This window comes from Moraxella oblonga NBRC 102422 (assembly GCF_001598275.1).
GTDB lineage: Bacteria > Pseudomonadota > Gammaproteobacteria > Pseudomonadales > Moraxellaceae > Moraxella > Moraxella oblonga.
The window spans coordinates 1-53654 of sequence record NZ_BCYQ01000016.1 but is presented as its reverse complement, the minus strand read 5'-3'; the positions used below and the strand labels follow the sequence as shown (position 1 = coordinate 53654).

The following is a 53654-nucleotide window of genomic DNA, read 5'->3' as shown; positions in this document are numbered from 1 at the left end:
TAAGGAAAACTGTAATGAAAATGGGCTTCATCAACAACACCGTTTGAGCCATTCAAGCGGTTTTTTTCTTTTTAAAATCAGTAAAATAACCTTTTCAGGCAGCCTGAAAAATCATTTATGCCAATTTAGCAAAAGTGTTTTGCGATTGATATTATTTTTAAAGCAAATTCATTACATTAAAATACGCCCATTATTTTCACAAAAGGTCAAAACAATGAGCAAACAAATTCAATTTCATCAAACAGGTTCGCCTGATGTCTTGCAAATCGTTGATGTAGCAATTCCTGCACCAAAAGCACACGAAGTACAAATCCAAATCCACGCCATTGGCTTAAACCGTGCCGAAATGATGTACCGAGAAGGGGCTTATGTGATTGACCCTGTATTCCCTGCGACTTTGGGTTATGAAGGGGCAGGCGTGGTCGTGGCGATTGGCGAGGGTGTGAACGAAGTTGCCATTGGCGATAAGGTCAGCATTATTCCATCTTTTATGTTTACCGAATACGGCACTTATGGCGAAATCGTCAATATGCCCAAACACGCCGTCGTTAAGCACCCTGATAATTTATCAATGGAACAAGCGTCCGCCAGTTGGATGGCGTTTGTTACCGCTTATGGCGGACTGATTGAGTTTGGCAAAGTACAAAAAGACGATGTGGTGGTGCTGGGCGGGGCAACCAGTTCGGTCGGTCTGGCAAGCATTCAAATCGCCAAAATGCAAGGGGCAACGGTGATTGCCTTGTCTCGCACCCACGCCAAAGGCGATGTGCTTTTGGAAAAAGGGGCGGATTTTGTGATTGCCACAAGCGAAGACGATGTAACCGCTAAACTTTTTGAAATCACCAATGGCAAAGGTGTCAATGTGGTGTTTGACCCTGTGGGCGGAAAAGAGGCGGCAAAAATCATCAATGCAATGGCACAAGACGGTCGTTACATCATTTATGGGGCATTAAGCCACGATGATATTGCCGTGCCAGTCTTTCCGATTTTGGGTAAGCATTTAACCGTGCGGGGCTATGAACTCTTTGAAATCACCACCGTCCCTGAAAAATTGGCACAAGCCAAAACCTTTGTCTATGACGGTTTGGCAAGCGGTCAGTTACGCCCTGAAATTGACAAAATCTTTGCCTTTGATGAAATGGTTAAAGCTCACGAATATATGGCAAGCAATCAGCAGATTGGTAAGATTGTGGTTAAGGTTTGATGATTTGAAAGCACCGCTTTTGTGATAAGGGCGGTGTTTTTCTTTTTAAAATGGGCAAAATAAACTTTCAGGCTGCCTGAAAACCTCCTACACAATCCGCCCAAACATCATCTCATCATCTTTTAATCGTTGCATATCTCGCAAAGGCGGCTGCCCAAACAGCCGAGCATATTCACGATTAAACTGGCTCACACTTTCATAGCCCACTTCAAAAGCCGCACCGCTTGCATCCAATTTTTGTTTAAACATCAAACGGCGAGCCTGTTGCAGGCGTAACTGTTTTTGATATTGCAAAGGGCTGACCCCTGTGATTTTTTTAAAATGCTGACGAAACGATGACGCACTCATCAAAAGCCCGCCAGCCAACTTATCCATTTCTATTTTGCTTGCATAATGTTTGTTGAAATAGGCAATCGCTTTGGCAATTTTTTGCTCCACCGTGCCATTGCCCAAAAGCCGTCTTAACATCGGCAAATGGGGGCTAGATAGAATGTAAAGGGCGATTTCTTGTTCAATGAGCGGGGCAAGATGACGACTCATTTTGGGGTTATCCAAGAGTTTCACCAAACGCAAAATGGCGTTTAACAAATCTTCATCCGCATCAAAAACAGACAAACTATCAGACAGGCTGGACGAAGTGGTTTGCCACGCCGTCTGTTCGTCCAGTTTTCTAAGAAGCATCACATCAAGTTCAATTCGCAAACTCAAATAAGGCTTATCCAAACTGGCGTTTAACACATTAGACACCACAGGCAAATCCAGCGTGGTCAAAGCCGATTGCCCCTTACTAATCGTCATCAGCGTATCGCCAAAATTGAGATGTTGGCTGCCTTGCACCACCAAAAACAAGCTCAAAGGATAAATGCACGGCATCGGCTCGGTGTGATGATTTCGCCGACACAAATGCAAACAAGGCAAGGCGGTATCAAAAAATCCGCCTGTGGGAGCGGTGTGTTTGGCGACCAAATGGGCAAGTTCGTTAAAAATCTCATCACGCATTTTTTGTCTCTTTTTATGGGATTTTGTGTTGGGTAGTTTAGCAGACTTTGTTGTTTTAGGCAAAAATCATCTTGTTTTTGGCAAGAAGTTTTCAGGCTGCCTGACTATAATACCCTTCATCAAATTTAAGTTTTTAATTAGGAAACGATTATGAGCAACGCCATTATTTATAGTAATTCTGCCAATTTTGGCAAAGATGTTTTGCAATCCGATGAGCCTGTTTTGGTGGATTTTTACGCCGATTGGTGTCCGCCTTGTCAAATGATTGCCCCAAGCCTTGAACTGCTTGCCGATGAATATCAAGGCAAAGCCAAAATCGTCAAAATCAATATTGATGAAAACCCAGAGTTGTCCGCCATTTATGCGGTACGCAACATTCCAACGCTGATGACTTTTAAAAATGGGCAAATGACTCATCGCAGTGCAGGGGCGATGCCAAAATCGGGTTTAGTCAATTTAATCAATCAAGTGCTTTAAGGAACAAATAATGAAACCTTTTGTAGATGCAAACCAAGTTGCCGAAGTCGCCAATGCGGTCAAAGCCGACCCCAAATTAGGGCAATTTACCATAACGCTATCTAGCCAATCAAACGGCGGCGTGAGTGTCAAAACCCGCACCGAACAAAGCATTCAAGGCGGTGTGGTGGATAATAGCCGTGTCGGTAAATTTGAAACCGTAGGCGATGAACCACCTGCTGTTTTAGGCAAAGATACGGGCTTGTCGCCAATGGAATTTGCCTTGCAGTCGCTGGCTGGTTGCTACACCGCCACTTTAACCCTTTTGGCGGCTGGCAAGGGCATTGATTTGACGGCAGTTGATTTGACTTTAAGTGCCGATTTTGACTTAAACGGCTTTTTAAAATTCAATCCTGCCGTACGCAATGGACCCAGCGAAATCCGTGTGGACATTCGTGTAGAAAGTGCAAATGCAAGCGATGAGGAAATAAAAGCCTTAATCGGTGAAATCCCAAATCATTCGCCGATTTATGACTTATTTACCAACGGTACAAAAGTCGTTAATCGTATTGTGTTATTGTTGTTTTAGGCAAAAATCAGCCCGTTTATTTTAGGAAAATGATGATGAAAACTTTGTCCAATTTGTCGGATATTGATGATTTTATCGCCCAAAATCGCCTTGCTGTTTTGTACATTTCTGCTCCCAAGTGTGGCGTTTGTACGGTGATGAAGCCAAAAATCAATGAAATTATCAATGATTTTGATAATGTGGCAAGTGGTGTAGTTGGCATTGATGAAGTACCAACATTGGCAAGTTCTTATCATATTTTAACCGCTCCTGCCTTGCTTGTTTTTGCAGATGGTAAAGAGGCTTGGCGTGGGGCAAGGTTTATTGATGTGGCGGATTTTGAAAACACATTGGCTCAATATACCCTGCATTTGGATTAACTTAAATTTAGCGTTTTAGGCAAAAATTAGCGTGTTTTAGGCAAGCAATTTTTCGCCCAAAATAAGATAATATCTTTACTTTATTTTTTTAAGGAAACTTTGATGAACACTTTTTCTAATCGTAAATTATTGGTTGTTGGTGGCACAAGCGGTGTCGGTTTTGAGATTGCCAAATATGTGTTATCGCAAGGCGGACAAGCCCTCATTTTGGGCAATAATCCCACCAAAGCCGAAAATGCCCGTGCCGAGCTTGCCAAAGATTTTGGCGATAAAATCACGGCACTTACTGCCAATTTGTTGGATATGGCAAGCGTAAACAGCCTGATTGCCAAGTTAAATGCCGAACATCAAGACATTGATTTGGTGGTTAATTCGGCTGGGGTATACTTTCCCAATACTTTTGTAGAAACCGATGAAAAAGCCTATGACGGTTATTTGAATTTAAATAAGGCGGTGTTTTTTATCAATCAGGCGATTGTGAAAAACTTGATTGCCCAAAACAAAAAAGGCTCTATTGTCAATATTACGGCGGCGTTGTCGTCTCTGCCGCTCAAATCCACGCCGATGACCGCCTATGCAATGGCAAAATTGGGGCTTGAAGCGATGACCAAAAATATGGCGGCAGAGCTGGCTGAATATGGCATTCGGGTCAATGCCTTGCCGATTGGCTTGGTGGAAACCAAAATTTTTGAACGCTTTGCCACAAGTGAACAAGTTAAAGATTCGTTGGAAAATTTCAAAAAATTGCACGCTTTGGGACGCAACGGCACACCACAAGAAGTCGCCAAAATCGCCGCCTTTTTACTCTCAAGCAATGCCGACTGGGTAACGGGTGCAATCTGGACGGCAGACGGTGGAGCAATGACTCGCCGTGATGATGTGTGATTTGAATTTTTGATAAAACACCGCTTTTGTGATGAAAGCGGTGTTTTGCTGAGGTTACTTTTATTGATATTAAGGCTTTAATTTTATTAAATATTCTACCAAATCAATAACTGTTGTACTTGGGTTGTCCGTATTATTTTTTATCGATTCCTGATTGGCTCTTTTGGTATTTTGAATGGCAAAATTCAATTTATCTTGCAATAATACAAATATATCATCTTGCCCCTTTTCATAGGTTGGAATATATTTTTTAAGCTCTTTAATGACATTATCGGCAATACTATTTTTACCAGATGCCAAAAATGGCTGTGTTGTATAAACAAAATGTAATAATAACCAATACTCAAAACAAGGAACAGAACAAACTACAAAGAATGGCTTTTTGTTTTTCCCTGTTGATAATTGTTTGATTTTATTGATAGCATCCTGATATTTTGGGTGTGCATCTTTATCAAACACACAATAAACCCTATCAAAACAATTCCCATCTTGCTTGGATTTTTCATACTCTTCAATGGCTTTATCAACAATACTCATTGGGTCAGAACCACAATCGCCTGTTATTTTAATATTTGCAGTATCTAATTTATAAGCAGAACGCAAACCTTCAAAATAAAAAGGTTCTGTTTTCTCCCCCTCACAAACAATCAAAACTCTATCGTGGGTCTTTCTTTCAGTTTTCTTGCGTTTTTCTTTGGCGGCTCGTAATTTGCGTTTTTTAAATAAATCATCACTACCCATTATTTACCGCCCCAAAACAAACTGGTCAATAAATGGTACAGCCCCATATCCACCCGATAAATAAACATTTTCTAAATTTTCTTTACCTTTTTTTGGACTAAAATCAGATAGGGGATACAAAACAGAAGATTGTTGTTTGTTGCGTTCGCAAAACCAAATTTGGTCTCTGCGAAAGATATTTTGATTTAGAATAGAAGTTTCATGTGTTGTAAAAATAAGTTGAGCGTGTCTTGGGTTAGATTTAGGATTGTGAAATAAATCCACCAAAAATTGCACTAACTTGGGATGTAGATTTTGATTTAATTCATCAATAAACAAAATTCTACCGTTCATTAAAATATCTAAAATAGGTCCAGCAAAAGCAAAGAATTTTTGTGTACCATCTGACTCTTCATCAAAATCAAAATAAACAGGGTTGTTCATATCGTCATAATGCAGTAACTCAATGCTATCAATTTGTTTGGTTCCTTTTAAGGTTTTTACTAAATGGTTCTTTAACTCGGAAGGCATATCATCAGGTAGTTTAGATTCATCAAAATCTTCAATCTTAACTTTGATATCGTGAATATTAAAATCAGCTGTTTTTAGTAAGCGAATAATTTCACTTTTTTGTTCTTTTGTGCATAGTTGAGCCGTATAACTGGGGCTTAATCCACCAACGCCAATGAATGCCAATGTTTCATCAAACCAATCAAACAAAGGTCTTAATTGCTCACTATTTAGTTGTACCGCAGTAGATAAAAATAAGGCATTATCTCTTGTGGATTCTTGCCATAAGCGTTTGTTGCCTAAGAATAAAGAACTAAATTGCCAAGTATGGCGTTTTTCACTATCAATCCAAACTCGTTCAAACCATTTTTGTGGACGATTTTTTGGATAAGCATAAAGCCATTCATCATAAATTTGGTATTTATCTGCCGAAAAACCATACTGATAGCGGACACCATCAATCACAAAAACTACTTCAAACTCAGAGGGTTTTGTAATATTGTTTTGATTAAGTTTAAAAGGTGTTACATCAAGTTCATCACCACGCTGGGATGTGGTTGTAACAATCTGCTCCATCAAGCGAAAAGCCTTAATGAAATTGGATTTTCCACTGGCATTTGCACCATAAATGGCAACTGAATGTAGCAAATGCAAGTCCTTTGCGTATTCCACTGAATAGGCGTTATTTGGCAACTCATCGCTGTGTGATTTAACCATACTTAAAGTTTGTCTTTCATCAAAAGACAGGCAATTTGCCACGCTAAACTCGATTAACATATATTTTCAATCTATTTTTTGGAAAAATTTTCCATAAAATAGCATAAAATTTAAAAAATTTCAATTATTTTTTATTGATAGAGATAGCTAATAAGTCCTATTTATGCCAATTTAGCAAAACACTTTCTCAATTTATCCCATTTTAAGCAAACTCAAAAGCCCTTAAAATACCTTATCTTAAATAAGACAGGTACGCCAAAATGAACACGCTTTCCCCCATTTTCTCCCAAGTTTTTGGGCAAAATCAATTAACACTGGGCTTAATTGCCCCCTTTATGGGCTATCAAAATCACATTCCAGACAATTTGACCACCATTGCCGACAATGCACGGCTGGCTGAAAACTTGGGTTTTTCGGCATTGTGGGTACGAGATGTGCCGTTTTATGACCCTCATTTTGGCGATGTGGGGCAAGGGCTTGACCCGATGGTTACACTTGGTTTTTTGTCCGCCCACACCCAAAAAATCGCCCTTGGCACGGCAGGGCTGATTGCCCCTTTGCGTAGTCCCATTCACATTGCCAAGTCTGCGGTCAGCGTGGATAAGCTCAGTAATGGACGGTTTTTATTGGGCTTATCCTCTGGCGATAGACCTGTGGAATACCCTGCATTTGGGGCGGATTTTGCCTCTCGTAGCGAGCGTTTTCGTGAAAGCATTGATTTGATTAACACCTTAACCGAGCAGGATTTTCCCCATTTCAAAGGCAAACATTATGGCGATTTAACAGGCAATTTGGATTTGCTCCCCAAACCCAAACACCACTTACCCATTGTGGCGATTGGGCGAGCAAGGCAAGAGATGGACTGGCTTGCCAATGTGCCTGATGCGTAGATTTGGCACGGTGTGAATCCTGCCGACACCGCAAACATCATCAAAACCCTTGCCGATTTACGCCAAAAAGACACACCCACAGCATTTGGCTATGCTCAATTTGTGGAAGTTTTGGACGACAAAAATGCCAAAGCACAGTTATTTAACAACATTTATCTGCGTGGTGGTGCAAAAGGCTTGGCAGACTTTTGGGCAAAAGAACAAGAAAAAGGCGTGAAACATTTGGCACTCAATTTAAAACCCACTCAGCGTCCTGCTGATGAAGTGCTTACAGAATTGGCAGAGTATGCTTTGACACAATTTTGATGAAAAAAGCCTTTCAGGCAGCCTGAAAACCCCTATCCCCTCTGTATCATCTCTTTTTGTTTTGCCAGCACCTTATTTAGCATCAGCAAAAAAGCGCTTTTTTCCTCATTATCCAGCACCGACAATGCCCCCATATTGATGTTTTGGGCGATTTGGGTGGCGGACTCTTGTAAGGCTTTGGCGTGGTCGGTCAAAAAAATCAGCCGACTTCGGGCATCTTTGGGGTTTTCACGCCGTTCAATCAGTCCGTCTCGCTCCATTCGTGCCAAAGTGTTGGCGATGGTGGCTTGGGCGACATCGGCAATCTCCACCAGTTCATTTTGGCTCAAACCGTCCGTCTCCCACAAGGTAAGCAAAATCGGAAATTGGGCAGGGCTAATCCCCAAAGGTTTTAAGCCTTCGTGTAGCAAAATGGCAAATTGGCGGGCAATGTGGTTCATCAAATAGCCAGCAGATTGTAAGCGTTTCATAAAATCTCTTTATTTATCAAATGGGTAACAAAAAATTTTATCAAACTTAAAAATATAGCTTGCTATTTAAAAACATAGCGTGCTATACTGTTTTTAGTTTGATAGCTTACTATCTATTTTAACAAATATCCCCCGCAAGGAAAAGATGATGAACCGTGAAATGTTAAGAAAAATCCATTTAATCGCCAGTCGCACCGCTTTTTTGTGCATTTTTGGCTTTTGGACAAGTACGCTGATAAGCGAGCTGTTTTTGTCGCAAATGGCGGTGGTGGCGGTCAAAAATGCGATTAGCTATGGCGTGTTTGTGTTGATTGTGGCGATGGCTTTGACTGGGGTAACGGGCTTTAAAATGGGCGGAAAATCCAAACACCCAAACATTGTCACCAAGAAAAAACGAATGCCGTTTATCGCTGTGAATGGTTTGCTGATTTTGCTGCCTTGTGCCTTTTATTTGTGCCACAAGGCGAATTTGGGGCAATTTGATGGCGTGTTTTATGGCATACAAGCGGTGGAACTTGTGGCAGGGTTTGTCAATTTGGTGCTGATGGGCTTGTCTATGAAAGACGGTTTGAATATCAGAAAACCGAAAAAAGCGTAATAAAGGAAAACAAATGAACACACAAAATCATTCTTATGGCAAAGTCAGCCGTTATCTGCATTGGGCAATGGCGGTGTGTTATTTGGCGATGTTTGGCACGGCTGTGGCGTGGAATATTGATGAGGGTTTGAAATTTTTGATGAATCCGCACAAAGCGCTTGGCATTTTATTGTTGGCTTTGACGGTGGTTCGGATTGTTTGGGCAATCAGCCAACGCAAAAAATCGCCCCCAAATTCTCCCTTTGCCAAACTTGGGCATCTGGCTTTGTATGGCTTAATGTTTATCGTACCTGCAATCGGTATGGCTCGTCAGGCAGGATACGCCCAGAACAATCAAGCCTTGATTGAGCTTGGCAATCAATGGCACGGCACGCTGGCTTGGGTGTTTTTAATATTGATAGTGGGGCATATTGCAATGGTTGCGGTTCATCACATCAAGGGTGATAAGATTTTAAGCCGTATGCTGGGCAAATGATGTTCATTTTCTTAACCAACGGAGTTTATGATGACTTTTTTTAAAAAACTTTCTACTTTATCCGCTACCGTGTTAATGGCAAGTGCCTTAACGGCTTGCGTTGGTGGCGGTCAATTTATCAAACCACAGGAGCAAACAATGCAGACACAAAACAGTGTAGTACTGATTAACGCCTTTGAAGTGCCAAAAGGCAAAGAGGCAGAAGCTTTGGCATCTTGGCAAAAAGCGGCAGCATTTTTAAAAAACCAAGACGGCTACATCAACACCACTTTGCACCAAAACCTTGACCCAAATGGTAAATTTCATCTGGTCAATGTCGCTCGCTGGCAAAGTGCCGAGCAATTCAAACAAGCCACCGCCAAAATGCGTGCTGAATTACCTGATAATCAAGTTGCTGGCGTGATGTTCCACGCAGGGCTGTTTAAAGTGGTTGAAACTGATGTGAAGTAAGTCCATAAGCACCGCTTTTATCACAAAAGCGGTGTTTTTTTGGGAATTTTAAATGGTCTAAAAAATTTTACAAAAAATTATTGCGTACAATTTAATTTTAGGCTATAATACATCTATCAATTTAACCAAACCTTTATAAGGAATATGTTATGAAAATTTTTTATCACACTTCAGCAACAGCCACAGGCGGGCGAGATGGTCGCACTCAAGTTGATGACGGCTCTATCGGCTTTGATTTGGTCGGCTTCCAAAATAACAGCGGTAAAGTTGGCACCAACCCAGAACAGCTGTTTGCAATGGGCTATGCCGCTTGTTTTGACAGTGCGATGAACCACGTTGCCCCAACGCTAAACATCAAACCAAAAAAATCGTCCACAACCGTAGCGGTGGGCATTGGTCAAAAAGTAGATGGTGCATTTAGCCTAGATTTGGACATCACCATTACCGTTGAGGGGATTAGCGTTGATGATGCCAAAAAGCTGATTACAAAAGCTCACGAAGTTTGTCCATATTCTAATGCCACTCGTGGCAATGTTGAGGTGCGTTTGCATGTCAATGTGATTGAGACTTTTGATTTGTGATTTTTCAATGGTTAAAAATAAAAAACACCGTTTATCAAAGCGGTGTTTTTTATTTCAAAAGTGAGGACAAAGCGCTTTTTGGGTAGCCTAAAACAACTTAATTTTGACTTGCCAAAATGCCACCAAGATTATTTTCCAGCCAATCTACCAACTCATAGAGTTTTTGCCCTGCCTGCATACCATATTCGGTCAAAGTGTAATCGGTATGCGGTGGCACGGTGTTGTAAGATTTGCGAATCAGCATTCCGTCCGTTTCTAGCTGTTTTAGGGTTTCGGTGAGCATTCGCTCGCTAATGCCTTCAATTTCGCGGCGAATTTCCGAAAAGCGCTTTGTACCGTCTTTTAATACAATCATCACCAGCACGCCCCAACGGCTGGTTAAGTGATTTAAAATCAAACGGCTGGGGCAATCTTTGGACAAGACTCGTCCTTTGTTCAACTCATTGATACCCAATTCATTCATAAAAATACCCTAAAATGCTGTGGTGTTTAAACTTACTTTTTTGTAAGTACTTACAAAAATACCTGTGTTTTGTTATTATAATTAAAATCAACAAGATAAACAAGGTGGCAAGATGTTTTGGGTTTTGGTATTACTGGCTTTGGGTTTGATGGGCTGGCTGGTATTTAGCAAAAAAACCAAGCGTCATCTACCGCTGGGGCGGTGGGTCGGACAGGCAGTGTGGGTGCAAGATGGGGTTTGCTATACGGTAGAGGAAGTGGCGTTTGATGACTATCAAGGGGCGATACACGGCTATTTTCGCCTTGTGCCTGTTGTGTTGGCATTGGGACAGGTTTGTGAAGAACGCTATGATTTTTTTGATTTTTATTCGGTGGCGGTACGCTTTGAGAGTCATTCGGCACGGCTGCTTCGCCTTGTAGATAAGGTGCGTTTGGTGCAAAGCGACAGACCAATGGACTTGGAAGAATTTGAACGCCAAATCAGCACTTTTGCCTATCTGTCTTTAAAATAAATCAATATTTTTCAAATGGTTAATAATTATTTTCACACTTACTTTTTTGTAAGTACTTCTATTTAAAAACTAACTTTCTTATAATATGTTTATTGCAATCAAATTAAGTTTTTTAACCAAAATAGGAGTTTGTTTTATGAAAAAATTTGCCGTGATTGGAGCAACAGGCTTGGTTGGCTCTGCGGTGGTCAAAGAATTGGCACAGCGAGGTCATCAAGTTACCGCCTTTGCTCGTAACATTGACAAAGTACAAAAAGCCGACAATGTGCAAGCGGTGGCGATTGATGCCAATGCGCCTGATTTTGCTGATAAGTTGGTGGGCTTTGATGCGGTGGTCAATGCCTTTAATGCAGGCTGGGAAAATCCAAATCTTGCCAATGACTTAAAACAAGGACACGCCAATATTTTAATTGCTGTCAAAACCGCCAAAGTGCCTTATTTGCTGGTGGTCGGTGGTGCAGGTAGCCTAAATGTTGCCCCAAATTTGCAACTTGTTGATACCCCTGATTTTCCTGCTGATGTTTATCCTGCTGCCAATGCAGTACGAGAATTGTTAAATGAACTGCGTACTCGCACTGATGTGAATTGGGCATTTTTATCGCCTGCGGCAATGTTTGCCATCAATCCTGTTTCTTTTGAAAGAACAGGAAAGTATCGTATTGGTGGCGATGATGTGTTATTGAATGTTGATGGCACGCCTGCCGATATTAGCGTGGCGGATTTGGCGGTGGCGATTGCTGATGATGTGGAGAACAAGGGGCATTTGTTTAAACGATTTACGGTTGCCCAAAAGTAATTGATATTAAAAAACACCGTTTGAATTGAGATTTAAACGGTGTTTTATTTTGCCATAAAAATACGCACACTTTTAATCTCATCAACAGATAATTGCCAAAAAGTCGCTTGAATGCTTTTTTGAGTAAAAGGGTGGGTGCTGTATTCTGCACAATAATCCATATCAAAAATTTTTTGCCAACTGTTTTGCATAATTTGGCGAATATTGGGCGGATATAAATGTTTATCGCAATAATCAATGTTGGCTTGTTTTAACAAATCATCAAACCAATCATCATCTTTTACATTATCGGCAATATAATATTCATTTAAAACAGCGTGCCATAAATCAAAATCGCTTAATAAGACTTCACTATCCTTTTTTTCAATTTCCAATAAAGCGCTTTTTTGACCTTTTGTGCCAATGCCACCAAATCTTAAATCAGGCTTTTTTTGTTTGGCGTTTTGCCATTGATACCACGCCCAAATCGGATAAGCATCAGGTATTGGGGGTTTGCCAATTTTATGTTCCATTTGTGCCATTAGCCAATGATAGGCAACTTTAAAATTGTCTTCATTTAACCAATCAATCAGCTTACCTTTGGCATAAATCACGCCATCGCTCATCAGTGTTTCATACCAATCAAATGGCTGAACTGTCCAAAGTCTCATTATGCACCCTATCCAACACAAACCCCACAAACGCCCGCACAATGCTAGACGGATAACGATGGGCGGCATAAATCATCGTCAAATCAAATTTGGGGTTTTCTGTCTCACCCAAGATTTCCACCAAGCCATTTTCTGCCACCAATCTATCTACCGTGCTGTCGGCAAGCAGAGCCACTGCTTTGCCCTGTTTTGCCATATATTCAATGGCATAGCTGTCATTGCTGGCAAAAAGATAGGGAATTTCCACCGCTTGTCTGCCAGTGCCAAGTGTAATGACGCTTGCTTCATTTTTTGCCCAAGCGGCAATGGGGAAATTTTTCAAATTTTTGACGGTGCTGGGCGTGCCCAATCGTGCCAATAAATCAGGGTGTGCCACCCATTTACTGCCGATTTGCCCCACTTTTTTGGCGATAAACTGCTCGCCGTGTAGCTGCCCAATCCGAAACGCCACATCAATGCCGTCTGCCGACAAATCAAGCAGACGGTCGGTCAGCGTGCAATGCACCTGTACCTGTGGGTAGGCAGTCTGAAAATCAGCTATCCACGCCAAAACAGGCTCGCAGGCAGGGCTTGCCGACAGGCGTAATTTGCCCTTTAAATTGCCTTGCTCTTCAAACAATACTTCCTTGGCAGTGGCAAGCTGTTCAATGGACAAATGCACCTGTTCATACAGGCGTTGTCCCGCCATTGTGGGTTTAACGCCTGATTTTTGGCGGTCAAAGAGTTGAATATTCAGCTCTTTTTCCAAATCGGCAATTTGACGGCTAATGGTCGCAATCGGCACATTTAATCGCTCGGAGGCTTTGGAGAGACTTCCGTGCTGGATAACGGCGGCAAAGAGGCGTAGGGTGTTGAGGTTCATTGATTATCCCCCCGTAACTCTTCCAATATCCGCTCAATGTGTTTGCCCTTAAATTGCGTTTTAAATTCAACCTTGATGCCTGTTTCATCGCTTAATTTTTCAAACAAAATTTGAGCGTGTTTGATCTTTTCTTTTTCGTCGGGGCGTAAATCAAATTCATAGGCATCTTTGGTTTCTACCACCAAGTTTAGGGTTTGTGAGCCGTCTTTGTGATGAAACACATAAGCAAAATCAGGCGAATAAGTGCCACCCCCTGCCACAGGAATGGCAATGGTATTTTTGGGGATTTTGGTAAAAACGGTAACATAATCCAAATTTAAGAGAATATTTTCTTTTTCAAGTGGCGAATCATAAAACAAGGTTTCAAACAAATAATTATCCGCCACAATACCCTCTTCGCTAAATCGCCCAATATCCGATGAGGATATGCTGTCTTTGACATTGCCCTTATCATCGGTAAAAGCGGTAGGGTGAACTTGGTTACTCACTTTTGTATAACCAATGCTTTGGGTTGCCAAAAAGTGCTGTAATAGCCATTTTCTAAATAAACTGTGAATCTGTCTGATATTATGGCGAGTTTGCTTGGCATTATCCGACCAGCCCAATTCTGATAATACTTGATGTAGGCTTTTTAAACTTACATTCAAACTGCTTGCCAGTTCATTGGCAAATTCGCCATAGCCAAGTACATAGCCTGTATTTTCTATTAACTTTTCTCGTCCGCCATATTGAATCAAAATATCATTGTCATTAAATTGTAATTGTTGCGACTGTATGGTGGCAGTGCTTTTGTCCAATTTGCCAATGACTTCGTTAGCAAAGAATTGTTTTAACAGGGCATAGAAGGCTTGTTCATTCTCAATTTGATAATTGAGTATCACACGGCGGTTTAAGGTTTCCCATAGCGTTTTTAGGGCATAATAGTTGTCTTTTCTAATCCGTACCGTCTCTTTTTTGCCAATGCCTGTCTGAATTTTATGATTGAGCGAAGTTTCAAATGCAAAGGCTTTTGGATAGGCAAGACACAATTTTTGCCAGCCGTTTTCTAATAAATTTAAATCGTCATCAATAATGTTTTCATCTGCCAAATGGTTGATGATTTTTCTTTTGCTTTCATTGGGATAGGCAATTAAAATTTTGGCAAGATGTTCCTCTTCTAGTTTGTCAGGAATAACCACTCTTTCGCCTGATTTTTCACGAATGTCTTTGATTAAATCTGCCACAAACTCTGTTTCGCTAAAATCCACAAAATAATTTAAATAAAACTGCTCGTCTTTTTCACGGTGCATAAATTCATTGACAGGTAAGCGAAGACCTCGCCCTACTTCTTGCAATTTACTGGTGTCAGAGCCACTAGAACGCAATTTACAAATGACAAATACATTGGGATTATCCCAGCCCTCACGCAAAGTCCATTTTGAAAAAATAAAACGGCGTGGGTTATCCAAATCAAGGAGTTTTTCTTTGTCATATAAAATCTCATTGATTTGTTTTTCTATTTGTTCATCTTTACTGCTGTTGTCATCACTAAAATAACCGCCGTGTGTTTGGCTGATATTTGCCAATGTTTTTTGCAGATAGGCTTTATAAAATTCATTGCTTTCTGTTTTTAATCGTTTGCTGGCTTCATTTGCAATCATTGCCTCAAAACGGGATTTTAGACTGTCAGGCAAGCCCTGTTCATCACGATAGCCTGCAATATCATCAATAAAAATCAGGCAAAGCGGTTTGATGCGTGGGGTTCTGGTTAAAAGCGTGCGTTCAATCTCAAAATGACGGCTTACTGCCTGTGCCAACATCTTCTCTTGCAAGGATTCATTAAATGAATAAGGCGAGATGATTTCGCCTTTTTGCAAGGCTAATCCATTAGACAAAAGTGCTGTACTGGCATTAAATTCACTTAATTGCAGGTGCGACATTTCACTATGAATCACACCAAGCGAACTGTTTTTGGCAATTTCTAGGCGTTTGGCGGTCTTTTTATCTTGCTGGGTAATTTCAAAAACCGCTTCGCTTTTGCCCTCATTTTGTCCGACAAATTTAATACGCATTTCATCAACGCCATCAAACTTAGTAATAAAGGCACGCACGCCTTTGACCAAGTTTTGCTCAAAGGCATCAAGTGAGGTAAGTGTGTGAATTAAATTCTCAAATCCATCAAAAGTTGCGCCAAATCGCAAAATATACTGGGCATTTAATTTGCAAACATTTTGCCAAGTTTTACCGCTTGTTTTGACACGGTGCGGTTCATCAATAATCAAAAACGGCTTCACTGCCGATAACGCATCAAACGATGAGCCGTGGGCTGCCTGAAACATATCTTGGTCAATGGCGATGTTCATCGTATCGGAATTGAGCATACCCATATTGATGAGCAAAATATGAATGCTGTTTTGGTCATTGGCATTGATAAAATTGATTAAATTTTCAGGGACTTGCTGTTTGTCTTTTTTATTGCCTTTTTTGGCATTAACCTCATACAGTTCAATATGTTTGCCAAAATCATCAAAAAAACGACTGCGAGCCGACGCACTTTCCAAAAAGTTTTTTGTGCCTGCTTTAATGGCAACCGTTGGCACAAGCACAATAAATTTATTCACGCCAAAGGCTTGATTTAAAGAAAACATTGCCCTTGTGTAGGTATAAGTTTTGCCTGTGCCTGTTTCCATCGCAATATCAAAAATATTCGATAGAGAATTGTCTTTCTTGTTTAAACTTTTCACAAAACTTGGGCGGTTTTGAATTTGTGCCAAATTGCGTACTTTTTGTGATTCATTTAATTCTAAAATTGGATTGCTTTTTAATCTTGTTTCCAAATTTTTATCATAAGACACCTTGGCGTATTCAAACATTTGTAAAATATCTTCTACGGCAGATAATTGGTGCGGTAAATCATTTTCAAAATTAAACCCTGCCATTATTTACCCCTTATCTGCACGATTTCTTTGAATAAAATACAATTTATTGCCCTTTCTCGGTTTGTATTGATGCACCGCTTCATACAATTCTCGTTTGGCTTTACTGTCAAAGTGTGGTTCTAAAATCACAATTTTTTCAATGTTAAAATCATCTGCGGTATCGTCCAAGCGACGCAAAATGGTTGCCAAGTGAGGCGTGTCAAATCCTGTGTTTAACAAATAAAGCACCCTATCATAACGATATGCCGTATAACCGCCCAAATCCACCGGTTGTGGCGAGTGGTGCAGGGGCATACCGTCCTGAACGCACCAAGTGGTGAGAATATTTTGGCAATCGGTATCGGTTAAATGCAGATTTTCAAGTAATTGTACGCCGTGCTGTGGGTTATCTGCCAACACCCCAAAACCCTCTGGCACAGGCACAATGCGGTATTCTTTAAAGCCTAAATCGCCTGTAAAATCAGGGTGTTCTGCCTTGATTTTTTGGGCGGATTTTTCAATGCGGGCTTTGGTAATCTCAAAAATGGTGTTAAAGCCTGCTTTTTGTGCTTCGTACCTGTCTTTGACAGGTTCGTCTAGTTGCACGCAGATAAATTGACGATTGCTCTGTTTGCCATTTAAAAAATCTTCACAGTTTAACTGCATTACAGCGTGGGCAGTTGTGCCTGAACCTGCAAAGAAATCTAGGATTAGATCATTGGGATTTGAGCCTAATTGAATACACCGTTGAATTGTGCCAAGTGGTTTTGGTTTTGGAAAAATATCTTTATGAAACTCTAACTCTTTTACAAAAATTTCCGTCCCTCTTTCACTATTAACATCTTTAAAGTCCCAATGGCTAGTAGATTTTATTAAATCATTTTCATCGAAATAGTCTTTTTCAAAAACAGACCATTGTTCTTTATTTGGCATATATCGAGCAAATAGCCTATCCATATTATCAATAGCCGTATCCATTCCCCAACGCCAACGCCCTTTAACATCACTTTCTTTCATTGGATAAATTTCAATGCTATTTTCCTGTTTTTCTAGGGATAAAACTTGCTGTTGTTCATTCCAATAAAATGGATAAAACATATTTGGTCTGTCTGTCGCTAAATCATTATCGCCTGTTTTTCTTAAATCAATTTCTCGCCAAGTACCATTTTCGTCTTTTTTATTATATCTTTTTGTAATATGCTCCTCTGCTTTAAATCCATTTAATATCAAATCGCTAGTTTTTTGATAAACCAAAATATATTCGTGAGAAGTTGCGATATTTTTCTGGTCACTTCTACCTTTGGGGTTATTTATATTTGCAATTTGTCCAACAAAGTTCCCCTCCCCAAAAATCTCATCACAGAGCAGTTTTAATTGGGCTTGTTCATTATCATCAATACTAATAAAAATCACGCCATCGTCTTTTAACAAGTCTCTTGCGATTTTTAGGCGTGGATACATAAAGGTCAGCCACGCACTATGGCTGGACGCCTTTGAATTGATAAAGCTGTGAATATACTCGGCATATTCTACACTTTCGCCTGTGATTTCGGCGATTTGTGTGGGCGTGTATTTCCTATCATCTTGATAAACAAATCCGTCGGAGCCTGTATTGTAGGGCGGGTCTATGTATATCATCTTGATTTGTTTGCGATAGGCTTCACGCAAATGTTTTAAAACAGCAAGATTATCGCCTTGAATTAAGAGGTTTTGACTGTCTTTGTTTTTTTCATTATGGGCGTGATTGGCAGATAATAGGGTACGGTTTTCATCATAAACCAAGGCTTTAGCATAGGATTTGCCCCGCCAATCAAGGCGATAAGTCTCTGCCGAAAAGTGGATACCTGTGTCGTTTAAGGCTGCCTGAAAGTCGCTTAGTTTAAAATTGCCCTGATTGTCAAAAAGTTCTGGGCTGTGGTTTTTGAGTAAGTCTAGTAACGATTGGCTCATTGTAATGCCTTGTTTGTAAGTTGATTTTTGATTGCCTATTATAGCATTTTTTTATTTAGGCGTGCTGAATGGTTTTCGCTTTTATTTTTCATTTTTAAAAACCACCTTCCCATTTTCACTCATTCCTTCCCAAATCCAAAACCGTTAAAATACACTTAATTCTTTTATTCAAACAGGAAAATCCAATGAACCGCATTACCCAAATCTTAAATATCAAACACCCCATTGTCCAAGCACCAATGTCTTGGCTGACCGATGCACATCTGGTGGCAAGCGTTGCCGAAGCTGGCGGGCTTGGTTTTTTAGCCCCACACGCAGGGCAAACGACCAATCCGACTTCCAACGAAGAAGTACTTGACCGTATGCGTAATGAAATCCGTAAGGTGAAGGCACTGACCGATAAGCCCTTTGGCGTGCCGTTTATGTTGTCTTATGATTTTTCGCTGATTCCGTTAATGGTGGATTTGTTTATTGAAGAAGGCGTGCCTGTGGTGCTGGATAACGGCTGGCTTGACCCTGAAATTTACGCCAGACTCAAACAGGCGGGCATTAAAATCATCTGCCGTTTGCCTAATCCCAATTTAGCGGACGCACTAAAAGCCCAAGAATTGGGGGCGGATATTTTGGTGCTGACGGGGTTTGATGAGGGCGGTACTTTGCCGATGAAAGAAGTGGGCAGTTTTAATGTGCTTTCAGAATTTGTGGGTAAAGTGGATTTGCCGATGATGCTGGCTGGTGGCATTGCCGATAAAAAAGCGGTTCAGGCTGCCTTAACGCTTGGGGCAGAGGGCGTGTGGGTCGGTACAGCATTTATCGCCACAACCGAGTGCCGCAGCCATCAAAAGGTTAAAGAATGGATTGTGAATGCAACGGCTAACGATTTGCTGTTGTTCCGCACCGAGCCGTATTATTACCGCTCTTTGCCAACCAAATTGGCGAAAAAATGCTTTGAAATGAGTGAAAATGGGGCAACGCGTAGTGAGATTGCTAAGGTAATGAACGCTGGCACAGGAATGCGTTTGGGTATGTTAGAAGGCGATTTTGAAAACGGCTATGTGTCGGTGGGCAATGGCATTTCACAAATCAACAAAATCAAAAGTGTGAAAGAATTGATTGATGAATTGATGGCTTGATTTAAAACACCGTTTGTCGTAATGATAAACGGTGTTTTATTCCCCAAAACTCTTCCTAAAACTTTGCGGACTGACACCAAAACGAGCCCTAAACTGCATTCGCAAATTGCTTGCCGTGCCAAAACCTGTCTTATCTGCGATGATTTCAATGGGTAAATCCGTGCTTTCCAAATATTCTTGCACTTTGCCAAACGCTTGGCGGTCAGCCACTGGCTCAAAGTCATTTACGTGGCGGTTTAAAATAGCAGTTAAAACTTCTTTTGGACAAATGTACTCTGTTTGCCAAATCGTCCAATTTATGATTATCCGCCAAATTGCCGCTTAAAAATTGCAATAACTCATTGATTTTTTCGTCTTTGGCGTGGCTAATTGGACTAATGGCATTAAACTGGGCTTGACCGCCTTCTCGGTGCGGAGCGGAAACCAAATGTCTGGCAAGTTCATTGGCAACCTTTGTCCCATACAACGTACGAATAAAATACAAGCAACAATCCAAGCCCGCAAACGCCCCTGCTGATGTCAAAATATTGCCGTCATCAATATAAAGCCGATTGCCATCTAGTTGAATATGTGGGAATTTTTCTTTAAATGCTCGCTCGCCTGCCCAATGGGCTACCACCGTTTTGCCCTGCACAATATCAGCAAAAGCAAGCACAAAAGTGCCATAACACAGCCCAATGATTTTTTTTACCTTGTGCGTGGGCGGTTTGCAGTTTTTGGCAAAGTTTGGCATTTGGCACATCGCCCACAAAGCCACTAATGACAATGATGTTCTCCGTGTCCAATAGCGACAAATCGCCAGTTACCGCAATTTTTGCCCCAAATTCGCTTAAAATCGCCTTGCCATTGTCGCTACATACCGCAAAATCAAACAGCTTTTGCCCTTGATAAGTGGCTTGAAACAGCGAAAAAGGAATATTAAAAACAAAATCATTACAACCGTTTTGGGCGTAAAGGATTAGGGTTGGGGGTTATGAGTCATCAATTTTGATTACTTTTTATTGTTTGATTTTTTTGGGGCAGTAAAACTTTTTTCAAATCCATACATATCAATAATTTTAGCTTGCTTGTATTTTAAGTTGGTTGGGTTGTTATTGAAATCATAAACAGTAGATTGATTTTTAAGATTATCGATGATTTCTACATTTGATAAATAAAAATCTCTAATTAACCTTAATGAATCTTTGTTAAAAACTCTAAATTTACATTCTGAAAATTCTCTAAAAGTTTCACAAAAATAAGTATCATAAGCAGGTACAATAGAAAATACCCCAAGCAATATTTTGGTAACTAAAACTAAATCTTTTTCATTGTTCTTAATGAGACAATCTTTAATATCTCCATAAATTTGCATGATTAAATCTATATTCTCTTCAGAGTAATTTTCAACATCAATTTGCCAAATATGAATATCTTGTCTGTAAATATATTCTACCAACTCAGACAAATAAGAAGGATTTTTTTGCAACATAAAACTTGACCCACGAAGCATTCCCTAGCTTGCCAAGTAAGACCACAAAACATAACAGCTTGCTTCTATGTCAATTTTATTTTTAAGTTGCGAAAAATAAAAATGCGAATAACAAAAATCAAAACTTCTGTAACGATGATGTTTTTCTATTTTTGTTAAAAAATCACCGACATATTTTTCAATTTCATTGGTTTTTATTAAATCTGCCATAATTAATCTCATTTGATATATTTTTGATAATTTTACCATAAATACATTATTATTTCTACTGGAAATTGGCAAAATCTTTGTGTTGATTGGCAATATTGCCCATTTTAGCATAACCAAAAAATCATTAAAATACGCCGATTATTTAGCTAAACTAGGAAAACCCTATGAAAACCGCCTTACTTATCATTGATGTGCAAAACGAATATTTTGCGTCCGCAGGTGGTAAATTTGACCAATTTAATGTGGACACCATTGCTCAAAACATCGCAGGTTACGCCAAAACTGCCGAGCAAAATGGAGAGCTTGTCATTGGCGTTCAGCATTTAATGGCAAAAGATTATCCATTGTTTGCCGAAGGGTCGCACGGTGCCAAACTGCATTCATCGGTTGCGGGCATTTTGGCGGACAAACCTTTGGTACAAAAAGCCCACGCTGACAGTTTTTTAAACACCAATCTGCTTGAAATCTTAAAACAACACGGCATTGAACAAATTGACATCTGTGGGATTATGACTCAAAACTGCGTAACCCATACCGCACTTTCGCCCCTTGCCAAAGAGTATAAAATCCGTGTATTATCAAGTCTTTGCACCGCACCGACCGAGTTGATTCATCAAATCGCACTTGGGGCGTTGGTGGGTAGAGCGTGGATTGAAGTAGTTTAAATGGATAAAAGCACCGTTTGCACATTGCAGGCGGTGTTTTTTTAAATATATCAACCGAACCCAAGAGCCATTACAAGCCGTAAGATGCATACCACGCACCATTTCTTGAAGCCCTTTAATGGTGCGTATTGCACATCTTATGCCTAAACGAATTTTGTGGTAATTTTAAAGTGATTTGGTATAAATTTTTCGCCAAACTAAAAATCATTTATTATCCCAACTAATACCCAACTATCAAAATTATCAATTAGCCAAAATATCTGTAAGCCGTTATAATCATTGCCATTTCAAAATCATTTGACAATCAGGTATCCAAAATGAACACCATCAAATCCCGTGCCGCAGTCGCATTTGCCCCCAATGAGCCCTTAAAAATCGTAGAAATTGATGTAGAACGCCCCAAAAAAGGCGAAGTATTGGTTAAAATCACCCACACAGGCGTGTGCCACACGGACGCCTTTACCCTATCAGGAGCAGACCCAGAAGGGCTATTCCCTGTGGTGCTTGGACACGAAGGGGCAGGCGTGGTGGTGGAAGTGGGCGAGGGCGTAACTTCTGTCAATGTGGGCGACAGCGTGATTCCACTTTATACGGCAGAATGTGGGCAATGTGAATTTTGTCAATCTAACAAAAGCAATCTGTGCGTATCGGTGCGTGCCACGCAAGGGCAAGGCGTCATGCCAGATGGCACCAGCCGTTTTTCTTATAATGGCGAGCCGATTTATCACTATATGGGCTGTTCCACTTTTAGCGAATACACGGTGGTGGCGGAGGTGTCGCTTGCCAAAATCAACCCCAAAGCCAATCCAGAGGAAGTCTGCCTTTTGGGCTGTGGCGTAACCACAGGCATTGGGGCAGTGCATAATACCGCCAAAGTGCAGGCAGGCGACTCGGTGGCGGTGTTTGGCTTGGGTGGTATTGGTTTGGCGGTGATTCAAGGGGCAAAACAAGCCAAAGCAGGGCGGATTTTTGCCATTGATACCAATCCTGATAAATTTGCCCTTGCCAAAGAATTTGGGGCGACCGATTGCCTAAACCCCAAAGATTTTGACAAGCCAATCCAACAAGTGTTGATTGAAATGACCAAATGGGGCATAGACCACACTTTTGAATGTATCGGCAATGTGGAGGTAATGCGTGCGGCATTGGAGTCGGCTCATCGTGGCTGGGGGCAGTCGGTCATCATTGGCGTAGCAGGGGCAGGACAAGAGATTAGCACTCGCCCATTGCAGCTTGTAACAGGGCGTACTTGGAAAGGTACGGCATTTGGCGGTGTCAAAGGTCGCTCACAATTACCGCAAATGGTGGAAGATGCGATGGCTGGCAAAATTCGCCTGTCGCCTTTTGTAACGCACACAATGCCCCTTGATAAAATCAATGACGCATTTGACTTAATGCACGAAGGCAAGTCTATTAGAAGTGTGATTCATTATTGATTTGAAAATAAAAATGCCGTCTGAAATTGGGTTTTTGGGCGGTGTTTTTAATATTGAATTATGACCATTTGACCCAATAAATTGATTTGGTTTTATCTACCATCTGTGGAGATATTGATGACAAAAAGTATGGATAGAAAATTTGATGAGTTTTTTAATCAAATCAATCAACAAATTGAACCGATAGACTACCTGATTGAGCATTCAAAACAATATGGCAATGTAGATGGCTTAAAAGAGCATATCTTTTGTCCAGAATGTCAATTGGCAAAATTAACTTTTGTACATACAGGCAAAGGCTTTCATTTAAGAACCCATCTAAATACAAAACATTTAGAAGGGTGTTATTATGATTTTGAGCATATAGATACAAAATCAGCCACAGAATTTTTTAAAAGCCTCAATAAAGAACAAATTCAAAGTAAATTGGCATCTATGATGCGTTATTTACTTAGTAATAAAAATAATATATCTGTTAGTAACAAAGCAGATGCATTACAAAACAATCCGCTTTTGATTGAACAAAAAGAAAAGACTAACACACAGATAAAAACCAGAAAATCTCTAAGAAGGCAAAAACTTACTGGTTATATTGATGAGTCTATTGCGGGGGATTTGTATATTTTTTATGGAGATGTCAAATTGTATGTGGAGATATGCAAAACAAAAAATAATTTTCAATATTACAAATTGATTATTAGAACCAAAAATAAGCGAGGAGAATGGCGTTATAGAACCTCTCTTTATCGTGGAAAAACCAAAGATGATATTGATGTAGATGCTATATACAAAATAGTATTTATTGGTAGTGCTAATTTTAAGGAAAATCGTGAGAAAACAGGAAAATATATGAATATTGAGCTTATTGATTATGATTCTGTGCTTTTTCAAAGTGTAGATAACATCGATTGATATTTTCGTGCAGACTGAATTTATCCTTCCAGTCATTATTATTAGAGAATAGTAGTTATGAATTTAATTCAAACCCACCGCATTTTCAATGGGCAGCAACAACTCTGGCAACATTTTTCAGGCTGCCTAAACTGTGAAATGAAATTTGCCATTTATCTACCCGACACCGCTAAAACCGAGCGTTTGCCTGTGTTGTATTGGTTATCAGGCTTAACCTGCACCGAGCAAAATTTCATCACCAAATCAGGCTATCAACGCTATGCCGATGAGCATAATGTCATTGTTGTCGCCCCTGACACATCGCCACGAGGCGAAGGCGTGGCGGACGATGACGCTTATGATTTGGGGCAGGGGGCAGGATTTTATCTCAACGCCACACAGGGCGAGTGGGCAAAGCACTATCAAATGTATGATTATATTGTCAAAGAACTGCCCGATTTGATTCACAAAAATTTCCCCACCAATGGCAAACAATCTATTTTTGGACACTCAATGGGCGGACACGGTGCTTTAACCATTGCCTTTAAAAATTTGGAGAATTATCAAAGCGTTTCGGCATTTTCGCCCATTGTTACACCTATGCAAGTGGCTTGGGGACAAAAGGCATTTACCGCTTATTTGGGCGATGACAAACAGGCGTGGGAGGATTATGACAGCGTGGCGTTATTGCAAAAACATCATATTGCGATTAAACAAAAAAATCTACCCATTTTGATTGAGCAGGGCGATAAAGATGAGTTTTTGCACACGCAATTAAAACCTGAACTCTTTTGCCAAATGGCGGATAAATTGGGCGTGGTATATCAATTTAATTTGCGAGCAGGGTTTGACCATTCTTATTATTTTATTGCCAGTTTTATTGGTAAGCATATTGCTTTTCACGCGAAGTATTTGAGATGATTGAAAATGGGGATTTTTGGGTAAACGCTTTTTTCAGGCAGCCTGAAAACCCCCAACTATCATTTTACCTGATACCTATTTATCAAAAATATTGATTTTCAATAATAAATCATCGGCATTATAATAGTTGCCATTTCAACCATTTAGGAACACAAAATGACCTATCCTGTCAAATCCTACGCTGCATTTAGTGCCACCACACCCCTTGCCCCACACAGTTTTGAACGCCGAGAACTGCGTGAAGACGATGTTTTGATTGATATTTTGTACTGTGGCGTGTGCCATTCAGATTTGCATATGGCTCGCAATGATTGGGGCTGGACACAACATTATCCACTTGTACCAGGGCACGAAATCATCGGTCGTATTGCCAAAGTCGGCAAAAACGCCCACAAATTCTCCGTTGGCGACTTGGTCGGCGTGGGTTGTATGGTGGATTCGTGCCGTGAATGCTCGCCTTGTTCGCACGGTTTGGAACAGTACTGCGAAGTGGGCAACATCGGCACTTATGGCGGTATTGACCGCTTTGATGGCACACCAACACAAGGTGGTTACAGTACAGGCGTGGTGGTGAGCGAAGATTTTGTGTTAAAAGTCTCTGAAACATTGGATACCAAAGCGGTTGCCCCACTTCTTTGTGCAGGCATTACCACCTATTCGCCCCTGCGTCATTGGAAAGTGGGCAAAGGCAGTAAAGTTGCGGTGGTGGGACTCGGCGGACTGGGGCATATGGCAGTCAAATTAGCGAAAGCAATGGGGGCGGAAGTTACGCTGTTTACTCGTTCATTGAACAAATCAGACGATGCATACCGTTTGGGGGCGAGCCGTGTGGTGCTTTCTACCGATGACAATCAGATGAAAGAAGTCGCCAATACCTTTGATTTGATTATTGATACCGTGCCATACACCCACGATTTAAAGCCCTATATGCCGACATTGGCTCTGGACGGTACGCTGGTGTTGGTGGGACTGGTGGGCGAACTTAAAGAAACCATCAACACTGTGCCGATGATTGTCGGTCGCCGCAGTATTTCTGCTTCTGTGATTGGTGGCATTGCAGAGACCCAAGAAATGCTGGATTTTTGTGCCGAGCATAACATCGTGCCAGATGTGGAAATGATTGATATGCAAAATATCAATGATGCGTATGAAAGAATGCAAAAATCCGATGTGAAATATCGCTTTGTGATTGATATGGGGAGTTTGAAAGCGTAATTTCTTTTGTGTGGGGAAACACCGTTTTCAGGGTTTGGGACGGTGTTTTGTATCAAAAATTAACTCCTAACTGTTTGAAGAATGAAATTTTCAGTTAAATTTAGTATAATACCAATTGCAAACTTAGCTTAATTACAAAATATTATGAATGATTTAACTTCTAAAAATTTTCTAAAATTTTCAACCAACCCCACAGTTTCAACATTAGATGTTGCAAAATCTATAGGTAAGGTTATTGAAACCAATTATTTTGATACGGTACAAACTTTAACACCTAAAATAGCAGAAAAAGAACACAAAAATAGTTATAGTGGAAATTATGGTTTGGGTGAATTTCCATTTCACACAGACATGGCTCATTGGTATATTCCACCCAAATATCTTTTGTTGCGATGTATTGTTCCTGCTCCAAATGTACCTACAAATGTGATTAACTTAAATAGCATTTTTCAAGAAATTGATTTTAATTATAATTTAGCCCATTTTGTTTCTAGAAAAAAACTTGAATCAAAAACATCCATACTTCACCTGTATAAGCATGGAGTTTGTCGTTGGGATAAATTGTTTCTTAAGCCATTCAATCAATATGCACGAGATTTGGAGTTAATTGTTTTTGATAAAATTGCAAATTATCCATATGAACAAATACAACTTAAACAAATTGGCGATTGTTTGTTAATTAATAATTGGACAATGATTCATAGTCGTAGTGCGGTTGATGAATTTTCATTAGATAGATGTTATGAACGAGTATACTTAAGTGAGGTATTTTAATTTATGAATCAAGTTATTTCTAAGACCGCACATGAATGGTCATCAGAACAATTGTTTGCAAAAGCTCAAAATTACATCTTGATTATGCATGAAAAATCTCATGACGATTGGCAATTTGGATTATGGTCTAGTCTCAGTCTTGAGTTTTTAATTAGAGCAACTCTTGCTCATAAATCAATTACATTAATTGCGGATTTGAAAGATTATAATAATCTGATTTATGCGTTAGGTATTAATGTAAATCAACCAAAATTTACACCAAAATCAGCTAATATTACTGATATTTTGAATAGAATAAATCAGATTTTTCCAAATTTCACAGATGAAATGAAACGATTTTGCTTAATTCATATTAATAGGAGAAATTCAGAACTTCATACGGGAAACTCAGAATTTCAGAGTTTGTCTATATCATCATGGTTGCCTAAATTTTATTGGGTCTGCAAAGAATTATGTGTCTGTATGAACAAAGAATTGAAAGATTTACTATCAACAGAAAATGTAATTGAAGCAGAAAGTTTAATTAATGAATTGAATGATAAGAGTGCAGAGCAAATTAAAGGTTTAATATCAGCACATAAAACCATGTGGGATAATAAAACAGAAGAAGATAAAAAAAATTCAATTCATCAATCTGTAGTATTGATGACTAGGCATGTAGGGCATAGAGTGATTTGTCCTTCATGTGAGAATACAGCTCTAGTAATTGGTGAGGCTATTGGTGAACCAATTAAGATATTCAAAGATAATGACATTATAGAGAAGATTAATAAAAAGCCAAGTCAATTTGAGTGTATTGCTTGCGGATTGAAAATTTCAGGTTACTCAAAATTACTTCATTGCAATTTGGGAGATACCTATACCACTACCAGTACATATTCCCCTGAAGAATATTTTGATTTAGAACCTGAACAATATGACGATATGGGCTTTTTTGATGACAATAATGAGTTTTAATTTATTATTGTAAATTTTGACTCACCAAAACCATTAGGAAACCCAAATCCTAATGGTTTGATTTATTTAATCCACAATGAAACCTGTATTGAAAAAACTCCTAAAATTAACCCTAGCTAATTTGGGCGTACTCACGTTGAGTGTCGCAATTTTGGGCATTCTGTTCTACCGAAATTTGGGCGATTTGCCCGATGAAAGCCGATTTCACAATCTGCCGTATTACAAAAACGGGCAATTTACCAATTTGCATGCCGATGATTTGCCCTATTATCCCGAACAGGCGACAGGCAAGGGCTGTTTAATTCGCCATGATGCTTATACGCCAAAAGCCCGTTTACCCATGATTTTGTTGGATAAAAGCAGTTTCAGGCAGCCTGAAAATTTCGCCTATTATTGGCTGGGACACGCAAGCTCCATTTTGGAGCTGGACGGACACCGCTTTTTAACCGACCCTGTGTTTGACAACGCCACCCCCCTAAATTTACCCCTGATTGTACCAAAGAACACAAAATCCCCATTGATGTGCCGAAAATGGGCGAGAAATATACAGACGGTTTTGTGAATGATGATTGGTGGGAAGCGAAAAATTTAAGGCGAGGATAGCATTCAATCCTTTTGCTACACAAAAGGGTAAATAAGTAAGTATAATAACTAATAGCATGGAGCAAGCTAAATAAATCAATCCCTTGTTTTAACTTCCAACAGCTCAATTTCAAAAGTCAAATCCGAATTGGGTGGAATTTTGCCAATTGTCCGCTCACCATAAGCAAGAGAAGCAGGCACCATAAGTTGTCTTTTACCGCCCACTTGCATTGGAGCAAAGTCTGGTAGGGTCATTTGTATGCCCCATTTTTCAAGCAGTTTATTACCAACTTCATTGCCCAAAACACCCAAATCCCAACCCTTAATCACTCGCCCTGTCCCAATGACACACTCAAAAGGCACACCCCTTTGGATTGAGTTGTCAAACACCGTACCATCTGACAAAGTGCCTGTATAATGAGCGGTGATTAATGCCCCCCCGCTGGGCTTGTTTGCCTGTACCGATGATGAGGTCTATGATGTTAAAATCGGTCATTGTAGCTCCTTAATCAGTTCAAATCTGGGTATCATTTTGCCGTCAATTTCCACACTTTCACAAAACATTTCATAAGGGCGTACCCATACACCATAATCGCCATATAAGGCACGATAGACGACAAGCGTCTCTTCTGTCTCTGAATGGAGGGCGGTGTGTAGCACTTGATAAAGATTGCCTTTGTAGTGGCGGTAAAGACCTGTTGGTAGTGTGTTTTGCATTGTTTAGTTTGTCAAAAAGTAGAGGTTGTACTAGATAACCCCTAAACATCACACCATTTTCTCAAAACTCTAAGTTTTTCTGATGGTGTGCCATAGTTAATCTAAACTTACATTCTTTTAAAAACAAATGGAAGTGCTTTTTGTCAATACTATTGTACTTTCTAAGAATGCGTTTGGATTGAGATTAGAAGTTTGGGGTGTCATTGATGCGGTCGTGATTGTTAGCAAATTCTTTGGAATGGTTAATCCTAAAATGCTTAAAACACTAACATCAAGAAATGCTATCAGGCTTAATTTTGCTTTTGATGATGGGTATTAGCTCTGCTTTGTTTGGTGTCTTTGATGATGATGGTATAAACCCTATCTTTGCGTTTTAGAATGCCAAAAACGATTGTCTTACCACCTGCACCACGACCACGTTTGCCTTTGCAAATGCCAACAAAATAGCTTTCATCAAATTCAATTTTAGCTTCAAAATCAAGATGATATTCTATCACAAGTTAAGATGTTGTGGTAGAATAAAGTTGCTGAATGGGCGGTTACTTCAAGTACAAAAAAATCAAGCGGTTTTAACTGGACTTTTTTACTTAGTTTACAACGAGTTAGCTTCATATTTATGGTATATTATATGTGATAATCTAGTACAATCCCTTTCTAAATTTTAAGATAGCCTAAATCATCATAAACGGATAAATCCCACACCCACAAGCAGTAACAATGCCCCTACAATTTGTATGGGTAGCACCGCCTTTTTTGCCACGCCAAACAAGCCCAATTTGTCCACCAACAAACTGCCACAAATCAAGCCAGACAAAACCAGCATCACCACCTGTCCCGTCCCAATTTTTGGCACAAGATATACCCCAGACAAAATAAATAATGCGCCAAGTACACCTCCACTCCAAATCCAAAATGGTTGCCCTTGTATCGGTTTGATTAAATTAGCCAAACTTTTTTCATAACATAAAGCAATGATAAATAGCACTCCAGCTCCCACTAAAAATGACACTACTGCACCGCTGAGTGGTGAGCCAAGTTGCCGTCCGAGTTCGCCATTGACTGCCGCTTGTGTGGCAAGTGCCATACCACCAAACACACCCACACCACGCCAAAGCCATATATTTTCGCTTATTGTGGCAAGCTGTCGTCTTTGGGGTAAGACAATCGCTATCCATACGCCAGTCAATACGAGCAATACACCCAAAATTCGGCTGCCTGAAAAGGGGATTTCTACCGAGTGCAGCAAACCAAAGCTGTCAATCACAAGCCCCATTAGCACTTGCCCCAAAATTGGCATTACTGCAGTTTGTACACCGCCTAATTTAGGGAAAATGAGTACGTTAGCTGTTAGCCCTATTGTTCCGAGTATGCCACCACACCAAGCCCATCAAGGCGCTGCCGACAAAGTCGCCTTATCAAACCAAAGCGGACTACCCAATCCAAGCGATAAGCCCACAAGAAAAATCAGCCCGACCACAAATGAAACAAATGAAGTTAAAAACGCAAAGCCCAAATGCAAACGCAATCGGGCATTGATGGCGGACTGACAGGCAATACATACACCCGCTAATAATCCAATTAAAAAAGTCATTTTACATTAACGCTATTTCAAAATGATGTTTATGCAGTATTTCAAATGTATGCTGTAATGCTTTTTTGCTTTGCCCTAAATGTTAAGGTTGGAAAACCGTTATGGTTTGAAATTTGTCATAAACGGTTTTCTTTACACCATACTTTTAGACTACTAGCAAAATTATTAAGGCAAACTTTGATAAATACTCTCTACCAATTTTTCATTATTGATAAAGTTCCAATTATGGCTACTTTCCCATTCTTTGGCAGGGCGTGTGGCTTGGATTTGGGCAAGGGTTTTGCCTTTTTTCTTTAATTTTGCCACACGGTTTTTAATGGTGGTCAGCATTTTGGTGTGGGTAATCAGCTCGCTTTTGCTTGCAATATTGCCGTGTCCTGCAATGATTTTGGTATTGTCATCAGCCAATTTAATAATGCCATTTAAACCATTAATCATGCCGTCAATCGTTCCGCCATTTTTGACATCAATAAACGGAAACCGCCCAAAAAATAAAATATCGCCCGCGTGAATGATATTAGACTTTGGCAAATGCACAATAATATCGCCATTGGTATGGGCATTGGCAAAATACAGCAAATGAATCGGTTCATCGCCTGCCAATTTTAACGACTTTTCAAAAGTCAAATGCGGTAAAGCATTAGGCGTGGCATTGTTTTGATTATAAGCGGTGATTAAATCGCTGGTATTGTGATGAGCGATAATCGTGGCATTAAAATCTTTGACAAAAGACGCATTGCCACCCGTATGGTCATTGTGTCCGTGCGTATTGATGACATAGCGAACGGGTTTTGGGCTGATTTTGCCAATTTCATTTTTAATATCGGCATAGCCATTGGCAAACTGGGTATCCACCACATACAGTGAGTTACTATTTTCAATCACGGCAATATTACCGCCTTGCCCTTCTAGCATATAAACGCTGTTATTTAATGGCGTGGTTTTGATTTGTGTGCCGTGCGTGCCGTCCGCCAATGCCGTCATTGATATGGTACTTGCCAAAATGGCGGTTAAAAATTTGATTTTCATTATTAAAAAACTCCAAAAAAAGCATTATTTTTTTATAGTAAAATAATGCCTTTCTATTATTAAAAACTTATTCCACAAATTTCACCACTTCATCAAAAGCTTTGCGTGCCTTTGGCTTGATGTCTTTATCACGATAGCCAAAAGTACACATCACCGACACCGCCCACTCGGCAGGGTCAAACAAGCCTTCATTTGCCAAGATGTCATTGACTTCTTTATAATCAAAGCCTTCAATCGGACAAGAATCAATGCCCATCATCGCCGCCCCCGTCATCATATTGGCAAGGGCGATGTAAGTTTGTTTGCTTGCCCAATCGTATAGACTGCGGTCAGAGTCCAAAATGGCAATGTCCTCTGTTTGGAATTTTTTGTACACCGCCAACGCTTTTTCACGAGCCTCGCCAGTCAGCCCTCGTCTGTCCATAATTTGCCCAAAATAAGGCGTGTCATAGCGGGCGTTTTTCTTTGCCAAAATCGCCACAATATGACTTGAAGTTTCCATCGTGGGAATGCCCCAGCAGTAAGGTTTTAATTTTTGGCGTAAATTGGCATTTTGTAGCACCAAAAACTGCCACGGCTCAGACCCCACCGAGCTTGGGGAAAGTCGCCCCATTTCCAAAATGGCGTGAAAATCGTCATCGCTGATTTTCTTATTGCCGTCATACGAGCGAGTGGAGGCACGGTAATGAAATGCGTTTAAAATATCGTCTTTATTAAAAAAGGTCATCATCACTCCAAAATTGGGTAAAAAAGCGGTTGAAATTTGTTTATTATACCTTGGTTTAGGTATTGTGAAAAATTGAGAATTTTGATGATTGGGTATTATGAAAAATGATAATGGGGGATTTTTGGGCTACCTGAAAATTATTTTTAATAAAAACACCGCTTTAAATAAAGCGGTGTTTTTGTGGATTATTAAAAAGAGGGTTTGGGACATTCACATCACAACCACAATCAAGCGACTTATTGTGTTATACTAAACCAGCAAAATTAAAATAATCGTTTAGTTACATAAAGTTATTATGGCAAAAATCCACTTCTTTGAGGCAGGTTATTGCACCCACCCTGCTTGCGTGGCGGTGCGTGGGGCAGGATTTGGAGCGTGTCAATTTCCTGCCAGAGTGTTTGTGCTGGAAGCAAACGGACGCTTTTGGCTATGGGATACAGGCTATGCCGAGCATTTTTTTGATGCCAGTCGGGGGATTTATGCTTTGTACCCTGCCATAACGCCTGTATTTTTTAATCCGTCTGAACACATTAGTCGTCAATTACACGCCATTGCTTTAAACCCAAGCGACTTGCAAGGCGTGATTATTTCCCATTTTCACGCCGACCACATTGCAGGTTTAAAGGATTTTGCCCATATTCCTTTTATTGGCAGACGGCTTGCCTTTGATTTTTTAAAACCATTAAAAGGCTTAAAAGCCCTCAAACAAGGTTTTTTGCCTAATTTAATGCCCAGCGACTTTGAAAGCCGATTTATGGCGGTGGAACAGTTTTTACCCAAAGCCTTACCAGAACATCTGTGCCTTGATGAACCACACGCCCCCAAAACCGCTTGGGCATTGCCCAATAGCAATGATGAAATTTTGCTGGTACCACTAGACGGGCACGCCATTGGACAAATTGGGGCGTTTGTTTTAACCGATAAGGGCTGGGAGCTGATTGCCTCTGATTCGGCGTGGTCAGCACAAAACTTTTTGGGTCGTCCGCCTGCCAAAATCAGCCACTTGATTATGCACGATGTGCCTGCGTTTTATCGCACGCTGTCGCATTTATCTCAATGGCATCAACGAGGCGTTGCCATACATTTAAGCCACGAGTTGGACGAAAAAACTTGATTGATTTTGCAAAACAAATGACATACAATAGAATCACAATGTAAAACATATCTTGAATAGGTGTACTGATGACCACAAATTTTAATTTGCGACTTGATGAAAACTTAAAAGCACAAGCATTTGGTGTGATTGAAAGTTTTGGTATGACACCAAGCCAATTTATGCGATTGATTTTAAAACAGGTGGCAGACACAGGCAGTTTGCCTTTGTCTTTTGAAAAACGCACAACGGCAATCACACCCAATGAACTGACCGCACAGGCAATTCGTCAAGGGCGAACAGATTATCAAGCAGGTGTTTTGGATAAATTTGAACCCGATGATGCCATTGATGCCTTACAGGAGCTCTCCTGTGGCTAAGTCGGTATTGATAACCAAGCAATTTAAAAGAGACATTAAAAAACACGCGTTAAACCTTGTTACACCCCAATGGATAGAAGTGATGAATTGCTTGATTCACGCCTTACCAATGCCTGCTCGTTATGCCAATCACCCTCTAAAAGGCGAATGGCAAGGTTGTATGGATTGTCATATTAAGCCTGATTTGGTGCTGATTTATGAATTGATGGGCGACAACGACCTACTTTTGCACCGCTTGGGCAGTCATAGTGAATTAAGTATTGTTTAAAACCTTCCAACCAAAATGAACCTACTCCCCCTACTTGCCAGTTACCACCGCACCAAACGCCTGACCTTTACCAGCCGAGCGGATTTAGAGTACCACCAAGCCAAGCAATTAAGCCGATTTTTTAAGCAAACTTTAAGCCAAAGCCCTTATTTTTCTGCCCTATTAAAAACGCATTTTGGCGATGATTGGACATTTAATCCAGCCATTTTTGCTCAATTACCTACAATGGATAAATCATTGATGTTAAAAGAATTTAACACAATGAACACCCAAAACATCAACAAAGACACCGCCTTTGCCTTGGCACTTAGAGCCGAACAAGATAGGAATTTCGCCCCCACCTTAAACAATGGCATCAGCGTGGGCTTATCATCAGGCACAACAGGCGAGCGAGGACTGTTTTTGGTATCGCCAAATGAACAAGCCAAATGGGCAGGGATTATGCTTGCCAAAATGCTCCCTGATGGACTGTTCACAGGCGAAAAAGTTGCCTTGTTTTTGCGAGCCAACAGCAATTTGTACAAAGCCATTACCACGCCGTGCATTGAATTTGCCTATTATGATTTGCTTTTGCCGTTTGAGACACTGCTTGCCAAACTCACCAAACAACAGCCCACCATTATTGTCGCCCCAGCCCAAGTCCTACGAGCCATTGCGGACGAAGTCAAAACAGGCAATCTTAAAATCTCGCCCAAAAAAGTCATTTCTTGTGCCGAGGTGCTTACTTTTGCTGACCGCCAAGCCATTTTCCAAGTATTTGATAATGTACACGAAATCTACCAAGCCACCGAAGGTTTTTTGGCAAGTACCTGCTCACACGGCACTTTGCATTTGAATGAAGAATTCATCTATATTGAAAAACAATGGCTTGATGACAAGCACTTTATGCCCATCATCACCGACTTTTCTCGCACCACCCAACCCATTGTCCGCTATCTTTTAAATGATATACTGGCAATCCAGCCCACCCCTTGTCCGTGTGGCTTAGTGTGCTTGGCATTGTCGCATATTGAAGGGCGAGCCGATGATGGACTAAAATTTGGCGATAAATCCATTTTTGCTGACAGCATTTCTCGCATCATCGCCATTCATCTACCGCTTGATAAAGATTATCGCCTTGTTCAGGCGGGCAATTGTTTAACATTCACAGCACAACTGGATAATGCCGATTGGGTGCATTTTAAAGAAGCCTTCAATGCGTTTTTAAGCACACAAGGCATTGATGTTCAAAGTATTATCTGGCAATGGCACAATCAAACGCCCACCCAAAGTTTTGATAAGAAAAAAAGGCGAATTGTACAACTGACGGAGCAATGATTGATGATAAGCACCAAAGCCCCCACCACTTATTTGATTGCCACCGCAGGCAGTCACGGCGATGTGTTGCCTTTTATGGCGTTGGCGGACGGTCTTAGCAAACTTGGACATCACGCCATTATTTATGGCACGCCCTTGTTTGCTCAGTTTACCCCCAAAGGCGTTCGCTTTGTGCCTGTGGGAGACAATGAACTTTACCATCAAGCCTTATCCGCACTCAATGACAACCACCCCTTGTCGTCCATTCGTAAAATTGTGGCGGTAATAACCGATATTATTCCTTTGATTATCAATGCAATGTCAAAAGATATTATCCCAAACAATACAGTGGTCATTGGTGGGGTAATGAATCCTGCACCACACCTTTTTGCCGAAAAATACCACCTCCCTTTTGTCAATGTGCATTTGTCGCCCCTTGCCATTTATTCAGTACATCGTATGGGGCGAGCCTTACCGATATTGGACAATTTAACCCAATGGCAAAATCCTACCCTAAATCGCCTGTTTTGGCGGTGGGTGGATTGGGCGGTATTTCGTCCTAATTTCACCAAGCCTATCAACCGCTTGCGTGCGGATTATGGGTTGGCACCTTTGGCAGTACCGATGATACAGTGGGTCAATCAGGCAGATTTGGTGCTGGGCTTATTTGATGAGCATTTTGCCCCAAGACAGCCTGATTGGGCGGATATTGAAGTGGTCGGATTTCCTTTTTATGAGCATCAGCAGTCAGGCGAACTTTCCACAAAGATAATGAACTTTTTACAAGAAGGCGATAAGCCTGTGTTGTTTTGTGCAGGGACAGCCACCGCCAATGCCCAACAGTTTTTTGCCACTTCACGCTTGGTTTGTGAAAAAATGGGCATTCGGGCGATTTTTGTCAGCCATATCAAGGAACAACTGCCCACCAATTTGCCCAATAGTATTTTGGCGGTGGATTATGTGGCGTATGAGCAAATTTTGCCCAAAGTAGCCGTATTTGTACATCACGGTGGCATTGGCAATACCGCCGTTGCTTTAAAATCAGGCGTGCCACAGCTCATTCGCCCCTGTGCCTTTGACCAATTTGACAATGCCAGCCGTGCCGTATCACTTGGTGTGGCGGTAGAAATTTTACCCAAAGCCTATCAAGTGGATACCATCATCAAGGCTTTAAAAAATCTTATCAATAACCAAAGTTTATCTCATCATTGCCAAAGTATCGCACAACAAATCACGCCCACAGGTATTGAGCAAGCCTGCCTAAAAATTATCAAGATGGGCAAACACAATGATATTGATAAAGCAAGTGATTATTTGGATAATAATACAAAATGACTTGGTTAAAATATCAAAGACCAAACCCATTTATCATCGCTCTATATGGGTGCGTTGGTTTTTGTATGATGATAATGATGATTGGGATTGGACAATTTGACCACTTTGAACCTCGTCATTTTGTTTCACTGACACTATTAAGTGTGCTTATGCCATTGATACTCAAAACAAAAAATGGGCGTTTTGTTGGTTTTGCTGTTTTATTATCGTCTTATGCGATTTTTCCAATGTTTTCTTTAATTGGCAACATTATTCCTTATCGTTTTGATGATAAATTATACCAATTAGATACTTGGATTTTTGGGCAAAGTTTACCGCTTTATTTCACTTACCGCCCTGTGTGGCTGTCTGAATATTTGGCATTGTGTTATTTGGCATTATTTCCATTGCAAATTTTGTCATGTTATTTTTGGTTTAAAAATCATCAACAGCATTATCAATTATTTAGCTTTGGTTTGGCGATAATGTTTGTTGTAGGATATATGGGCTATTTGGTGATTCCTGCACAAGGCGGTTATTTGGCATATCCTGATGTGTTTTATTTTCCCAATACAGGCGGATATATCACAACATTTTTAATAAACGCCAACAAACCTTTGATTGTTGGGATTGACGCATTTCCCAGTTTACATACAGGATTTGCGGTATTGATTAACGGATTTTTCTTTGTTAAGAAATATCATAAAATTGGCTTAGCATTATTGCCTATTACCATAGGTCTTATCATTTCTACGCAATATTTTGCTTTTCATTATGGCGTGGATTTATTGGCAGGAATCATCTTGGCAATAAGCATTTTAATTTTTATCAGTTGTTATCAAAAGGTGCAATAATGACCCCATTCTCTCTTAAACTCATCGCCACAGGCAAGGCATTGCCCACACAAAAAGTGTCTTCTGATGAATTGGACAAACGCCTAAACAAACCTGCTGGCTATGTTCAAAAAAGAAGTGGCATCATCTACCGCCATCACGCCGATTTGCACTTAACCCAAGCTGGGTTAGCAGGTCAAGCAATTTTAAATGCTTGCCAAAATGCCAATTTGTCTTTATCCGATATTGATTTGTTGATTGCGGTCAATGGCGTACCACAACAAGCTCTGCCCAGCACCGCAAGCCATATTTTTGCACACTTAAATTGGCAAGGAGCGGGCTATGATGTCAATGCCAGTTGTGTGGGCTTTTTGCCTGCCTTAGAGCAGGCAGGGGCATTGCTCAATATGGGCTGTTACAAAAGGATTGCCATTTGTGCGTCCGATTTGGCATCTCGTGGGCTAAATTGGCAAGACGATGAAACGGCACTCATTTTTGGCGATGGGGCGGCGTGTGTCATTTTGGAAAAAGGGACGGACAATGACGGCGGATTGCTCGGATTTTTGATGAAAAGTTATCCTGACGGCATTGAATATTGTCAAATTCAGGCAGGCGGTACAGCAAAAAATCCCAAAACAGGAATGTGTGAAGACGATTTTTATTTTAAAATGGACGGCTATGGGGTATTTAAAAAAACCAGCGAAGTGTTGCCAGCTTTTTTGGATAATTTATTAAACACACCCAAAAATCCTTTAACAATCCAAAAGATAGATTTATGGCTTGTACATCAAGCCAGCCATTTGGGTATGAGTCATTTAATCAAACGCTTGGGCATTGCCCCACAAAAAGTCATCAATATTTATCCCACACACGGCAATCAAGTTTCCGCCTCCTTGCCCACCGTACTACACGAAGCGGTCAGCACAGGTCAATGGCAACAAGGCAAAACGGTGGCACTCGTTGGCACAGGAGCAGGACTGACCTTGGCAGGGGCAATTTGGCAAATTTAAAGGCAAATTAGGAAAATTGATGAATATTTTAATCACAGGGGCAACCAGTGGGCTTGGGCGAAGTGCTTGCGATATGGCGTTGGCACTTGGGTTTAAGGTCATTGCCGTGGGGCGAAACCAAGCTGTGCTTGACACACTAAACGCCTTGGGCTGTCAAACTTACGCGTGTGATTTGGCACAGCAAGCCTTGCCCAATCACTTAGTAGCAACAGCCGATACAATATGGCATTGTGCGGCATTATCATCACCTTGGGGGGCGTATGATGAATTTTATGCGGTTAATGTAAAAGCAACCCAAACCCTTGCCACACAAGCAGGCGTGGCAGGTGTGCCGTCTTTTGTGCATATTTCCACACCGTCTTTGTACTTTGATTATCATCATCATATTGATATTCAAGAAACTTATCGCCCAAGCCGTTATGTCAATCACTATGCCCACACCAAAGCACAAGGTGAAAACGCCATTGTGCAACTGGCACAACAATTTCCTCAAACACGCTATATTATGCTCCGCCCTCGTGCTATTTTTGGGCAATACGACCAAGTATTGATACCCAGATTGTTAAAAGTCATCAAGCAAAAGGGATTTTTGCCCCTACCCAGTGGCGGACAAGCAATGATGGATTTTACTTTTGCTGACAATGTGGTGGAGGCAATGCTGTGTGCCAGTCGTGCAGATTTGCCAAATGATGTCAGTGGACAGGCGTTTAATATCACTGGTGGCGAGCCGATGGCGTTAAGGGTGGTACTTGATCGTTTATTTGTTGATGAATTACAAATGAATTTTAAAATCAAAAGTGTGCCGTATTCCATCTTGCATTCGTTGGCGGTGGGACTAGAACAACTTGCCAAATTCACCCAAAAAGAGCCGATTTTAACCACTTATAGCGTGGGGGCATTGAATTTTGATATGGTACTCAATATTGACAAAGCCAAACAAATGCTGGGTTATACACCCAAAGTAGCAATGGCAGAAGCGATTAGGCGGACGGCTTTGAGCTTGATTTGATTAGATACCCCCTTTTATAACACTATGTACATTAAAAATCATTTAAAAATAACGATGGCGTTTTTACAAATAATGTTATCAATGTTCAACACACCCTAATAAAAAGCCGTTGTCCAAAGTCAATTTGACAACGGCGTGATGATTAAAAATGGCTCATTGATTAAGCAAACCCACGCTGATATTGTTGTGGCACAAACTGCACCTCATCGCTATCCGCTCCATTTTGCTGATATTGGGCATTGAGTACCCAATAGGGGTCTCGCAACAGCCCACGCCCCACCGCCACCAAATCGGCATCGCCAATACCCAAAATATGGTCAGCCACAGACGGATTATCAAGCATTCCCACCGCAATCACAGGTTTAGCTGTTGCCTGTTTGACTTTGCGGGCAAAATCCACCTGATAACCTGCATAAAATTCTGGGTGATTGCCTTTATGTAGTACGCCATCGCCACCACCACTCACATCAAACACATCTGCCCCTGCGTCAGAAAATCGCTTGGCAATCGCTACGCCATAGTCCAAATCAAAGCCATCTTTGCCGTATTCTTGGGCGGAAATTCGCACGATTAGGGGCATTTCAGACGGCATTACTTTTTTGGCTGCCTGAATCACTTCCACACCAAAAAGCGCTTTGTCTTGACCGTATTCATCGGTGCGCTGGTTGGATTTGGGCGAATAAAATTGATGAATCAAATAACCGTGAGCCGCGTGCAGTTCAATCGCATCAAACCCTGCATCCACCGCTCTTTTGACACTGTCGGCAAAGGCTTGTACCAAGTCTTTGACTTCCTGCGTGGTTAATTCGCGTGGCGTAATCAAATTCTGCCCAGCATAATCCAACTCACCATAATGAATGGCAGACGGGGCAACGGCATTTGGCTCGTCTTGGGCTTTTCTGCCTGCGTGGGCGATTTGTACGGCAATTTTCGCCCCGTGTGCGTGTACGCTGTCCACGATTTTTTTGAACGCGTCTTTTTGCGTATCGTTCCACAGCCCCAAGCAATTTGGGCTAATGCGACCGTTTGGGGCGACATTGGTCATCTCCACAATAATCAAGCCTACGCCACCAATCGCACGGCTGGTGTAATGCACAAAATGCCAGTCGTTTGGCACACCGTCTGTGGCGGAATATTGGCACATTGGCGGCATTACTACGCGGTTTTTAAGTTCAAGGTTTTTAAGGGAAAAGGGGGTAAAAAGGTTGCGGATTTTTGCCATTGTTTTTCATCTCTTAGGTAAATTTTGGGCTATTGTATAAAATTTTGGATATTGTGTAAAATTGAGAATTTTGATGGGTGGGTATTATTTTTTGTGATAATGACCTTTGTGATTAAAATTAAATCATTAAATATCAATAAGTTATTATATTAAAATAAATTTTATTTTAATTTTAAATAAAATTTATGTTGGTTTTGAAATCAAGTTAGCATATAATGCACACATCATTTATCAAACAGGAGACCTTTTTATGTCAAACGATTTTATCAACAGCCGTACCCAAGCCTACAATCAACGCAATCAGGACAAAACCACATTGAGTTTGCGTTTGTCCATTAAAGAAGATTTGATTTTGCAAGAGTTGGCAGATGCTTGGGAGACCACTCGTCAAGACATCATTCACGATTTAATCTCAGAATACATCATCAAAGCGTGGGACAGTCAGCGAGCCAATGACCAAAATCAGCAAGAAAAAACTGACCATTCCACCGCAACCAACTATTTTTTATTAAACACCAACAGTGCCAACGACATAGATGACCATCATTTTATGATAAATAATCAAGTTGCTGCGGCATTTGAAGATGGTTATAAAGAAAAAATTGGACGGATTAAAAAAGGAGATTATGTTTTTTTATACGCCTCTGGGCAAGGCATTGTGGCTTATGGGCAGGCTTGCGGTAATGTAGAAAAGACCCATCATTATGGCGTGGATAACAAAACCTTTTTTCAAAAATTAGACGGTTTTGTCAATTTAGATAAGCCAATTAAAGCCAAAGAAGTCAAATCGGTATTGGGCTATTCTTTTCCATTTGCCCAAACACTCTCACAAATTGCCGATGGCGAAAAACTGCTTGAACACATTCAAAAACGATAAACATCAAAAATAACATTTTCAGGCAGCCTGAAAACCTGATTTTTTAAATAAAAACACCGTTTTTATTCAATCAAAAACGGTGTTTGATTTCCCTCACAATTCATTAACCATTTCTTTAAATAATTGATAAGCATAATGCTGTTTGTCTTCATCAAAAATATAATTGGTTAAAATCAGCTCATCAACATTTAATCTATTTTGAAAATCAATCAGTTGATGTTTGACGCTTGCCTTATCGCCCACAAATGAGCAAGCCAACATCGCCATTGCCGCCTGTTTTTCTTGGGACGACCACAAAGCGTCCATATCAGGCACAGGCGGACACACGCCACGAGACACGCCACGCACCAAATCCCAAAAGAGCTGTTGAAGGCTTGTTTGCAAAAAGTGGGCTTCATCGTTCGTATCCGCCACCACCGCATTGACACAAACCATCATATAAGGGGCATCTAACACAGCAGACGGTTTAAATTCTTGGCGATAAATCTCCACCGCCAGCTCTAACATTCGTGGGGCAAAATGGGCAGCAAAGGCATAAGGCAGACCAAGTCGCCCTGCCAAATACGCACTTTCGGTACTTGACCCCAAAATATACAAAGGCACATTTAAACCCATCGCAGGATAGGCTTTGACTTGCCCTTGTACGCTGTCATCGCCAAAGTAGCGTTGCAGTTCACTGATGTCGCTGGCAAATTCATCAGACACATCTCGCCTGCCACGCCGTAGGGCAAGGGCGGTCATTGGGTCGGTGCCGGGGGCTCGCCCAAGACCCAAATCCACCCTGTCGCCATACAAGGTTTTAAGCGTGCCGTACTGTTCGGCAACTTGCAAAGGACTGTGGTTGGGGAGCATGACGCCACCACTACCGACACGGATTTTTTGTGTTTGCGAAAGCGCGTGGGCGATGAGAATTTGTGTGGCAGAACTTGCCAAATGGGGCATATTGTGGTGTTCGGCAATCCAAAATCGTTTAAAATCAAGTGGTTCTAAAAATTGTGCCAAGCGTACCATAGCGTCAATGGCATCTTTGGCGGTTTGCCCTTGACGCATTGGGGCAAGGTTTAGGGCGGAAAGTGTGGGGATTTTTATCATAAATTTCACTTTTACTTATATCTAAAAAATTAGATTTGATACATTTCAAAACAACACAATATTTCTTGATGAGTTTTATTATGGTTGTATGATAAAGCTCATTGGTCTAATGACTGTGGTAAATTTCCACCATCACAGATAGGGAAAGTTTGGTTTAATTTTTCAATCAAATCTGCTTTGGCATTGGGGGTAAAGCGGTAATAAGTCCATTTGCCAACACGTTGACTTTCCACCAAACCAACCGATTTTAGAGTGTTTAGATAGCCCGACACGACCGATTGGGCTAGCCCTGCTTTTTGGGCAATTTTGCCCACACAAATCCAACCACCATCTTGCATGGTGGCACATTCGGGTGAAAAATCGGGAAAATGTAGGGTGGGGCGGTGTAGCCAAATAAGCATTTGTAGGCGGTGTTCGTTGGCAAGTGCCTTAAAGGTGTCAATAAGTGTTTGCATGGGATTATTATATCTATATTTTTAGAAATGTCAAATTTATTATGATGGTTGCACAACAGGACATTGATATTATTCATGTTTTTTGTCTTTTATTAAACAAAAACATCATCATTTGTTATCATCGTGATGGTGATTTATGATAAAATAAGCCATCTTTTTTATGATTGTGAGAATGTCTTGGACTGGTCAAAAGAACTCATAGATTCTGCCCTGTGGCTTGCCAAAAGCATGGCAATTACGAGCGTATGTTTTGCCGTGTTTGTGTGGGGTTTGGTGCGATTTACGCATTGGGGGCGACAATTTTGGGCAATGGCACAAGGCTACCTTTCACCCAAACGTAGCATAAAGCCACTGGCATTTTTTGCATTCATTGTCTTTTTGACACTCTTAGAAGTGCGTATCAGTTTGATTCATTCCAACTGGTATAACACCATGTATTCATCACTCCAAGATTTAAACCAAGAAGTGTTTTGGATACAAATGGTAGTGTTTTGTTTTATTGCTGCCTGTGCGGTTGCCAACTCGCTTTTGATGTATTATGCTGAGCAACGCTTCCAAATCAACTGGATAGAATGGCTAAATCGTCATTTTGTGGATAAATGGCTTGCTAATCAAGCCTACTACAAGACTTTATTTAGTGAGCTTGACAACCCCGACCAGCGTATCCAACACGACATCCAAGAATACGCCAAACGCTCTTTATCGTTGGCAACGGGGGTGATTTCATCTGTCAGTTCCATCGTGTCATTTACCATTTTGTTGTGGGGGCTGGCAGGCTCTATGACGCTGATGGGGGTAGAAATTCCCAAAATGATGGTGTTTTTGGTATTTATTTATGTGCTTGTTGCTACTGTCATCGCTTTTTGGCTTGGGCGACCGCTGATTGGGCTTAATTTTGACAACGAAAAGTTCAACGCCAATTACCGCTATTCGCTCATTCGTCTTAAAGAATATGCCGAATCCATCGCTTTTTATGCAGGTGAAAAAGTTGAAAAAAGCCGACTTTACCAAGAGTTTGACAAAGTCATTAAAAATATGTGGGCGATTGTATATCGTACGCTTAAATTCTCTGGGTTTAACTTGGTCATTTCCCAAATCTCGGTCGTATTTCCGCTACTTATCCAAGTGGGGCGGTATTTTGCAGGCAATATCAAACTGGGCGACCTTATGCAAACCATGCAGGTATTTAACCGTTTGCATGGCAATCTGTCCTATTTTCGCAATGTTTATGATGATTTTGCAGTTTACAAAGCCACGCTTGACCGTCTAACAGGATTTGACAAAGCCATACAAAATGCCCAAAACGCACAGGGCATTGCCATTGAGACGCATGATACGGATGTTGTTTTTGTGGATTTAACGGTAAAAACACCCAGTGGTGGCGTGCTTATTGATGATTTGAACTTAACAATACAACAAGGCGAGCATTTGTTGATACAAGGCAAATCAGGCTCTGGTAAAACCACACTACTACGTACAGTAGCAGGTCTGTGGGCGTGGGCAGAGGGGCGAGTGGTGTGCCCAAATGATACCTTGTTTTTGTCGCAAAAACCCTATTTGCCACAAGGGCGACTGATTGATGTGCTTCATTATCCACACGCACCAACCACCATGTCGGCTGATGAAATGGGGGAGCTGTTGTCGCAGGTGCAACTTGGGCATTTGGTAGATAAACTTAATGATGAAGAGCTTTGGACACAAAAACTATCTTTGGGTGAACAACAGCGTCTTGCCATTGCTCGTGTGTTGTTGCACCGCCCAAGTGTGGTGTTTTTGGACGAAGCGAGTGCCAGCATGGACGAAGGTTTAGAAGATGCGATGTATCGGCTACTTATCGGTTTGCCAAATACCACGCTCATCAGCGTAGGACATCGTTCTACACTGCTAAAATACCACAAAAAACGCCTTGAAGTACTATTAGGGGGAATGTGGCAGGTAAGTAAGTTGGATAAAAGTTCATGATGATAAAAACTTGATAAAAAAAGGGGTGATTGCCCCTTTTTATTTTGTGATTGAGCCTTATTATAAAGCCAATTTATCACCGAGAATCATCATGACTTTTAATACTACCCAAGAAATCATCGCCGACATCAAAGCAGGCAAAATGGTCGTTCTGATGGACGATGAAGACCGTGAGAACGAAGGCGACCTTGTGATGGCGGCGGTTCACGTTAAGCCATCTGACATCAACTTTATGATTACGCACGCTCGGGGATTGGTGTGTTTGACCCTATCAGAAGCACGAGCCAAACAGCTGGATTTGGGTTTGATGAGTGATAAAAATGGGGCAAAATTTAGCACCAACTTTACCTTATCCATTGAAGCAAGTGAAGGTGTAACCACAGGCATTTCAGCAGCCGACCGAGCCAAGACCATTTTGACGGCGGTTGCTCCATTTGCCAAACCCACCGACATCGTCAGTCCAGGTCATATTTTTCCCATTGTTGCTAAAAAGGGTGGGGTGCTACACCGAGCAGGACACACCGAAGCAGGGTGTGATTTGGCAAGGCTTGCAGGGCTTGAACCGTCTGCGGTCATCTGTGAAATCATCAAGCCAGATGGCGAGATGGCAAGACGAGATGATTTGATGGTGTTTGCCAAAGAGCATGGTTTGAAAATCGGTACAATTGCTGATTTGATTGAGTATCGCATGACTCACGAGCAGACAGTAGAGCAGGTAGAAAAAGGCGAATTTGAGAGTGAATTTGGCAAATTTGACCTATACCGTTTCAAAGAATATGGGTCAGATGAGACGCACCTTGCTTTTGTCAAAGGTGACCCAAAGGCAGGCGTGGCGACTGTGCGAGTACATGGGCTAAATCCTTTAAAAGATTTGTTTGCTCAAAAAGACAACAAACATGGTTGGGATTTGCGTTCAGCACTTGCTGAGGTGGGTAATTCTGAACAGGGTGTGTTTGTGTGGATTGATGATGGTAAAAAAGTAGATGTCTGTGGACGACTGGATAAAAGTGCCAAGAGTGTTCATGAGATTGCCGAGCCTTATCGCACCATCGGTGTGGGGGCTCAGATTCTAAGGTATCTTGGTGTGTCAGACATGAAACTTTTGTCCAGTACCGACAAATTTAACCTATCAGGTTTTGGACTTAACATTGTAGAAATCAAGCCACAGCCTTGATTTGGTCAAATATACCAACCGAACTTAAAAACTGGTATGGTTTTCGTTCGTGGTGAGCTTGTCGAACCATGACCGAAAACCGTTCTACCCTTCGACTAGGCTCAGGGCGAACGGTTTTGGTGGTTTTGGAAGTTAAAAAATCATAAATCCCCAAACGGGGATTTTTTTATGCTTAAAATTGGCGATTTTCAAACCGTTCAAATAACACTCGCTCTTCATCGCTCCATGCGGTTTTTTGCATATTTTCATCGGTGCGGACGATGACCGATTCGCCACGAGCAACTATTTTTTGTTGGGCATGGCTAAAATATTCACACTCAAAAATAAGGCTGGTGTTGCCGATTTTTTGGATGCGAATACCGATGAGTAGGGTGTCAGGGAAATTGACAGGGGCAAGGTATTGGCAGTTGGAGCTTGCTAAAATGGTAAGTAAATCACTGCGTTGTAAAGTCATGCCAATCGCCCGAAAATAACTTGTGCGAGCCGACTCAGCATAGCGATAATAGATGACATTGTTTAGGTGGTTAAAAGCGTCCATCTCTCCCCATGCCACAGGTTGAACATGAACAACAGGATAGTTGCGTAGGGCGGTGGGGCGGTCATCACTTGTCAAAATGGGGTTAAAAATTTGCTCAATGGCTTTCATGGCGATTCCTTAGTTTTCCCAATGGGAGTTAGAATTTTTTAAAATTTGTACGCTTTGTAAAGGCTCATCTTTGGGGCTGTTGGCAAGCAGTTCATAAAATAAGTACAACGCATCTTGGGTGCTGTTGAGTTTGGTGGGTTTGTTGTCAGGGTTGATTTGGGTGTTGCCACCATTTAGGGTGATGTAGCTTTCAAGCTGGCTTTTGGCTTCGGTGAGATAGGCATTGGTTTGTTCTTTGTCTCGGATATTTGCCGAACCTATGGCAAGCGATAGGAGCATGGTGGTGTCATGAAGTAGTATGTCTTTGCGGTTTAGGGTGGCGTGGTGATTTTGCTGATTGCGTAAAAAGGCTTGCAAATCTCGCATTTTGACAATGTGGGCTTGCCAAGCATCAGGTTGATTTTTTAGGGCGGTTAGGCGAGCGATGTCGGCATCTAGACTTTGGGCAAGTGCTGATTTGACAGGGTTTGCCATACCTTCGGTTTGGGGCAGTTGCCACTGTATTGCTCGTAAGGCGGTGAGTGTGCTTTCGTAGTTGCCTTGTTCAAAAAGTTGGTTGACTAGCCCAAGCTGAATATAGATGAGTTCACGGTCTTTGTGGGAGGTGTCAGCGTTTTGTGATTGGGCGGGTAGGGTGTCAGTTGGGGTTAGGGCAAAAATGCGATCATCTATGCTATTTAGGCGTGTATCTAGCCCATCAATGGTGGCAAGACGTTCGTCCACTCGCCCCACGACTGATTCAAAGGCAATATACAGCCAGACAATACCACTGGCAAGCAAAACGATGACAAGCCACTGTAATCGCATAAGTACACGGCGAGCTTGTTCGGCTTGGTATTTTAAATCGTCCTTATCATCGGTTGGTTTGGTTTGGTTGTTCATCGTTTTGCTTTGTGAATTTTTGTAAAGTTGTCAATAGAGTGTTGTTGTGCAAATCATTAATACATACCACCATGCTGTCAGGGTAGGCAAGCTTGGCTAACTTACTTAATCGCTCACCCAACGCCAAAAAGGTGGCATTGTGTTGTTGTTTGTCAAACTGTCGCCACACGTCCAAACTCATGCCACTACTGATGAGCACATACAAATGGGCATTTTTGGGCAGATTTTGGTAAAAATGCTCAAATTGCATTGCCATGTCATTGGGGGTTTGACGTTCATAAAACTCAATGGGCAACACCTTGACACCACGTTGCACCAACATATCGTGTAAAAGTCGCCGACCACCCACGCCACGCCATATCATGATACTGTCGTGTTGCCCCATGTGTGTAAAATGGGGTAATTGTATCATGCCTTCGTTGCTCATGGGTAGTCCAAACTCGGCAGGTGTGATGACTGTAAAGCCAAACTCTACCAACGCATCTTTGGTTGGCTGACCCACTGCTATCATGGTGGGGTGGTGAGGCAGGTTGCTGGCGTGATGTATGTTTTGTTGTTTTAAAAAGCTGATTGCACATCGCACCGCCTCCACACTCACCACCACGACTGTGTCAATGTTGCCTTGTATGAAGGTTGCCCAATACATATTTTCCATATCGGTCAGACTGTCAAAAGGCACAATGGACAGTAAAGGCAAATGCACACTAGGCATATCAAGAGTCAAGGTGTTTGCCTTGTGGTTGGGGCGAGTGTTGATAAATAGGTTCATGCTTGGTCGTACATTGCCTTTAAAATGTCGTCTGCCCCTTGTGAGCGTAACGCTTGGGCGATGTCTTGCCCTAGTTTGATTGCTTGGCTTTCGTCATTGATTTGGGTGCTTTGATTGGCAACAAGCAATGTTTTGCCATCTGGCGTACCCACACGCCCTTCCATGCTAAGTGTTTGTCCGTCAAAGGTAGCAAAGCCTGCAATTGGTACTTGACAACCGCCTTCTAGGGCGTGATTCATCGCTCGCTCGGCAAGTACACACAGGCGAGTTATGCTGTCGTTTAGGGGGGATAATAATGATAAAGTATCCGCATCATCAGCACGACACTCAATCGCCAACGCTCCTTGACCGACCGCAGGCAGGCTTAGGGCGGTGTTTAACTCATGGCGAATGCGATTGTTTAACCCCAATCTTTGTAACCCACTCGTGGCAAGGATAATCGCATCATATTCGCCATCGTCTAGTTTGGTAAGACGTGTACCAACATTGCCACGTAACGAACGAATCTCCAAATCTGGGCGGTGATGTCTAAGCTGGCACTCACGGCGTAGGCTTGATGTGCCGACAATCGCCCCTTGGGGTAGGTCATTGATATGAGTGTATTGGTTGGATACAAAAGCATCAGTTGGAGTGTGGCGAGTCAGATATGCTCCAAGCGTCAAGCCGTCAGGCAATACCATAGGTACATCTTTTAAAGAATGCACAGCAATGTCTGCCTTGCTATCAAATAATGCTTGCTCCAACTCTTTGACAAATAAGCCTTTTCCGCCGATTTTGGCAAGGGGTGTGTCTAGGATTTTGTCGCCACGAGTTACCATAGTTAGTAGCTCAATTTGTAAGTCTGGATACAATGCCATAAGACTGTCTTTGACAAAATTGGCTTGCCATAGAGCAAGGGGGCTTTGACGGGTAGCAATGGTGAGTGTTTTCATGAATTATCCAAAAATATCGGTTGGCGTATCTTAGCATTTTTGGGGTTAAAGGGCAAAATTTTTTGGGTGTTTTGTGTTTGGTATGATTATGGGGAGTGATTGTCATTTTTGTGGTGAATTTCTATAAACGCAACAATAGCAACAAACAACAAAACGACACCAAACAATGCGGTAAATATCATGATTAACAACCATTCAGTCTTTTTTCTCTGCTCAATCAGATTGACGGTGTCTTGGTAGCTTCTGACCGTTTTGCCATTGATTTCTAGTGTTACCAGTTGTCTGTATGGAGCGTGATACCACAAAAAATCTGGCTGAATATAATAGCCGATTTTGGCAGGTTGATTTTTATACTCGTCTGGCAAATATCTGCTGTTAAAACATCTACCATCTTTGTGCGTATCGCCATAATCACAAAAATATTCATGTCCATGAGCCGAATTGGGATTTTGCACCAAAATTGGCATGGCATATTCAACGAGTTCCCTATCACAATTACGCCTTTTTCCACAGCTTAAATAATACATGTGGCGGTAACTTTTTAAATAACCACTTTCGTACAGAAGCTCATTTTCATTGGGAAAATGATTGCCAATTTTAATGAGTGGCATGAATACAAGTTCTAATAGCACAAGCAATGGCACCAATGGTAAGGCAATGCTCGTCATGATGAAAAATCTTTTTGTCCACGTCATGTTGTTAATTTCAAAACGGCACTTCACTCACCCATTCTAGCCACGCCCCATGTACAGGGTGTTTTAGGCGTAGGCGATGAGCGTGTAAATTTAGGCGATTGGATAAATGTAAAGCCACATCATCAGCATAAATGGGGTCGCCTATCATCACATGACCGATATGAACACAATGCACACGCAACTGGTGCGACCGTCCCGTGATGGGGTATAAGGCAAGGCGAGTTACAGGGTAGCTTTTACCATCAAAAGAGCGAAGTTCGTGGTGCATGACCTCATAGTGAGTTACCGCTTTTTTTGACCAGCTTGTGTCTGTGATATGACGTGGTTTGGTGGTGGGTTCATAGCGAACGGGTATGTCAATTACGCCTTTTTTGTCGTTACGCTCTATCGTACCAAACACCACCGCTTGATATTCTTTGGTGGGAATGCGGTCTATGAACTGCTTGGATAAATGGGTCTGGGCATGTTCATTTTTACCAAAAATAATCAGTCCTGAGGTGTCCATATCTAACCTATGGACGAGTTTGATGTTGGGATATACTCTAAGCAGGCGTGATTGTAGGCTTACTTTTAGAGTACGACCGTCCACACTGAGTAATCCAAAAGGTTTGTCTCCTACCCAAATGTCATCATCTTCGTAAATGGTAATGGATTTGATAAAATCTTTAAAAAAATCATCATCATAAGTACGTTCTTGGGCGTTCATTTGGGCGATTTTATCATCAGTTAGGCGATCGTGTTTGGTCATGGGCTTACTGTTGTATTGATAAGGTGAATGGGTGATTTTGGTAAATTCAATCATCATTTGACAAAAATTTTGTTATTATAGCAGAAGTTTTAACATTGATTATGATTGTTTGTGATATTTATATTTTTTCATTAGACTTCCTGCAAAACTAGGTTTTTCATTCACCCTGAGCTTGTCGAAGGGTAGGAAAACAGTGGCGGTTCGACAAGTTCACCACGAACGGTTTTCCTTGTTTTTGAGTTTTGCAGGAAGTTTATTGAAAAAAACCAATCAATCACCATTAAACATATATTATTTTCCTATTTTTAGTTTTTAAGGTAAAAACATGACTATTATTAATGCCACTGATGCAACCTTTGCAAAAGATGTACTCCAATCAGACAAGCCTGTGCTTGTAGATTTTTGGGCAACTTGGTGTGGTCCTTGCCGTGCGATTGCACCTGTATTAGAAGAGTTGGATGCTGAATACGCCGATAAAGTCCAAATTGTCAAAATTGACGTAGATGCCAACCCAGAGGTTTCTGCACAGTTTGGTATTCGTAGTATTCCAACGCTTTTTGTATTCAAAAATGGCGAAAAAGTAGACACCGTCATTGGTGGTCGCCCAAAATCTGAATTTGTGGCATTGCTTGAAAAGCATTTATAATTTATAATCACAAATCACCTTTCTTATAGCATTGGTTTTACCGCCAATGCTTTTCAATTTTTTGGTTATGCCATGACACAATACGCTCCTACTGATGAACAGTTGTCTGCTCTAAGCATGGCGATGACAGGTGATTCTTTCAAGATTGTGGCGTATGCAGGTGCGGGTAAAACCACCACACTCAAACTTATCAGTGAGAATTTGCGTGGGCGTGGGTTGTATTTGGCATTCAATAAATCCATTGCCAACGAAGCACAGGGCAAGTTTCCTGCCAATGTGCATTGTCAGACCTTTCATTCTTTGGCATTTCGTCATGTGCCTAGAAACATCACTGCCAAGGTTAGCTTGCCACGACTTACCCCCATTCGTCTTGCCGAAGAATTAAAATTACCTACCATACAGGTGGATAGGTATGTAGATGGCATAAAAAGGTCGGTCACGCTTAGCCCTGTTAAACTTGCCAACATCATCAGCGACGCAATCACCACCTTTTGCAAAACATCAAGCAGTTATCCTGCACCACGTCACATCACGCCCCCTGCTTGGTTATCCGACACCGATAAGGTGCGTTTACAGGAGTTTTTGTATCCTGCCTTTGAACATCGTTGGCTGTCGTCTATTGATCCACGCCACCCAGCAGGCATTGGACATGACATTTATTTAAAATTATGGACACTATCCAACCCTATTATTCCTGCTGATTTTATTTTATTTGACGAAGCCCAAGATGCCGACCCTTTGATGATGAGTGCACTGCTAAAACAACAAAAACAGACCATCTATGTGGGAGATGCTCATCAGCAGATTTATGAATGGCGTGGGGCAACCAACGCCATGAAACGACTGCCTTACCCTGCGACACTGCTCACGCAGTCATTTCGTTTTGGTAATGAGATTGCCAAAGTTGCCAATGTTTTTTTAAAAGCACTCCAAGAGACCATACCACTCATCGGCAACCCTGCCATACCCTCCCAAGTGGGTAAACTCACCATGCACAAAGATGCCATTTTGTGTCGTACCAACGCAGGGGCAATGGCAAAACTTTTGACAGGACAAAAACAAGGTCATAAAGTGGCATTGCAGGCAGACCATCAGCGTATGCTTAGATTTTGTCAAGGGGCAAAAAGTTTACAGCAGGGCAAATCGGTTTCTGGCATTGCCGAGCTTGCGTATTTTAATCATTGGCGAGAGGTTAGGGAATTTAGTGAGACAGGTGAAGGTAGTGATTTAAAAACATGGGTCAAACTCATTGATGAGCATGGTATTGATACCATGACACAGGCGATAGGTCATTTGTGTGAGCCTGTTGGGGCAGATTATGTGATTTCTACTGCTCACAAATCCAAGGGCTTAGAGTGGGGACGAGTGCAAATTGCTGATGATTTTTTGTACGACATCAATCGCCAAGTGGTCAAAATCAGCCCAGAAGAGTTGCGTCTTTTGTATGTGGCTTGTACTCGTGCCAAAAATGTGCTGGACGTAGGCAAAATCAGCCCACTATTAAGGGCATTGACGGACAAAAAATTGGTGTATGGTTAATTTATAAAATGATTAAAAATCAATTGGTTAATGATATTTTCTTAAAAAATTATAAAAAACACTTTACAAGATAGATTTTATCTGTATAATAAGCGGTCATTGAGTTTGTGAATTTACAAAAATAAACAAATTCCAAAAATTTTTTAAAATATGTT

At 41.2% G+C, this 53654-nt stretch carries 61 protein-coding genes and 3 pseudogenes; 35 read left to right on the top strand and 29 right to left on the bottom strand.

From position 1 onward, the window contains the following. Nucleotides 1-214 precede the first annotated feature (214 nt). The gene (locus tag MOB01S_RS06175; RefSeq protein ID WP_066802707.1) at nucleotides 215-1204 is read left to right on the top strand and encodes a zinc-dependent alcohol dehydrogenase family protein; all 990 of its coding nucleotides are present in this window, start codon (nucleotides 215-217) and stop codon (nucleotides 1202-1204) included. Nucleotides 1205-1291: 87 nt separating this feature from the next. Here the strand turns inward: MOB01S_RS06175 and MOB01S_RS06170 are convergent, their stop codons facing one another. Beyond that, the gene (locus MOB01S_RS06170) at nucleotides 1292-2203 is read right to left on the bottom strand and encodes an AraC family transcriptional regulator (protein WP_066802697.1); all 912 of its coding nucleotides are present in this window, start codon (nucleotides 2201-2203) and stop codon (nucleotides 1292-1294) included. Nucleotides 2204-2353: 150 nt separating this feature from the next. Between MOB01S_RS06170 and trxA (MOB01S_RS06165) the strand changes: the two genes are divergently transcribed. The 4 genes from trxA (MOB01S_RS06165) to MOB01S_RS06150 all read left to right on the top strand — a co-directional run bounded on the left by trxA (MOB01S_RS06165) (nucleotide 2354) and on the right by MOB01S_RS06150 (nucleotide 4492). Then, on the top strand, nucleotides 2354-2680 hold the full coding sequence (gene trxA / locus MOB01S_RS06165) for a thioredoxin (RefSeq protein WP_066802696.1): 327 nt from the start codon (nucleotides 2354-2356) through the stop codon (nucleotides 2678-2680). A 10-nt stretch (nucleotides 2681-2690) separates the two neighbouring features. Continuing rightward, nucleotides 2691-3248: an OsmC family protein gene (locus MOB01S_RS06160; RefSeq protein ID WP_218016078.1), complete on the top strand. Its 558-nt coding sequence runs from the start codon at nucleotides 2691-2693 to the stop codon at nucleotides 3246-3248. Between the two features lie 35 nt (nucleotides 3249-3283). Next, a complete protein-coding gene (locus MOB01S_RS06155; protein ID WP_066802694.1) occupies nucleotides 3284-3607 on the top strand; it encodes a thioredoxin family protein in 324 nt (107 codons plus the stop codon). A gap of 102 nt (nucleotides 3608-3709) precedes the next feature. Continuing rightward, nucleotides 3710-4492, top strand: a complete 783-nt coding sequence (locus MOB01S_RS06150) for an SDR family NAD(P)-dependent oxidoreductase (protein ID WP_066802693.1) — start codon at nucleotides 3710-3712, stop codon at nucleotides 4490-4492. Between the two features lie 69 nt (nucleotides 4493-4561). Here the strand turns inward: MOB01S_RS06150 and MOB01S_RS06145 are convergent, their stop codons facing one another. Together MOB01S_RS06145 and MOB01S_RS06140 are read right to left on the bottom strand one after the other, a co-directional pair. Next, the gene (locus MOB01S_RS06145) at nucleotides 4562-5233 is read right to left on the bottom strand and encodes an RloB family protein (protein ID WP_066802692.1); all 672 of its coding nucleotides are present in this window, start codon (nucleotides 5231-5233) and stop codon (nucleotides 4562-4564) included. A gap of 3 nt (nucleotides 5234-5236) precedes the next feature. Next, complete coding sequence (locus MOB01S_RS06140; RefSeq protein WP_066802691.1) at nucleotides 5237-6499, bottom strand: AAA family ATPase; 1263 nt, start codon at nucleotides 6497-6499, stop codon at nucleotides 5237-5239. A gap of 200 nt (nucleotides 6500-6699) precedes the next feature. Between MOB01S_RS06140 and MOB01S_RS06135 the strand changes: the two genes are divergently transcribed. Both MOB01S_RS06135 and MOB01S_RS12790 read left to right on the top strand, forming a co-directional pair. Next, nucleotides 6700-7329, top strand: coding sequence for an LLM class flavin-dependent oxidoreductase (locus tag MOB01S_RS06135; protein WP_245640007.1), 630 nt, complete (start codon nucleotides 6700-6702; stop codon nucleotides 7327-7329). A gap of 12 nt (nucleotides 7330-7341) precedes the next feature. Continuing rightward, nucleotides 7342-7635, top strand: coding sequence for a hypothetical protein (locus MOB01S_RS12790; protein ID WP_245640006.1), 294 nt, complete (start codon nucleotides 7342-7344; stop codon nucleotides 7633-7635). A 32-nt stretch (nucleotides 7636-7667) separates the two neighbouring features. Here the strand turns inward: MOB01S_RS12790 and MOB01S_RS06130 are convergent, their stop codons facing one another. Continuing rightward, nucleotides 7668-8105: a MarR family winged helix-turn-helix transcriptional regulator gene (locus tag MOB01S_RS06130; protein WP_218016077.1), complete on the bottom strand. Its 438-nt coding sequence runs from the start codon at nucleotides 8103-8105 to the stop codon at nucleotides 7668-7670. Between the two features lie 148 nt (nucleotides 8106-8253). Between MOB01S_RS06130 and MOB01S_RS06125 the strand changes: the two genes are divergently transcribed. The 4 genes from MOB01S_RS06125 to MOB01S_RS06110 all read left to right on the top strand — a co-directional run bounded on the left by MOB01S_RS06125 (nucleotide 8254) and on the right by MOB01S_RS06110 (nucleotide 10209). Then, nucleotides 8254-8703 carry a hypothetical protein gene (locus MOB01S_RS06125; RefSeq protein ID WP_218016076.1) on the top strand — a complete coding sequence of 150 codons (450 nt, stop codon included), beginning with the start codon at nucleotides 8254-8256 and terminating at the stop codon, nucleotides 8701-8703. A gap of 13 nt (nucleotides 8704-8716) precedes the next feature. Beyond that, entirely contained in the window at nucleotides 8717-9178 is a 462-nt protein-coding gene (locus MOB01S_RS06120; protein WP_066802690.1) for a cytochrome b, read from the top strand. A 30-nt stretch (nucleotides 9179-9208) separates the two neighbouring features. After that, nucleotides 9209-9628 (top strand): antibiotic biosynthesis monooxygenase family protein, encoded by a 420-nt coding sequence (locus MOB01S_RS06115; protein ID WP_066802689.1) that lies wholly within the window; start codon nucleotides 9209-9211, stop codon nucleotides 9626-9628. Nucleotides 9629-9777: 149 nt separating this feature from the next. Then, nucleotides 9778-10209 carry an organic hydroperoxide resistance protein gene (locus MOB01S_RS06110; RefSeq protein ID WP_066802686.1) on the top strand — a complete coding sequence of 144 codons (432 nt, stop codon included), beginning with the start codon at nucleotides 9778-9780 and terminating at the stop codon, nucleotides 10207-10209. Nucleotides 10210-10306: 97 nt separating this feature from the next. Here the strand turns inward: MOB01S_RS06110 and MOB01S_RS06105 are convergent, their stop codons facing one another. Continuing rightward, nucleotides 10307-10672, bottom strand: a complete 366-nt coding sequence (locus tag MOB01S_RS06105; RefSeq protein ID WP_066802684.1) for a winged helix-turn-helix transcriptional regulator — start codon at nucleotides 10670-10672, stop codon at nucleotides 10307-10309. 112 nt (nucleotides 10673-10784) lie between these two features. Here MOB01S_RS06105 and MOB01S_RS06100 point away from each other — a divergent pair, with 112 nt between their 5' ends. Together MOB01S_RS06100 and MOB01S_RS06095 are read left to right on the top strand one after the other, a co-directional pair. Then, on the top strand, nucleotides 10785-11183 hold the full coding sequence (locus MOB01S_RS06100; RefSeq protein WP_066802682.1) for a hypothetical protein: 399 nt from the start codon (nucleotides 10785-10787) through the stop codon (nucleotides 11181-11183). 136 nt (nucleotides 11184-11319) lie between these two features. Continuing rightward, a complete protein-coding gene (locus tag MOB01S_RS06095) occupies nucleotides 11320-11979 on the top strand; it encodes an NAD(P)-dependent oxidoreductase (RefSeq protein ID WP_066802680.1) in 660 nt (219 codons plus the stop codon). Nucleotides 11980-12023: 44 nt separating this feature from the next. Here MOB01S_RS06095 and MOB01S_RS06090 read toward each other — a convergent pair whose 3' ends face one another. From MOB01S_RS06090 to MOB01S_RS06075, 4 genes are read right to left on the bottom strand one after another with little or no spacing between them, the layout of a single operon-like run. Beyond that, nucleotides 12024-12629 carry a DUF3841 domain-containing protein gene (locus MOB01S_RS06090; protein ID WP_169798125.1) on the bottom strand — a complete coding sequence of 202 codons (606 nt, stop codon included), beginning with the start codon at nucleotides 12627-12629 and terminating at the stop codon, nucleotides 12024-12026. After that, nucleotides 12601-13491: a LysR family transcriptional regulator gene (locus MOB01S_RS06085; RefSeq protein WP_066802678.1), complete on the bottom strand. Its 891-nt coding sequence runs from the start codon at nucleotides 13489-13491 to the stop codon at nucleotides 12601-12603. Before MOB01S_RS06085 ends, MOB01S_RS06090 begins: the two co-directional genes overlap by 29 nt. Continuing rightward, nucleotides 13488-16409: a type III restriction-modification system endonuclease gene (locus MOB01S_RS06080; protein ID WP_066802676.1), complete on the bottom strand. Its 2922-nt coding sequence runs from the start codon at nucleotides 16407-16409 to the stop codon at nucleotides 13488-13490. Before MOB01S_RS06080 ends, MOB01S_RS06085 begins: the two co-directional genes overlap by 4 nt. Nucleotides 16410-16412: 3 nt before the next feature. After that, nucleotides 16413-18338 (bottom strand): site-specific DNA-methyltransferase, encoded by a 1926-nt coding sequence (locus MOB01S_RS06075; RefSeq protein ID WP_066802674.1) that lies wholly within the window; start codon nucleotides 18336-18338, stop codon nucleotides 16413-16415. Nucleotides 18339-18523: 185 nt separating this feature from the next. Between MOB01S_RS06075 and MOB01S_RS06070 the strand changes: the two genes are divergently transcribed. After that, nucleotides 18524-19471 carry an NAD(P)H-dependent flavin oxidoreductase gene (locus MOB01S_RS06070; RefSeq protein ID WP_066802672.1) on the top strand — a complete coding sequence of 316 codons (948 nt, stop codon included), beginning with the start codon at nucleotides 18524-18526 and terminating at the stop codon, nucleotides 19469-19471. Nucleotides 19472-19507: 36 nt separating this feature from the next. Here MOB01S_RS06070 and MOB01S_RS12690 read toward each other — a convergent pair whose 3' ends face one another. From MOB01S_RS12690 to MOB01S_RS06055, 4 genes are all read right to left on the bottom strand, one after another. Then, nucleotides 19508-19681, bottom strand: a complete 174-nt coding sequence (locus tag MOB01S_RS12690) for a helix-turn-helix domain-containing protein (RefSeq protein WP_218016075.1) — start codon at nucleotides 19679-19681, stop codon at nucleotides 19508-19510. 10 nt (nucleotides 19682-19691) lie between these two features. Beyond that, nucleotides 19692-20237 (bottom strand): GlxA family transcriptional regulator, encoded by a 546-nt coding sequence (locus MOB01S_RS12685; protein WP_218016074.1) that lies wholly within the window; start codon nucleotides 20235-20237, stop codon nucleotides 19692-19694. Between the two features lie 225 nt (nucleotides 20238-20462). Beyond that, complete coding sequence (locus tag MOB01S_RS06060) at nucleotides 20463-20963, bottom strand: hypothetical protein (RefSeq protein WP_066802670.1); 501 nt, start codon at nucleotides 20961-20963, stop codon at nucleotides 20463-20465. Between the two features lie 3 nt (nucleotides 20964-20966). Beyond that, entirely contained in the window at nucleotides 20967-21152 is a 186-nt protein-coding gene (locus MOB01S_RS06055) for a hypothetical protein (RefSeq protein ID WP_066802668.1), read from the bottom strand. A 164-nt stretch (nucleotides 21153-21316) separates the two neighbouring features. On the opposite strand from MOB01S_RS06055, the gene MOB01S_RS06050 reads away from it, so the two are divergent. From MOB01S_RS06050 to MOB01S_RS06015, 8 genes are all read left to right on the top strand, one after another. Next, on the top strand, nucleotides 21317-21817 hold the full coding sequence (locus tag MOB01S_RS06050; protein WP_066802665.1) for an isochorismatase family protein: 501 nt from the start codon (nucleotides 21317-21319) through the stop codon (nucleotides 21815-21817). Between the two features lie 326 nt (nucleotides 21818-22143). Continuing rightward, nucleotides 22144-23253 (top strand): S-(hydroxymethyl)glutathione dehydrogenase/class III alcohol dehydrogenase, encoded by a 1110-nt coding sequence (locus tag MOB01S_RS06045; RefSeq protein WP_066802704.1) that lies wholly within the window; start codon nucleotides 22144-22146, stop codon nucleotides 23251-23253. A 117-nt stretch (nucleotides 23254-23370) separates the two neighbouring features. Next, nucleotides 23371-24165, top strand: a complete 795-nt coding sequence (locus tag MOB01S_RS06040; protein ID WP_066802663.1) for a hypothetical protein — start codon at nucleotides 23371-23373, stop codon at nucleotides 24163-24165. Between the two features lie 57 nt (nucleotides 24166-24222). Further along, nucleotides 24223-25065, top strand: coding sequence for an S-formylglutathione hydrolase (gene fghA, locus MOB01S_RS06035; protein ID WP_066802661.1), 843 nt, complete (start codon nucleotides 24223-24225; stop codon nucleotides 25063-25065). A 156-nt stretch (nucleotides 25066-25221) separates the two neighbouring features. Further along, the gene (locus MOB01S_RS06030) at nucleotides 25222-26280 is read left to right on the top strand and encodes an NAD(P)-dependent alcohol dehydrogenase (protein WP_066802660.1); all 1059 of its coding nucleotides are present in this window, start codon (nucleotides 25222-25224) and stop codon (nucleotides 26278-26280) included. A 144-nt stretch (nucleotides 26281-26424) separates the two neighbouring features. Further along, a complete protein-coding gene (locus MOB01S_RS06025) occupies nucleotides 26425-27054 on the top strand; it encodes a Fe(II)-2OG oxygenase family protein (RefSeq protein WP_066802659.1) in 630 nt (209 codons plus the stop codon). 3 nt (nucleotides 27055-27057) lie between these two features. Next, entirely contained in the window at nucleotides 27058-28011 is a 954-nt protein-coding gene (locus tag MOB01S_RS06020) for a hypothetical protein (RefSeq protein ID WP_066802658.1), read from the top strand. Between the two features lie 88 nt (nucleotides 28012-28099). Continuing rightward, nucleotides 28100-28573, top strand: coding sequence for a hypothetical protein (locus MOB01S_RS06015; RefSeq protein WP_174521834.1), 474 nt, complete (start codon nucleotides 28100-28102; stop codon nucleotides 28571-28573). A 116-nt stretch (nucleotides 28574-28689) separates the two neighbouring features. On the opposite strand, the pseudogene MOB01S_RS06010 reads toward MOB01S_RS06015, so the two are convergent. From MOB01S_RS06010 to MOB01S_RS05985, 7 genes and pseudogenes are all read right to left on the bottom strand, one after another. Next, nucleotides 28690-29089, bottom strand: a pseudogene (locus MOB01S_RS06010) (FKBP-type peptidyl-prolyl cis-trans isomerase). Further along, nucleotides 29086-29310 (bottom strand): DUF1653 domain-containing protein, encoded by a 225-nt coding sequence (locus MOB01S_RS06005; protein WP_066802657.1) that lies wholly within the window; start codon nucleotides 29308-29310, stop codon nucleotides 29086-29088. Before MOB01S_RS06005 ends, MOB01S_RS06010 begins: the two are co-directional and overlap by 4 nt. A gap of 41 nt (nucleotides 29311-29351) precedes the next feature. Next, a pseudogene (locus MOB01S_RS06000) lies at nucleotides 29352-29922 on the bottom strand (IS1595 family transposase). Nucleotides 29923-29989: 67 nt separating this feature from the next. Then, nucleotides 29990-30412: a DMT family transporter gene (locus MOB01S_RS05995; RefSeq protein ID WP_281177229.1), complete on the bottom strand. Its 423-nt coding sequence runs from the start codon at nucleotides 30410-30412 to the stop codon at nucleotides 29990-29992. A 78-nt stretch (nucleotides 30413-30490) separates the two neighbouring features. Further along, nucleotides 30491-30901: pseudogene (locus tag MOB01S_RS12785) on the bottom strand (DMT family transporter); the annotation flags it as partial. Nucleotides 30902-31066: 165 nt separating this feature from the next. Beyond that, complete coding sequence (locus MOB01S_RS05990; protein WP_066802656.1) at nucleotides 31067-31930, bottom strand: MBL fold metallo-hydrolase; 864 nt, start codon at nucleotides 31928-31930, stop codon at nucleotides 31067-31069. Nucleotides 31931-31997: 67 nt separating this feature from the next. Then, entirely contained in the window at nucleotides 31998-32657 is a 660-nt protein-coding gene (locus MOB01S_RS05985) for an NAD(P)H-dependent oxidoreductase (protein WP_066802655.1), read from the bottom strand. A gap of 295 nt (nucleotides 32658-32952) precedes the next feature. Between MOB01S_RS05985 and MOB01S_RS05980 the strand changes: the two genes are divergently transcribed. The 8 genes from MOB01S_RS05980 to MOB01S_RS05945 all read left to right on the top strand — a co-directional run bounded on the left by MOB01S_RS05980 (nucleotide 32953) and on the right by MOB01S_RS05945 (nucleotide 39860). Next, nucleotides 32953-33771 carry an MBL fold metallo-hydrolase gene (locus MOB01S_RS05980; RefSeq protein WP_066802653.1) on the top strand — a complete coding sequence of 273 codons (819 nt, stop codon included), beginning with the start codon at nucleotides 32953-32955 and terminating at the stop codon, nucleotides 33769-33771. Between the two features lie 68 nt (nucleotides 33772-33839). Then, nucleotides 33840-34130, top strand: a complete 291-nt coding sequence (locus MOB01S_RS05975) for a type II toxin-antitoxin system RelB/DinJ family antitoxin (RefSeq protein WP_066802651.1) — start codon at nucleotides 33840-33842, stop codon at nucleotides 34128-34130. Beyond that, nucleotides 34123-34398, top strand: coding sequence for a type II toxin-antitoxin system YafQ family toxin (locus MOB01S_RS05970; protein ID WP_245640005.1), 276 nt, complete (start codon nucleotides 34123-34125; stop codon nucleotides 34396-34398). The genes MOB01S_RS05975 and MOB01S_RS05970 overlap by 8 nt, the downstream gene beginning before the upstream one ends. A 15-nt stretch (nucleotides 34399-34413) precedes the next feature. Continuing rightward, nucleotides 34414-35715, top strand: coding sequence for a F390 synthetase-related protein (locus MOB01S_RS05965; RefSeq protein ID WP_066802647.1), 1302 nt, complete (start codon nucleotides 34414-34416; stop codon nucleotides 35713-35715). A gap of 3 nt (nucleotides 35716-35718) precedes the next feature. Then, on the top strand, nucleotides 35719-37029 hold the full coding sequence (locus MOB01S_RS05960; RefSeq protein WP_066802642.1) for a glycosyltransferase: 1311 nt from the start codon (nucleotides 35719-35721) through the stop codon (nucleotides 37027-37029). Beyond that, on the top strand, nucleotides 37026-37862 hold the full coding sequence (locus tag MOB01S_RS05955) for a phosphatase PAP2 family protein (protein ID WP_066802640.1): 837 nt from the start codon (nucleotides 37026-37028) through the stop codon (nucleotides 37860-37862). The genes MOB01S_RS05960 and MOB01S_RS05955 overlap by 4 nt, the downstream gene beginning before the upstream one ends. Then, nucleotides 37862-38851 (top strand): 3-oxoacyl-[acyl-carrier-protein] synthase III C-terminal domain-containing protein, encoded by a 990-nt coding sequence (locus MOB01S_RS05950; protein ID WP_066802638.1) that lies wholly within the window; start codon nucleotides 37862-37864, stop codon nucleotides 38849-38851. Before MOB01S_RS05955 ends, MOB01S_RS05950 begins: the two co-directional genes overlap by 1 nt. A 19-nt stretch (nucleotides 38852-38870) precedes the next feature. Further along, on the top strand, nucleotides 38871-39860 hold the full coding sequence (locus MOB01S_RS05945) for an NAD-dependent epimerase/dehydratase family protein (protein WP_066802636.1): 990 nt from the start codon (nucleotides 38871-38873) through the stop codon (nucleotides 39858-39860). 160 nt (nucleotides 39861-40020) lie between these two features. On the opposite strand, the gene MOB01S_RS05940 is transcribed toward MOB01S_RS05945, so the two are convergent. Further along, nucleotides 40021-41082 (bottom strand): NADH:flavin oxidoreductase/NADH oxidase, encoded by a 1062-nt coding sequence (locus tag MOB01S_RS05940; RefSeq protein WP_066802635.1) that lies wholly within the window; start codon nucleotides 41080-41082, stop codon nucleotides 40021-40023. Nucleotides 41083-41332: 250 nt separating this feature from the next. On the opposite strand from MOB01S_RS05940, the gene MOB01S_RS05935 reads away from it, so the two are divergent. Then, nucleotides 41333-41959, top strand: a complete 627-nt coding sequence (locus tag MOB01S_RS05935) for a hypothetical protein (protein WP_066802632.1) — start codon at nucleotides 41333-41335, stop codon at nucleotides 41957-41959. 93 nt (nucleotides 41960-42052) lie between these two features. Here the strand turns inward: MOB01S_RS05935 and MOB01S_RS05930 are convergent, their stop codons facing one another. Together MOB01S_RS05930 and MOB01S_RS05925 are read right to left on the bottom strand one after the other, a co-directional pair. Next, the gene (locus tag MOB01S_RS05930; protein WP_066802630.1) at nucleotides 42053-43051 is read right to left on the bottom strand and encodes an LLM class flavin-dependent oxidoreductase; all 999 of its coding nucleotides are present in this window, start codon (nucleotides 43049-43051) and stop codon (nucleotides 42053-42055) included. 98 nt (nucleotides 43052-43149) lie between these two features. After that, nucleotides 43150-43506: an ArsR/SmtB family transcription factor gene (locus MOB01S_RS05925; protein ID WP_066802628.1), complete on the bottom strand. Its 357-nt coding sequence runs from the start codon at nucleotides 43504-43506 to the stop codon at nucleotides 43150-43152. A gap of 177 nt (nucleotides 43507-43683) precedes the next feature. Between MOB01S_RS05925 and MOB01S_RS05920 the strand changes: the two genes are divergently transcribed. Together MOB01S_RS05920 and ribB are read left to right on the top strand one after the other, a co-directional pair. Further along, nucleotides 43684-45468: an ABC transporter ATP-binding protein/permease gene (locus MOB01S_RS05920; RefSeq protein ID WP_066802702.1), complete on the top strand. Its 1785-nt coding sequence runs from the start codon at nucleotides 43684-43686 to the stop codon at nucleotides 45466-45468. Between the two features lie 91 nt (nucleotides 45469-45559). Further along, the gene (gene ribB, locus MOB01S_RS05915) at nucleotides 45560-46642 is read left to right on the top strand and encodes a 3,4-dihydroxy-2-butanone-4-phosphate synthase (protein ID WP_066802700.1); all 1083 of its coding nucleotides are present in this window, start codon (nucleotides 45560-45562) and stop codon (nucleotides 46640-46642) included. Nucleotides 46643-46814: 172 nt separating this feature from the next. On the opposite strand, the gene MOB01S_RS05910 is transcribed toward ribB, so the two are convergent. The 6 genes from MOB01S_RS05910 to MOB01S_RS05885 form a co-directional block, all read right to left on the bottom strand. Further along, complete coding sequence (locus MOB01S_RS05910) at nucleotides 46815-47288, bottom strand: acyl-CoA thioesterase (protein ID WP_066802626.1); 474 nt, start codon at nucleotides 47286-47288, stop codon at nucleotides 46815-46817. 9 nt (nucleotides 47289-47297) lie between these two features. Continuing rightward, on the bottom strand, nucleotides 47298-48170 hold the full coding sequence (locus MOB01S_RS05905; RefSeq protein ID WP_066802624.1) for a hypothetical protein: 873 nt from the start codon (nucleotides 48168-48170) through the stop codon (nucleotides 47298-47300). Next, a complete protein-coding gene (locus tag MOB01S_RS05900; protein ID WP_066802622.1) occupies nucleotides 48142-48939 on the bottom strand; it encodes a uroporphyrinogen-III synthase in 798 nt (265 codons plus the stop codon). The genes MOB01S_RS05905 and MOB01S_RS05900 overlap by 29 nt, the downstream gene beginning before the upstream one ends. Continuing rightward, nucleotides 48936-49871 carry a hydroxymethylbilane synthase gene (gene hemC / locus MOB01S_RS05895; protein WP_066802620.1) on the bottom strand — a complete coding sequence of 312 codons (936 nt, stop codon included), beginning with the start codon at nucleotides 49869-49871 and terminating at the stop codon, nucleotides 48936-48938. Before hemC ends, MOB01S_RS05900 begins: the two co-directional genes overlap by 4 nt. A gap of 86 nt (nucleotides 49872-49957) precedes the next feature. Continuing rightward, nucleotides 49958-50539: a hypothetical protein gene (locus MOB01S_RS05890; RefSeq protein WP_066802618.1), complete on the bottom strand. Its 582-nt coding sequence runs from the start codon at nucleotides 50537-50539 to the stop codon at nucleotides 49958-49960. A gap of 37 nt (nucleotides 50540-50576) precedes the next feature. Then, nucleotides 50577-51314, bottom strand: coding sequence for an RluA family pseudouridine synthase (locus MOB01S_RS05885; RefSeq protein WP_066802698.1), 738 nt, complete (start codon nucleotides 51312-51314; stop codon nucleotides 50577-50579). Nucleotides 51315-51639: 325 nt separating this feature from the next. Here MOB01S_RS05885 and trxA (MOB01S_RS05880) point away from each other — a divergent pair, with 325 nt between their 5' ends. Further along, on the top strand, nucleotides 51640-51960 hold the full coding sequence (gene trxA, locus MOB01S_RS05880; protein ID WP_066802612.1) for a thioredoxin: 321 nt from the start codon (nucleotides 51640-51642) through the stop codon (nucleotides 51958-51960). Between the two features lie 72 nt (nucleotides 51961-52032). After that, the gene (locus tag MOB01S_RS05875) at nucleotides 52033-53499 is read left to right on the top strand and encodes a UvrD-helicase domain-containing protein (protein WP_066802610.1); all 1467 of its coding nucleotides are present in this window, start codon (nucleotides 52033-52035) and stop codon (nucleotides 53497-53499) included. Nucleotides 53500-53654 lie beyond the last annotated feature (155 nt).

Bases quoted from the DNA above. Each gene is read 5' to 3' on its own strand.
- MOB01S_RS06050 (WP_066802665.1), top strand. From the start codon at position 21,317: ATGAAAACCGCCTTACTTATCATTGATGTGCAAAACGAATATTTTGCG.
- trxA (WP_066802612.1), top strand. From the start codon at position 51,640: ATGACTATTATTAATGCCACTGATGCAACCTTTGCAAAAGATGTACTC.
- MOB01S_RS06100 (WP_066802682.1), top strand. From the start codon at position 10,785: ATGTTTTGGGTTTTGGTATTACTGGCTTTGGGTTTGATGGGCTGGCTG.
- hemC (WP_066802620.1), bottom strand. From the start codon at position 49,871: ATGAAAACACTCACCATTGCTACCCGTCAAAGCCCCCTTGCTCTATGG.
- MOB01S_RS06125 (WP_218016076.1), top strand. From the start codon at position 8,254: ATGAACCGTGAAATGTTAAGAAAAATCCATTTAATCGCCAGTCGCACC.
- trxA (WP_066802696.1), top strand. From the start codon at position 2,354: ATGAGCAACGCCATTATTTATAGTAATTCTGCCAATTTTGGCAAAGAT.
- MOB01S_RS05950 (WP_066802638.1), top strand. From the start codon at position 37,862: ATGACCCCATTCTCTCTTAAACTCATCGCCACAGGCAAGGCATTGCCC.
- MOB01S_RS05930 (WP_066802630.1), bottom strand. From the start codon at position 43,051: ATGATAAAAATCCCCACACTTTCCGCCCTAAACCTTGCCCCAATGCGT.
- MOB01S_RS05945 (WP_066802636.1), top strand. From the start codon at position 38,871: ATGAATATTTTAATCACAGGGGCAACCAGTGGGCTTGGGCGAAGTGCT.
- MOB01S_RS06140 (WP_066802691.1), bottom strand. From the start codon at position 6,499: ATGTTAATCGAGTTTAGCGTGGCAAATTGCCTGTCTTTTGATGAAAGA.
- MOB01S_RS06105 (WP_066802684.1), bottom strand. From the start codon at position 10,672: ATGAATGAATTGGGTATCAATGAGTTGAACAAAGGACGAGTCTTGTCC.
- MOB01S_RS06060 (WP_066802670.1), bottom strand. From the start codon at position 20,963: ATGCTTCGTGGGTCAAGTTTTATGTTGCAAAAAAATCCTTCTTATTTG.
- MOB01S_RS06120 (WP_066802690.1), top strand. From the start codon at position 8,717: ATGAACACACAAAATCATTCTTATGGCAAAGTCAGCCGTTATCTGCAT.
- MOB01S_RS06055 (WP_066802668.1), bottom strand. From the start codon at position 21,152: ATGGCAGATTTAATAAAAACCAATGAAATTGAAAAATATGTCGGTGAT.
- MOB01S_RS06095 (WP_066802680.1), top strand. From the start codon at position 11,320: ATGAAAAAATTTGCCGTGATTGGAGCAACAGGCTTGGTTGGCTCTGCG.
- MOB01S_RS05965 (WP_066802647.1), top strand. From the start codon at position 34,414: ATGAACCTACTCCCCCTACTTGCCAGTTACCACCGCACCAAACGCCTG.
- MOB01S_RS05875 (WP_066802610.1), top strand. From the start codon at position 52,033: ATGACACAATACGCTCCTACTGATGAACAGTTGTCTGCTCTAAGCATG.
- MOB01S_RS06080 (WP_066802676.1), bottom strand. From the start codon at position 16,409: ATGGCAGGGTTTAATTTTGAAAATGATTTACCGCACCAATTATCTGCC.
- MOB01S_RS06155 (WP_066802694.1), top strand. From the start codon at position 3,284: ATGAAAACTTTGTCCAATTTGTCGGATATTGATGATTTTATCGCCCAA.
- MOB01S_RS05910 (WP_066802626.1), bottom strand. From the start codon at position 47,288: ATGAAAGCCATTGAGCAAATTTTTAACCCCATTTTGACAAGTGATGAC.
- MOB01S_RS06030 (WP_066802660.1), top strand. From the start codon at position 25,222: ATGACCTATCCTGTCAAATCCTACGCTGCATTTAGTGCCACCACACCC.
- MOB01S_RS06085 (WP_066802678.1), bottom strand. From the start codon at position 13,491: ATGAACCTCAACACCCTACGCCTCTTTGCCGCCGTTATCCAGCACGGA.
- MOB01S_RS05885 (WP_066802698.1), bottom strand. From the start codon at position 51,314: ATGACCAAACACGATCGCCTAACTGATGATAAAATCGCCCAAATGAAC.
- MOB01S_RS05905 (WP_066802624.1), bottom strand. From the start codon at position 48,170: ATGAACAACCAAACCAAACCAACCGATGATAAGGACGATTTAAAATAC.
- MOB01S_RS05980 (WP_066802653.1), top strand. From the start codon at position 32,953: ATGGCAAAAATCCACTTCTTTGAGGCAGGTTATTGCACCCACCCTGCT.
- ribB (WP_066802700.1), top strand. From the start codon at position 45,560: ATGACTTTTAATACTACCCAAGAAATCATCGCCGACATCAAAGCAGGC.
- MOB01S_RS05935 (WP_066802632.1), top strand. From the start codon at position 41,333: ATGTCAAACGATTTTATCAACAGCCGTACCCAAGCCTACAATCAACGC.
- MOB01S_RS06175 (WP_066802707.1), top strand. From the start codon at position 215: ATGAGCAAACAAATTCAATTTCATCAAACAGGTTCGCCTGATGTCTTG.
- MOB01S_RS06005 (WP_066802657.1), bottom strand. From the start codon at position 29,310: ATGCAAAACACACTACCAACAGGTCTTTACCGCCACTACAAAGGCAAT.
- MOB01S_RS05925 (WP_066802628.1), bottom strand. From the start codon at position 43,506: ATGCAAACACTTATTGACACCTTTAAGGCACTTGCCAACGAACACCGC.
- MOB01S_RS06130 (WP_218016077.1), bottom strand. From the start codon at position 8,105: ATGAAACGCTTACAATCTGCTGGCTATTTGATGAACCACATTGCCCGC.
- MOB01S_RS06150 (WP_066802693.1), top strand. From the start codon at position 3,710: ATGAACACTTTTTCTAATCGTAAATTATTGGTTGTTGGTGGCACAAGC.
- MOB01S_RS06145 (WP_066802692.1), bottom strand. From the start codon at position 5,233: ATGGGTAGTGATGATTTATTTAAAAAACGCAAATTACGAGCCGCCAAA.
- MOB01S_RS06020 (WP_066802658.1), top strand. From the start codon at position 27,058: ATGAATCAAGTTATTTCTAAGACCGCACATGAATGGTCATCAGAACAA.
- MOB01S_RS05890 (WP_066802618.1), bottom strand. From the start codon at position 50,539: ATGACGAGCATTGCCTTACCATTGGTGCCATTGCTTGTGCTATTAGAA.
- MOB01S_RS06040 (WP_066802663.1), top strand. From the start codon at position 23,371: ATGACAAAAAGTATGGATAGAAAATTTGATGAGTTTTTTAATCAAATC.
- MOB01S_RS06135 (WP_245640007.1), top strand. From the start codon at position 6,700: ATGAACACGCTTTCCCCCATTTTCTCCCAAGTTTTTGGGCAAAATCAA.
- MOB01S_RS05900 (WP_066802622.1), bottom strand. From the start codon at position 48,939: ATGAACCTATTTATCAACACTCGCCCCAACCACAAGGCAAACACCTTG.
- MOB01S_RS05985 (WP_066802655.1), bottom strand. From the start codon at position 32,657: ATGACCTTTTTTAATAAAGACGATATTTTAAACGCATTTCATTACCGT.
- MOB01S_RS06115 (WP_066802689.1), top strand. From the start codon at position 9,209: ATGACTTTTTTTAAAAAACTTTCTACTTTATCCGCTACCGTGTTAATG.
- MOB01S_RS06160 (WP_218016078.1), top strand. From the start codon at position 2,691: ATGAAACCTTTTGTAGATGCAAACCAAGTTGCCGAAGTCGCCAATGCG.
- MOB01S_RS06070 (WP_066802672.1), top strand. From the start codon at position 18,524: ATGAACCGCATTACCCAAATCTTAAATATCAAACACCCCATTGTCCAA.
- MOB01S_RS06025 (WP_066802659.1), top strand. From the start codon at position 26,425: ATGAATGATTTAACTTCTAAAAATTTTCTAAAATTTTCAACCAACCCC.
- MOB01S_RS06090 (WP_169798125.1), bottom strand. From the start codon at position 12,629: ATGAGACTTTGGACAGTTCAGCCATTTGATTGGTATGAAACACTGATG.
- MOB01S_RS06075 (WP_066802674.1), bottom strand. From the start codon at position 18,338: ATGAGCCAATCGTTACTAGACTTACTCAAAAACCACAGCCCAGAACTT.
- MOB01S_RS05960 (WP_066802642.1), top strand. From the start codon at position 35,719: ATGATAAGCACCAAAGCCCCCACCACTTATTTGATTGCCACCGCAGGC.
- MOB01S_RS05955 (WP_066802640.1), top strand. From the start codon at position 37,026: ATGACTTGGTTAAAATATCAAAGACCAAACCCATTTATCATCGCTCTA.
- MOB01S_RS06110 (WP_066802686.1), top strand. From the start codon at position 9,778: ATGAAAATTTTTTATCACACTTCAGCAACAGCCACAGGCGGGCGAGAT.
- MOB01S_RS05940 (WP_066802635.1), bottom strand. From the start codon at position 41,082: ATGGCAAAAATCCGCAACCTTTTTACCCCCTTTTCCCTTAAAAACCTT.
- MOB01S_RS05990 (WP_066802656.1), bottom strand. From the start codon at position 31,930: ATGAAAATCAAATTTTTAACCGCCATTTTGGCAAGTACCATATCAATG.
- MOB01S_RS05975 (WP_066802651.1), top strand. From the start codon at position 33,840: ATGACCACAAATTTTAATTTGCGACTTGATGAAAACTTAAAAGCACAA.
- MOB01S_RS06170 (WP_066802697.1), bottom strand. From the start codon at position 2,203: ATGCGTGATGAGATTTTTAACGAACTTGCCCATTTGGTCGCCAAACAC.
- fghA (WP_066802661.1), top strand. From the start codon at position 24,223: ATGAATTTAATTCAAACCCACCGCATTTTCAATGGGCAGCAACAACTC.